The 56117-nt window shown below is 61.9% G+C and carries 56 protein-coding genes (1 of these 56 cut by a window edge); 34 read left to right on the top strand and 22 right to left on the bottom strand.

All coding sequences use genetic code 11. The features are described from left to right. From ACTFPK_RS06805 to ACTFPK_RS06770, 8 genes are all read left to right on the top strand, one after another. A protein-coding gene (locus tag ACTFPK_RS06805; protein ID WP_016441804.1) for a ketopantoate reductase family protein crosses the window boundary here: on the top strand, positions 1-233 show its 3' end. It extends 637 nt beyond the left edge of the window; the window shows 233 of its 870 coding nt (coding positions 638-870); its start codon lies off the left edge, out of view; its stop codon occupies positions 231-233. Positions 234-244: 11 nt separating this feature from the next. After that, positions 245-1078 (top strand): Rossmann-like and DUF2520 domain-containing protein, encoded by an 834-nt coding sequence (locus ACTFPK_RS06800; protein WP_439911352.1) that lies wholly within the window; start codon positions 245-247, stop codon positions 1076-1078. Between the two features lie 40 nt (positions 1079-1118). After that, positions 1119-2600: a lysine--tRNA ligase gene (gene lysS / locus ACTFPK_RS06795; RefSeq protein WP_051106981.1), complete on the top strand. Its 1482-nt coding sequence runs from the start codon at positions 1119-1121 to the stop codon at positions 2598-2600. 262 nt (positions 2601-2862) lie between these two features. Continuing rightward, positions 2863-3885 (top strand): hypothetical protein, encoded by a 1023-nt coding sequence (locus ACTFPK_RS06790; RefSeq protein ID WP_016441800.1) that lies wholly within the window; start codon positions 2863-2865, stop codon positions 3883-3885. Next, positions 3885-4565: an ABC transporter ATP-binding protein gene (locus tag ACTFPK_RS06785; protein WP_016441799.1), complete on the top strand. Its 681-nt coding sequence runs from the start codon at positions 3885-3887 to the stop codon at positions 4563-4565. The genes ACTFPK_RS06790 and ACTFPK_RS06785 overlap by 1 nt, the downstream gene beginning before the upstream one ends. Then, on the top strand, positions 4562-6070 hold the full coding sequence (locus ACTFPK_RS06780) for an ABC transporter permease (protein WP_016441798.1): 1509 nt from the start codon (positions 4562-4564) through the stop codon (positions 6068-6070). Before ACTFPK_RS06785 ends, ACTFPK_RS06780 begins: the two co-directional genes overlap by 4 nt. Positions 6071-6099: 29 nt before the next feature. Next, positions 6100-7038: an NAD(P)-dependent oxidoreductase gene (locus tag ACTFPK_RS06775; RefSeq protein WP_016441797.1), complete on the top strand. Its 939-nt coding sequence runs from the start codon at positions 6100-6102 to the stop codon at positions 7036-7038. 178 nt (positions 7039-7216) lie between these two features. Then, complete coding sequence (locus ACTFPK_RS06770) at positions 7217-8569, top strand: MFS transporter (protein WP_016441796.1); 1353 nt, start codon at positions 7217-7219, stop codon at positions 8567-8569. Positions 8570-8670: 101 nt separating this feature from the next. Here ACTFPK_RS06770 and ACTFPK_RS06765 read toward each other — a convergent pair whose 3' ends face one another. Further along, positions 8671-9954 carry an MFS transporter gene (locus ACTFPK_RS06765; protein WP_274732391.1) on the bottom strand — a complete coding sequence of 428 codons (1284 nt, stop codon included), beginning with the start codon at positions 9952-9954 and terminating at the stop codon, positions 8671-8673. Positions 9955-10150: 196 nt separating this feature from the next. Between ACTFPK_RS06765 and ACTFPK_RS06760 the strand changes: the two genes are divergently transcribed. Beyond that, positions 10151-10837: a GntR family transcriptional regulator gene (locus tag ACTFPK_RS06760; protein ID WP_016441794.1), complete on the top strand. Its 687-nt coding sequence runs from the start codon at positions 10151-10153 to the stop codon at positions 10835-10837. On the opposite strand, the gene ACTFPK_RS06755 is transcribed toward ACTFPK_RS06760, so the two are convergent. Beyond that, positions 10815-11663, bottom strand: a complete 849-nt coding sequence (locus tag ACTFPK_RS06755; protein WP_016441793.1) for an SMP-30/gluconolactonase/LRE family protein — start codon at positions 11661-11663, stop codon at positions 10815-10817. The two genes, ACTFPK_RS06760 and ACTFPK_RS06755, sit on opposite strands and share 23 nt — an antisense overlap. Positions 11664-11784: 121 nt before the next feature. Then, positions 11785-13533 carry an L-lactate permease gene (locus ACTFPK_RS06750; protein WP_016441792.1) on the bottom strand — a complete coding sequence of 583 codons (1749 nt, stop codon included), beginning with the start codon at positions 13531-13533 and terminating at the stop codon, positions 11785-11787. A 43-nt stretch (positions 13534-13576) separates the two neighbouring features. Here ACTFPK_RS06750 and ACTFPK_RS06745 point away from each other — a divergent pair, with 43 nt between their 5' ends. Beyond that, positions 13577-14656 (top strand): alpha/beta hydrolase fold domain-containing protein, encoded by a 1080-nt coding sequence (locus tag ACTFPK_RS06745; protein WP_274732393.1) that lies wholly within the window; start codon positions 13577-13579, stop codon positions 14654-14656. Here ACTFPK_RS06745 and ACTFPK_RS06740 read toward each other — a convergent pair. Next, positions 14606-15502 carry an A/G-specific adenine glycosylase gene (locus ACTFPK_RS06740; RefSeq protein WP_016441790.1) on the bottom strand — a complete coding sequence of 299 codons (897 nt, stop codon included), beginning with the start codon at positions 15500-15502 and terminating at the stop codon, positions 14606-14608. The genes ACTFPK_RS06745 and ACTFPK_RS06740 overlap by 51 nt on opposite strands. Before the next feature lie 55 nt (positions 15503-15557). On the opposite strand from ACTFPK_RS06740, the gene ACTFPK_RS06735 reads away from it, so the two are divergent. Then, complete coding sequence (locus ACTFPK_RS06735) at positions 15558-16904, top strand: hypothetical protein (RefSeq protein ID WP_439911351.1); 1347 nt, start codon at positions 15558-15560, stop codon at positions 16902-16904. A gap of 66 nt (positions 16905-16970) precedes the next feature. Here ACTFPK_RS06735 and radA read toward each other — a convergent pair whose 3' ends face one another. Together radA and ACTFPK_RS06725 are read right to left on the bottom strand one after the other, a co-directional pair. Continuing rightward, positions 16971-18347, bottom strand: a complete 1377-nt coding sequence (gene radA / locus ACTFPK_RS06730; RefSeq protein WP_016441788.1) for a DNA repair protein RadA — start codon at positions 18345-18347, stop codon at positions 16971-16973. A 37-nt stretch (positions 18348-18384) separates the two neighbouring features. Continuing rightward, positions 18385-19077 (bottom strand): potassium channel family protein, encoded by a 693-nt coding sequence (locus tag ACTFPK_RS06725; protein ID WP_016441787.1) that lies wholly within the window; start codon positions 19075-19077, stop codon positions 18385-18387. A 286-nt stretch (positions 19078-19363) separates the two neighbouring features. Here ACTFPK_RS06725 and ACTFPK_RS06720 point away from each other — a divergent pair, with 286 nt between their 5' ends. Further along, entirely contained in the window at positions 19364-19603 is a 240-nt protein-coding gene (locus tag ACTFPK_RS06720) for a hypothetical protein (RefSeq protein WP_016441786.1), read from the top strand. Positions 19604-19628: 25 nt separating this feature from the next. On the opposite strand, the gene ACTFPK_RS06715 is transcribed toward ACTFPK_RS06720, so the two are convergent. Next, a complete protein-coding gene (locus ACTFPK_RS06715; RefSeq protein WP_016441785.1) occupies positions 19629-21029 on the bottom strand; it encodes a TrkH family potassium uptake protein in 1401 nt (466 codons plus the stop codon). Positions 21030-21216: 187 nt separating this feature from the next. Here ACTFPK_RS06715 and ACTFPK_RS06710 point away from each other — a divergent pair, with 187 nt between their 5' ends. The 4 genes from ACTFPK_RS06710 (at position 21217) to ACTFPK_RS06695 (ending at position 23396) form a co-directional block, all read left to right on the top strand. Further along, entirely contained in the window at positions 21217-21423 is a 207-nt protein-coding gene (locus ACTFPK_RS06710; protein WP_039898405.1) for a helix-turn-helix domain-containing protein, read from the top strand. A 163-nt stretch (positions 21424-21586) separates the two neighbouring features. Further along, complete coding sequence (locus tag ACTFPK_RS06705; RefSeq protein ID WP_425541650.1) at positions 21587-21691, top strand: 30S ribosomal protein bS22; 105 nt, start codon at positions 21587-21589, stop codon at positions 21689-21691. 440 nt (positions 21692-22131) lie between these two features. Further along, a complete protein-coding gene (locus ACTFPK_RS06700; RefSeq protein ID WP_016441783.1) occupies positions 22132-22638 on the top strand; it encodes a MarR family winged helix-turn-helix transcriptional regulator in 507 nt (168 codons plus the stop codon). An 86-nt stretch (positions 22639-22724) separates the two neighbouring features. Beyond that, a complete protein-coding gene (locus ACTFPK_RS06695; protein ID WP_016441782.1) occupies positions 22725-23396 on the top strand; it encodes a histidine phosphatase family protein in 672 nt (223 codons plus the stop codon). Positions 23397-23467: 71 nt separating this feature from the next. Here the strand turns inward: ACTFPK_RS06695 and ACTFPK_RS06690 are convergent, their stop codons facing one another. The 3 genes from ACTFPK_RS06690 to ACTFPK_RS06680 are packed head-to-tail and all read right to left on the bottom strand — an operon-like array spanning position 23468 to position 26308. After that, complete coding sequence (locus ACTFPK_RS06690; RefSeq protein ID WP_274732395.1) at positions 23468-23947, bottom strand: PLD nuclease N-terminal domain-containing protein; 480 nt, start codon at positions 23945-23947, stop codon at positions 23468-23470. A gap of 39 nt (positions 23948-23986) precedes the next feature. Beyond that, entirely contained in the window at positions 23987-24895 is a 909-nt protein-coding gene (locus tag ACTFPK_RS06685) for a 1,4-dihydroxy-2-naphthoate polyprenyltransferase (protein ID WP_126135908.1), read from the bottom strand. Between the two features lie 57 nt (positions 24896-24952). Continuing rightward, on the bottom strand, positions 24953-26308 hold the full coding sequence (locus ACTFPK_RS06680; protein ID WP_274778309.1) for a hypothetical protein: 1356 nt from the start codon (positions 26306-26308) through the stop codon (positions 24953-24955). Between the two features lie 168 nt (positions 26309-26476). On the opposite strand from ACTFPK_RS06680, the gene ubiE reads away from it, so the two are divergent. The 3 genes from ubiE (at position 26477) to secA (ending at position 31325) form a co-directional block, all read left to right on the top strand. After that, entirely contained in the window at positions 26477-27181 is a 705-nt protein-coding gene (gene ubiE, locus ACTFPK_RS06675) for a bifunctional demethylmenaquinone methyltransferase/2-methoxy-6-polyprenyl-1,4-benzoquinol methylase UbiE (RefSeq protein ID WP_274732397.1), read from the top strand. A 50-nt stretch (positions 27182-27231) separates the two neighbouring features. After that, positions 27232-28236: a polyprenyl synthetase family protein gene (locus ACTFPK_RS06670; protein WP_274778308.1), complete on the top strand. Its 1005-nt coding sequence runs from the start codon at positions 27232-27234 to the stop codon at positions 28234-28236. A gap of 134 nt (positions 28237-28370) precedes the next feature. After that, a complete protein-coding gene (secA, locus tag ACTFPK_RS06665; RefSeq protein WP_274732399.1) occupies positions 28371-31325 on the top strand; it encodes a preprotein translocase subunit SecA in 2955 nt (984 codons plus the stop codon). Between the two features lie 150 nt (positions 31326-31475). On the opposite strand, the gene ACTFPK_RS06660 is transcribed toward secA, so the two are convergent. Both ACTFPK_RS06660 and ACTFPK_RS06655 read right to left on the bottom strand, forming a co-directional pair. Next, a complete protein-coding gene (locus ACTFPK_RS06660; RefSeq protein ID WP_274732400.1) occupies positions 31476-32540 on the bottom strand; it encodes an Rv3235 family protein in 1065 nt (354 codons plus the stop codon). Between the two features lie 114 nt (positions 32541-32654). Next, positions 32655-33428: a LysM peptidoglycan-binding domain-containing protein gene (locus tag ACTFPK_RS06655; protein ID WP_274732401.1), complete on the bottom strand. Its 774-nt coding sequence runs from the start codon at positions 33426-33428 to the stop codon at positions 32655-32657. 381 nt (positions 33429-33809) lie between these two features. Here ACTFPK_RS06655 and ACTFPK_RS06650 point away from each other — a divergent pair, with 381 nt between their 5' ends. Genes ACTFPK_RS06650 through ACTFPK_RS06640 form a run of 3 tightly spaced genes read left to right on the top strand, consistent with a single transcriptional unit; the run spans position 33810 to position 35800 of the window. Further along, positions 33810-34388, top strand: coding sequence for a hypothetical protein (locus tag ACTFPK_RS06650; RefSeq protein ID WP_274732402.1), 579 nt, complete (start codon positions 33810-33812; stop codon positions 34386-34388). Further along, positions 34385-35269, top strand: a complete 885-nt coding sequence (locus ACTFPK_RS06645; RefSeq protein ID WP_274732403.1) for a hypothetical protein — start codon at positions 34385-34387, stop codon at positions 35267-35269. Before ACTFPK_RS06650 ends, ACTFPK_RS06645 begins: the two co-directional genes overlap by 4 nt. Before the next feature lie 9 nt (positions 35270-35278). Then, on the top strand, positions 35279-35800 hold the full coding sequence (locus ACTFPK_RS06640; RefSeq protein ID WP_274732404.1) for a DUF6912 family protein: 522 nt from the start codon (positions 35279-35281) through the stop codon (positions 35798-35800). A 122-nt stretch (positions 35801-35922) separates the two neighbouring features. Here the strand turns inward: ACTFPK_RS06640 and ACTFPK_RS06635 are convergent, their stop codons facing one another. The 7 genes from ACTFPK_RS06635 to ACTFPK_RS06605 are packed head-to-tail and all read right to left on the bottom strand — an operon-like array spanning position 35923 to position 44673. Continuing rightward, positions 35923-38997, bottom strand: coding sequence for an AAA family ATPase (locus ACTFPK_RS06635; RefSeq protein ID WP_274732405.1), 3075 nt, complete (start codon positions 38995-38997; stop codon positions 35923-35925). A 6-nt stretch (positions 38998-39003) separates the two neighbouring features. Next, a complete protein-coding gene (locus ACTFPK_RS06630; RefSeq protein ID WP_274778307.1) occupies positions 39004-40269 on the bottom strand; it encodes an exonuclease SbcCD subunit D in 1266 nt (421 codons plus the stop codon). A gap of 35 nt (positions 40270-40304) precedes the next feature. Further along, positions 40305-40919 carry a phosphoribosyltransferase gene (locus ACTFPK_RS06625; RefSeq protein WP_274732407.1) on the bottom strand — a complete coding sequence of 205 codons (615 nt, stop codon included), beginning with the start codon at positions 40917-40919 and terminating at the stop codon, positions 40305-40307. A 14-nt stretch (positions 40920-40933) separates the two neighbouring features. Further along, the gene (locus tag ACTFPK_RS06620; RefSeq protein WP_439911349.1) at positions 40934-41767 is read right to left on the bottom strand and encodes an inositol monophosphatase family protein; all 834 of its coding nucleotides are present in this window, start codon (positions 41765-41767) and stop codon (positions 40934-40936) included. Continuing rightward, the gene (gene rsgA, locus ACTFPK_RS06615) at positions 41768-42796 is read right to left on the bottom strand and encodes a ribosome small subunit-dependent GTPase A (protein ID WP_439911347.1); all 1029 of its coding nucleotides are present in this window, start codon (positions 42794-42796) and stop codon (positions 41768-41770) included. Continuing rightward, on the bottom strand, positions 42793-44169 hold the full coding sequence (gene aroA / locus ACTFPK_RS06610) for a 3-phosphoshikimate 1-carboxyvinyltransferase (RefSeq protein WP_016441765.1): 1377 nt from the start codon (positions 44167-44169) through the stop codon (positions 42793-42795). The genes rsgA and aroA overlap by 4 nt, the downstream gene beginning before the upstream one ends. After that, on the bottom strand, positions 44170-44673 hold the full coding sequence (locus ACTFPK_RS06605) for a DoxX family protein (protein WP_039898130.1): 504 nt from the start codon (positions 44671-44673) through the stop codon (positions 44170-44172). It abuts the gene before it with no gap. Between the two features lie 89 nt (positions 44674-44762). Between ACTFPK_RS06605 and ACTFPK_RS06600 the strand changes: the two genes are divergently transcribed. The 4 genes from ACTFPK_RS06600 (at position 44763) to ACTFPK_RS06585 (ending at position 47103) form a co-directional block, all read left to right on the top strand. Next, positions 44763-45374 carry a sigma-70 family RNA polymerase sigma factor gene (locus ACTFPK_RS06600; protein ID WP_126135779.1) on the top strand — a complete coding sequence of 204 codons (612 nt, stop codon included), beginning with the start codon at positions 44763-44765 and terminating at the stop codon, positions 45372-45374. Further along, entirely contained in the window at positions 45371-45700 is a 330-nt protein-coding gene (gene rsrA / locus ACTFPK_RS06595) for a mycothiol system anti-sigma-R factor (protein ID WP_016441762.1), read from the top strand. Before ACTFPK_RS06600 ends, rsrA begins: the two co-directional genes overlap by 4 nt. A gap of 122 nt (positions 45701-45822) precedes the next feature. Beyond that, complete coding sequence (locus ACTFPK_RS06590; protein ID WP_096334972.1) at positions 45823-45897, top strand: 50S ribosomal protein bL37; 75 nt, start codon at positions 45823-45825, stop codon at positions 45895-45897. Positions 45898-46404: 507 nt separating this feature from the next. Then, positions 46405-47103: a hypothetical protein gene (locus ACTFPK_RS06585; protein WP_439911345.1), complete on the top strand. Its 699-nt coding sequence runs from the start codon at positions 46405-46407 to the stop codon at positions 47101-47103. Here ACTFPK_RS06585 and ACTFPK_RS06580 read toward each other — a convergent pair. Both ACTFPK_RS06580 and ACTFPK_RS06575 read right to left on the bottom strand, forming a co-directional pair. Beyond that, complete coding sequence (locus tag ACTFPK_RS06580) at positions 47094-47528, bottom strand: hypothetical protein (protein WP_227469326.1); 435 nt, start codon at positions 47526-47528, stop codon at positions 47094-47096. The two genes, ACTFPK_RS06585 and ACTFPK_RS06580, sit on opposite strands and share 10 nt — an antisense overlap. Positions 47529-47713: 185 nt before the next feature. Continuing rightward, the gene (locus ACTFPK_RS06575; protein ID WP_288858455.1) at positions 47714-48334 is read right to left on the bottom strand and encodes a ClbS/DfsB family four-helix bundle protein; all 621 of its coding nucleotides are present in this window, start codon (positions 48332-48334) and stop codon (positions 47714-47716) included. 40 nt (positions 48335-48374) lie between these two features. On the opposite strand from ACTFPK_RS06575, the gene ACTFPK_RS06570 reads away from it, so the two are divergent. The 8 genes from ACTFPK_RS06570 (at position 48375) to ACTFPK_RS06535 (ending at position 55763) form a co-directional block, all read left to right on the top strand. Continuing rightward, complete coding sequence (locus ACTFPK_RS06570; RefSeq protein ID WP_004007621.1) at positions 48375-48947, top strand: P27 family phage terminase small subunit; 573 nt, start codon at positions 48375-48377, stop codon at positions 48945-48947. 79 nt (positions 48948-49026) lie between these two features. Beyond that, a complete protein-coding gene (gene metK / locus ACTFPK_RS06565) occupies positions 49027-50217 on the top strand; it encodes a methionine adenosyltransferase (protein ID WP_007000749.1) in 1191 nt (396 codons plus the stop codon). After that, entirely contained in the window at positions 50189-51439 is a 1251-nt protein-coding gene (locus ACTFPK_RS06560) for a site-specific DNA-methyltransferase (RefSeq protein ID WP_439911343.1), read from the top strand. The genes metK and ACTFPK_RS06560 overlap by 29 nt, the downstream gene beginning before the upstream one ends. Beyond that, entirely contained in the window at positions 51436-52842 is a 1407-nt protein-coding gene (locus ACTFPK_RS06555; protein WP_004007618.1) for a DNA cytosine methyltransferase, read from the top strand. The genes ACTFPK_RS06560 and ACTFPK_RS06555 overlap by 4 nt, the downstream gene beginning before the upstream one ends. Before the next feature lie 75 nt (positions 52843-52917). Then, positions 52918-53100 (top strand): cell division protein, encoded by a 183-nt coding sequence (locus ACTFPK_RS06550; protein ID WP_227469325.1) that lies wholly within the window; start codon positions 52918-52920, stop codon positions 53098-53100. Beyond that, positions 53097-53747: a hypothetical protein gene (locus ACTFPK_RS06545; protein ID WP_004007616.1), complete on the top strand. Its 651-nt coding sequence runs from the start codon at positions 53097-53099 to the stop codon at positions 53745-53747. The genes ACTFPK_RS06550 and ACTFPK_RS06545 overlap by 4 nt, the downstream gene beginning before the upstream one ends. A gap of 94 nt (positions 53748-53841) precedes the next feature. Further along, on the top strand, positions 53842-54129 hold the full coding sequence (locus tag ACTFPK_RS06540) for a hypothetical protein (protein ID WP_007000745.1): 288 nt from the start codon (positions 53842-53844) through the stop codon (positions 54127-54129). A gap of 29 nt (positions 54130-54158) precedes the next feature. Continuing rightward, a complete protein-coding gene (locus ACTFPK_RS06535; RefSeq protein ID WP_439911362.1) occupies positions 54159-55763 on the top strand; it encodes a terminase large subunit in 1605 nt (534 codons plus the stop codon). On the opposite strand, the gene ACTFPK_RS06530 is transcribed toward ACTFPK_RS06535, so the two are convergent. Further along, positions 55733-56104 carry a biotin synthase gene (locus tag ACTFPK_RS06530; protein WP_169768473.1) on the bottom strand — a complete coding sequence of 124 codons (372 nt, stop codon included), beginning with the start codon at positions 56102-56104 and terminating at the stop codon, positions 55733-55735. The two genes, ACTFPK_RS06535 and ACTFPK_RS06530, sit on opposite strands and share 31 nt — an antisense overlap. Positions 56105-56117 lie beyond the last annotated feature (13 nt).

The raw sequence follows: 56117 nt of genomic DNA, 5'->3' as shown, positions 1-56117 counted from the left end.
TCGCCACCATGGAGAAAGTACCCACCCGCCCCGCGGAAATTCACGCCTGGCTGCGTCGCCTCGCTCCCGATGCGCACTCCTCGCTTTCGCGTGACCTGCGGGACGGCAACCGCACCGAAATTCACTCCCTGGGCACCGCGGTCCTCGAAGAAGCCGCCCGCCTCGGAGTCCCAGCCCCGGCCATCACCGCCGCGCTCTCCGCTATCGATGATCGGTTGCGGGGCCGCAAGTGACACCCGGCCGGATGGCCATAGGGATCATCTCGGCCGGAAAAGTCGGAAGCGTCCTCGGCGCTGCCCTGCGGGCCGCCGGCCACACCGTCATCGGTGCGGTGGCCCGCAGCAGCACCAGCCGTGAACACCTCGACGCCCTCCTTCCCGCAGTACCCGCGCGCGAAACTGAATACTTACTGGCCCGCGCGGATCTCATCCTCCTCGCGCTGCCCGACGCCGCCCTGCCCGGCGTCGTGGAACACGCCGCCGGGCAGGGATGGTGGCGCCCCGGCCAGCTCGTCATCCACACCAGCGCGCGTTTCGGCACGGGCGTACTCCGGGACGCGGCCGCTGCCGGCGCCCTCACCCTCGCCCTCCACCCGGCCCTGACCTTCACCGGGACCTCCCTCGATATGCGCCAACTCATCGGCGCCACCTGGGCAGTCACCACCTCCGCGCCCCTCCTGCCCATCGGCATGGCCCTCGTGAGTGAACTCGGGGGAGAACCCAGCGCGCTCGCCGAAGAAAACCGTGGACTCTACACCGCGGCCCTCACCCACGCCTCCCGGCACACCGCACTCCTGGCCGGTCAAGTCCAGCGCATGCTCGAAGCCGCCGGCCTCGAACCCAGCTTCGCCCGCGGGCTCCAAGAACAGGCGCTCGCCATGGCCGACGCCGGTGTCGAACTCATCGCCCCGCCAGCTGGCGGCGTCGTCGCCACACATGAAGAAGACGCCCCCGCTCCGGACGATATTGCCGCTGTGGAAGCCCTGGCAGCTACCGGAAACTATCCTGATATTCCGCCTGTCTATCGGGTGATACGGGCCGCGTCACGTGACCGGGCGGCGCGGCGTCGTCTACCATGACCATGTGAGTGAATTTCTTGATAGTGAAACCCCGGAACAGATGCGTATCCGGCTGGAGAAGCGCGCCCGCCTGCTCGCGGAAGGAACCGAAGCCTACCCGGCCGAACTTCCCATCACCGCCACCATCCCGGACATCCGGGAAGAATACAGTGATATTGAAGCCGGCGAAGAACTAACCGAGACCTCGGTGGGCATCGCCGGGCGTGTCATGCTGTCCCGCACCGGCGGCAAAATTGCTTTCGCCACCCTGCAAGACGGGCGCGGGAACCGCCTCCAGGTGATTCTCTCCCTCGCGCACGTGGGTGAAGAACGGCTGGCCGCCTACAAACAAGATGTTGACCTGGGCGATTTCATTTTCGTATCCGGGCACGTGGGGGCCTCCAAGCGTGGCGAACTCTCCGTTTTCGCCCACGAATGGCAGATGGCCTCCAAGGCCCTGCGCCCCCTCCCCAAGATCTACCAGAACGAAGCCGGCGAAGACGTTGCCCTCAACGAAGAATCGCGGGTGCGGATGCGCCACCTCGACCTCATCACCCGCCCGGCCGCCCGTGATATGGTGCGGCTGCGCGCCGGGGTTATGAAGTCGCTGCGCGCCAATTTTGACCGCCGCAGCTACGTGGAAATCGAAACCCCGATTCTGCAGCCCATCCACGGCGGTGCCGCGGCCCGGCCCTTCCAGACGCATATTAATGCCTATGATGAGGACCTCTACCTGCGCATTGCTACCGAGCTTTACCTCAAGCGCGCGGTGGTAGGCGGCGTGGATCGCGTTTTCGAAATCGGGCGGAACTTCCGCAACGAAGGTGCGGACTCCACCCACTCCCCGGAATTTACCGCGCTCGAGGCCTACCAGGCCTACGCCACCTACGATACGATGGCCGAGCTCACCCGGAATCTCGTCCAGCAGGCATGCCTGGACACCCTGGGCACCACCACCGTCACCCTGAATGACGGCACCGAATATGACCTGGGTGGCGAATGGCAGAAACTCGATCTTTACGAATCTGTCTCCGCGGCCGTGGGTGAAGAAATCACCGTGGACACCCCGCGCGAACGCCTCGAAGCTCTCGCGGAAGCCCGCGATATCGCGGTTGCGCCTTTCTGGGTGAACGGCAAAATCGTGGAAGAACTCTTCGAAGAATTGTGCGGGGACCAGCTCTACGCACCCACCTTCGTGTACGACTTCCCCGAGGACACCTCCCCGCTCACCCGCCCGCACCGCACCAAGAAGGGCCTGACCGAAAAATGGGACCTGTATGTGCGGGGCATGGAACTGGGCACCGCCTATTCCGAGCTGGCCGACCCGGTTATCCAGCGCGAACGCCTCACCCAGCAATCCATCGAAGCTGCTAACGGCGACCCGGAAGCCATGCAGCTCGATGAGGACTTCCTCGCCGCCATGGAACAGGGCTTCCCGCCCACCGGCGGCATGGGGATGGGCATCGACCGCCTCCTCACCGCCATGACCGGCCTGGGGATCCGCGAAACGATCACCTTCCCCTTCATTAAACCCGGGAAGTAACCCGGCCCGCTGGGGAAGTAACCCGGCCCGTCAGGAAAACAACCCGGCCCGAAAATAGTTTTTCGGTACGACGACGCCCGCGCCGCGGAGGCCCAACCCCCGCGGCGCGGTAGTGTATCTGGCCAACATTAGATTGCCCACTAAAAGAAACATGATGAATTTTCCTATTTATTTTCCGGCTTGTGCGCGGTAATCTTCCAAGTAGTTCGGTGCCACGCCCGGCCTGCCGAACCCTGTTTCCCGTGTGCAAAGGTGCCCGCCCATGAAGAAAACTGACACCATTTTCCAGGTCATCAAACTCCTGCTCGGTCTTGTCATCGCGGCAGCCCTCGTGAAATTCGCATTTTTCCCCAACCAACGCAGCTCCGCGGAACTCGTGGCCCAGGGGGATTTCACCATCCCGACGGTGGTGGCCATGCCGGGGGATATCGATAATTCCCTCACGCTTGATGCCACCGTCATGCGGAATCCGGCCACCCCCGTGCGGGCCACCGCCACCGGCACCGTAGATGTGGTCGATGTCAAGGCGGGCGCCGTCGTCAATGAAGGCGACCGGTTGCTACGTATCCGCCACGAGGAAGAAAAAACCACCGCCGCCACCGTGGAAACTTTTGAGGACGGCACCGAAGTGGAAGTGCCCGGTGAGCCCTATATCGAAGTGAGTTACGTGAATGTGCTCGCCCCGGTGAGCGGCACCGTGGCGGTGGATGTGCTCGTGGGGCAGCCGGTAGCTATCGGGGAAAGCATCGGCTCCATCACCCCGGCTACGTACCACGCTCGGGTGAGCGTGAAACCTGAACAGCTTTACTCGCTGGCCTCGCTGCCGCCGGCCGGGCAGCTCGCGGTCACGAATGGCCCGGCGCCTTTCGACTGCACGAATCTGCGCACGGTCACGGAGAAAACGGGTGCGGGAGCGGGCCTGAGCGGTAAAGAAGCCGAGGCGCGCGGCCTGGATAGCGCCAGCGGTACCGTGCAGCCGGCCCTCATCTGCGATATCCCCGCCGAACAGCAGGTGTATGACGGTTCGGCCGCGAAACTCACCATCCCGGGGAGCAATACCACCGGGGTGCTCACCGTGCCGGTCAGCGCGGTGGAGGGGCGTTTCCGCGAGGGGGTGGTCTACCTGCCCGCGGCGGACGGCGGAAAACCCACGAAGCGCACCGTGCAGCTCGGAGTGACGGACGGGCGCCAGATCCAGATCACCGGCGGGCTGGAAGAAGGCGAAGAAATCCTCCAGTACGTGCCGGCCGCGCAGCCCACGCCCGACCCGATGATGGGGATGTGATGTTAGAGCTTGAGCAGGTGACCCGCACCGTCACTCTCCCCAACGGCCGCCCCCTGCCAATTTTGCGCGGGGTGGATCTGCGCATTGAGCGCGGGGAATACGTGGCGATTATGGGCCAATCCGGAACGGGGAAATCCACCCTCCTCAATATCATCGGGATGCTCGACCTGCCCGATACCGGCTCCTATCGTTTCGAGGGCCGCGATGTGGCGGAGCTGAGTGAATCGGCGCGCGCTCACCTGCGCGGCTCCCTCTTCGGTTTCGTTTTCCAGCAGTTCAATCTTTTCCGTGGCCGCACCGCCGCGCAAAACGTGGAAGTGCCGCTGCTGTATTCGGATACCGCCACTATTTTTCGACGCCGCAGCCTCGCCGCCCAGATGCTAGACCGGGTGGGATTAGGGGATCGCCTGGATGCGATGCCCTCCCAGCTCTCGGGTGGGGAACAGCAACGGGTGGCCCTCGCCCGGGCGCTCGTGCGCCGCCCCCAGGTTCTTCTCGCGGATGAACCTACCGGCGCCCTCGATGTCGATACCGCGGGGCGGGTTATGGATCTCATGGAAAGTATGGCGCGGGAAAATAACGCCACCTTCATTATGATCACCCACGATCCGAAAGTGGCCGCCCGCGCGGATCGCCGTTTCACCATCCACGATGGGCTCGTCTGGCCGGAGGAAAAATGACACGCATTTTCGGGGCCGTTCTCGAAGCCTGGGAAGAAATTCGAGTGGATCGCGGGCGGGTTATTCTCTCCCTCGTTGGAGTGGCGGCCGCGGTGTGGGCAATGGCAACCGTTCTCGCCCTGGGCCAGCTTATTAGCGCCGCCGGGGAACACCAGCTCGCCCAGTGGGATGGCAAACCCGGCACCGTCAATATCGGGGTGTACCGCACCGGCGGGGAGGACCCCTCCGATCCGTACGCGCAGCCTTATGCCGACCCCTATGCCAATCCGTACGCCAATCCCGCGGCGGCGCCCACCGGTGCGCAGCTGGGGACCCTGGCCGGCGCCCAGGCCAGTGAGGATGTTTTCGGCACCACCGTGGCCGAGTACATGGAGAGTGCCGGGGCGAATTATTGGACGCGCTCGCGTATCTCCTATGTGTCCCTCGCCTTCCCGCCGGTGGTGGCGGGGGCCGGTGGCGCCGATATGCAGAATCTGGACGGTTGGGAATCGGAGAGCATGGCCGGAGCGGAAGCCGGCGGCGAGCTGGAAAGCGCCGGCGGCAGCTCGGTAGCGGGCGCCGAAGCCGTGGGGGATGGTTCCGCTAGTACCGAGTTCGGTGCGGGCGGCATCCCCGGGTACGGGATGATGGAGCAGAATTACGAAATGCTCGCGGTGGATCCGGCTTACGGCCCGCTTTTTGACGTGCAGCTCACCCGCGGGCGCTGGCTAACAGAAGCGGACGGTGAGCGGCTCATGAACCCCACCGTGGTCAATGAAATGCTCTACAAAGAAATGGGAGAGCCTTCGCTGGCCAGCTACCCGCAGCTTGCGCTTTCCGGACCCACCGGGGTGCGGATGACGGTGGTCGGGGTGGTTGCGGACCGCTCGCGCTGGGATAGCCCGCGCCTGCACGTGCCGTATGAGAGCATGGCCGCCGCCGCGATGACCCAACTATCACCCATGGATTCCGCCACCGTTTCGGTGCTGGTGCCCCGCGGGGAAGAAGGGGAGGCCCAGAAGGTCCTTGTTTCCGTGCTCCAGGGCCGCCTCGGCAAAAACTACCAGGTAGAAGGCCAGTTCATCGAAAGCCAGATGCGCGGCCAGGAATCCACCGAACGTCAGGTCACCGCGATTATCGCGGCCATCGGCGGGATCGTGATTCTGGTGGGCGCCCTCGGCCTGCTTACTGTCTCCATCGTCACGATGAAGCAGCGGGTGCGGGAAATGGGGATCCGCCGCGCGATGGGCGCCTCCGCGCGCCGTATCTTCACCTCGGTGTTCTTGGAATCCGTGGTGGCGACGACGGCGGCCGGTTTCATCGGGGTGATTGCCTCGATTGTCACCATTCGAACCGCGCCCCTCGCCCGGTGGCTCGATCTGCCCTTCTCGGTGGATAGCGTGGGATACCCGGTGCTGGCCGCCTTTATTGGCCTGGCGATATCCGCCGGGGTGGGAGCGCTGTGCGGAATCATCCCGGCCACCATGGCGCTGCGCATCAAGCCCATTGACGCCATTCGCTTCTAGGTGGGAGCGCGGCGGACTAGGCTACAGCTATGAAGGTACTTCTCCCCAATAGCTTTGACCTTTCCCTCCCGCCCGAAGAAGGCGTCACCTGGGTGACTTTTGACGTGAGTGCACCCATCCCGGAAGAACACCGCGATGCTGAGGCCCTCGTGGTCTGGTTGGACCCCCATGCGGCTGAGCACGTGGCCCAGCTCCCGCACCTCAAACTCATTCAGGGCATGATGGCCGGTGCGGAAAGCCTGCACGCCACCAACCCGCCCGCGGGAGTTATCCTCGCCACCGCGAACGGTTTGCATGATGCCACCGTCTCCGAACACGCCATCGCGCTCGCGCTCTACCTGGTGCGGGACTTGCGCATCGCCACCGAAGAACAGGATAACCACCGCTGGTCACGCGACCGGATCTTCTTCACCGAGCTGCGCCCCGGCGGGCGCCTGACCAGCCTGCTTGGCGCTCAGGTGACCATTTGGGGCTACGGGCATATCGGGCGCCACCTCGCCGGGATGCTTAAAGCTTTCGGGGCGCGGGTGCGCGGCCTGGCTACGTCCCGGCGCACCGAGGGTGATATTGAGGTGTACGACGGCGCTAACCTCGCCCAGCGCGATGAGGTGCTGGCCGATACCGATGTCCTCATTCTCATCCTCCCCGCCACCGAGGCCACCGCCAATGTTGTGGATGCGAGCGTTTTCGCGGCTCTGCCTGAGCGCGCCGTCGTCGTTAATGTGGGGCGTGGGAAAACTGTCAAGGAAGATGACTTGGCTGCCGCGCTGCGCGAAGGAAAAATTGCGGGCGCCGGCTTGGATGTTACGGCTACCGAGCCGCTGCCCGCGGATTCACCGCTGTGGGATCTGGCCACGATTATTACCCCGCATACGGCCGGCGGGCGGCCTGTGGGTGCCGAGGAGTTGATCCTCGCCAATGTGCGGGCGCTGCGCGAGGGAGGGGAGTTTATTAACCGGGAGGCATAAACTGCCGCGGAGCCTCAGCGGGCCGCGCGGCTCGGCTGTGCGGCCCGCGATAGCGCCTGTGCCGCGGGCCGCGCCGCGCAGCACAACCGACAAGAACCCGCCGGGCACTACCACCCGGCGGCAATAGTGCGCTACACTCCTTAAACTGACATACAGTTCAGCTCAAGGAGGAGTAGTGATGTCATCACATGAGGAAACGCGGCAGGGCAGGCCCGCCGCCGAATCTGAGGACACTAGCGCACAGTTCGCTGCCGCGCACCCGGACACTTTCGCGCAGTACCTCAAGCGGCGCGGCATGGTGTTCTTCGTGGCCTACCTCGGCTACGTATGTGCGTACCTGGTCCGCAATAATTTCAAACTCCGCTCCGAAGCCCTGCGCCTGGAGAACGACTGGAGCCTGCCGCAAATCGGCCTGGTTCTCACCATGTTCACCATCACCTACGGCTTCGGGAAATTCTTTATGGGGATGCTGTCCGACCGCGTCTCCCTGCGCCGCATTTTTGCCGGCTGCCTGGGGCTTTCCGCGATCCTGTGCATCGCCATTGGCTTCACCACGAACTTCTACCTGCTCGCGGTGCTCATGTTCCTGCTCGGCTGCGCGCAGGGGGCGCTGGCGCCCTCATCCATGGCGATGATCGCGAACTGGTACCCGAATAAAACACGCGGTTCCGGTATCGCGATCTGGAATACCTCGCAAAACCTGGGCGGGGCGCTGCTGCCCCTCATGATTACCTGGCTGCTGGCCCTGGGTGGGCCCAGCGGCGGGGCGATTGCCTTCTGGGGCCCGGGCCTGGTGGTCTTCGGTTTGTCCATCTTCTTCTGGAAGTACGGCGGGGACCGCCCCGAAGCCGAAGGAATGCCCACCCTGCGCCAGATCTACGGCAAGGCCGGCGAACCGAATACCGACGAAACTCCCGACGAAAGCTACTGGCATATCCTCGTGCGTTTCGTTTTCACCTCCCCGCTGGTCCTCACTGTGGCTTTTATCAACGCCGCGCTCTACTTCCTGCGGTTCGGGGTGCTCAACTGGATGCCGGCCTTCCTCGGCACCGAAATGGGCTTCACGGAAGCCCAGTACTCCACCGCCTTCTCGGTGCTGGAATGGATCGCCATTCCCGGATCCTTCCTCTTCGCTTGGATTTCCGTCAAGCTTCCCAACCGTCAGTCCGTGGTGGGCTTCCTCGGGCTGCTGTGCCTGGCTGGCCTTATCTGGGTCTACATGGGCAACGACAATTACGTGGTGCTCCTCATTGTTTCTGGGCTTATGGGGGCACTCATTTACGGCCCGCAGTTGATCGTCAATATCCTCACCCTCAACTTCGTGCCGCTCAAGGCGGCCGGGGTGGCGGTCGGTTTCGTGGGGCTCTTCGGTTACATCGTTGGTGAGATGGGCGCCAACCTTATTATGCCGATCCTCGCTGAACGCTTCTCCTGGGCGGCGTCCTTCACGTTGCTCGCCGGGATCGCGGTGGCGGCCGGGGTTATGTACCTCTCCTTGTCGCGGCGCGAACAGGCTGTGGTGCAGGCATAATAGTTGCCGCAGCATAATTTATTACGACGACGCCGGCGCGGGGCCCGAGGATTAGGGCCCCGCGCGGGTGTGCTGGAAGCCAGCTAGCTGCGCCGTCGTTCTTAAAAACGCAGGCTGCGCATTTCCGGACCCCGCAAACTCGCGTAGCCGGCCGCGCAGATGAGGGCGGTAAGAGCGAGGCTCGTGTAGGCGACCGTCCAGCCGTAGCTGGTCACCAGGTGGGGGATAAGGAAATTCGCGAGGGTTTCGCCGGCCAGGTAGCCGGCCGCCCCCACCACCCCGGTGGCCGCGCCCGCCACATTATCGGGAACGAGCGACAGGGTAAGCATATTAATACTCACCTGCGGTCCGTAAATGAGGGCGCCCAGCAGTAGCGCTCCGGCCACCGAAGAACTGCTAAAAGCCAGGTGGGGCCAAGCGACGAGTACCACGGCGAGGGCAAGCATCGCTTTCATGGCGGCGGAGGAGGCCCGGTTGGGGTGGCGGGCCGCGTAGGCACCGAAGGCGAAAGAAGCCGGGATGGCGGCCAATTCGGCGCCCGCCAAGGCGATTTCTCCGTCGTGGTCGGTGGCGTGCTCGGCGGCGAAAATAACCACCCAGTTAATAACGCCGAAGCGGATGCAATACAGCAGGGTATTAATGCCGACCAGGGTGAGGATCCAGCGGTTGGTGAGGACGGCCCGCACCACCGTAGGCCAGTAGCCATCCGCGCGGGTGTTCAACTGCGGGGTACCGGCCGAACCGAACAGCATGGTGAGAGTGGGGAGGCCCTGGCGCCAGGGGCGGTCGGCACCGGTGCGGTAAGCCCATATTCCCACCGCGATGGTGAGCAGTCCGGGAATGAGGAAAATATGGAAACGGGCCAGGTGCCAGCCGGTGAGTGCCCCGGCTAGCAGCGGGAGCAAGGCGGCCCCGAGGTTCTGGGAAGTATTCCAGATCGCCACCCGTGCACCGCGGGAAGAATTGGGATACCAGGCACCCAAGAGCACCAGGGCGGCCGGGGCAAGAGCCGATTGCACCAGCCCGTTCGCGAAGGTGAGGGCCGCGAGAGCGCGGGCGGAGCTGGGAATCCCGGTGAGGATGCATAGAATTCCCGATATGATGAGCGCCCCGCCGAAAAGGCGGCGCAGCGAGACGCGGTCCGCCACCATCCCGAAAATAATTTTCCCGGTCCCGTACGCGAGGGTGAAAGCGCTGAGCACAAAGCCGACCTGGTAGAGCGACCATCCCTCCTCCGTGACGAAACGGGCGGAGACCACTTTGAGGTTATTGCGGGTGGTGTAGGCAAACACATAGCCGATATACACGACGAGGAAAACGTGGGCACGCCAGCGGTAGTAATCCGGGGCCGGGGTGGGGCCCGGTGGGAACCGCGTGGCGGCCATCATCCCTCCTTTTGGTGTATGCGGCGCGTGGGCGCGTGGAAACTGGCATTCGCGCGGGCAACCTTGCCCACCCGCCGCCAGCTGGCGCACGCGATGGCGTAAAATCACATTGGAAACTGACAGTCAGTTTACCTAGGATAAGGCGAGAGCGGGTACTCGCCCCGCTTGTTATCCCGCGCGATGGAAAGGAGCGCTTATGGCTCGCCGGCTTGCCGATGATCTGGCTGACCACCTGCGCGAACGTATCCTTTCCGGAAATATCGCGCCGGGGGAGCGCCTGGCCGAAGCCGCGATTGCGGAGGAGTATTCGGTGGCGCGTTCCACCGCCCGCATCGCGGTGGAATCGCTTATCGCGGATGGATTAGTGGAGCGCGAAGCGCGTAAACACCCGCGGGTCGTGACCGTGCGCAGCTCCGAAATTCCGGAGATTGTGGCGCTCTTGGATATCAGTGAATCCCTGGCCCTGGCGCGGATTATGGCCGGCCACCCGGATCTGCGCCCGCTGCGCGCGGCCCGCGGGGAGCAACCCAGTCGGGTGCTGCACACCCTGGTGGAAGTGTCCGGTTCCAAACGCCTGGAAATACTCCACCGCCCGCTCACGTTCCACACTATTTTGTATGCGGCTAGCTGCGCTGATGCCGCTTCTCCGAATACCGGGGTGCGCGGCACCGATACCGGCCGCGCTCATACCAGCCATCCCGCGGTTGAAGATCCCGCCGTGGCTCAGTCTCAACATCAGCTGATTGACGCGGTTTTGCTCGGGCAGGAGAGCGCCTGGGAGGCGCTACGCGCTTTGCAACGGGCGCGCCAGGCCCGGCTCGGCGTGGAGGCGGGCGCGGCGCTTTCGGGTACCGGCGGCGTTAGCCAGCAAAAGGCAAGGTAGGCTGGCCGGCTACCGGTCCGTCCATCCACCACAGTGCTCCCGCGCCCCGCGAATCATCATTTTCGCGCGAGACGGTCACGAAAACATCCTTGCCGTCCTTCCCGCCCAGGGTTACCGCGGTGGTCCCGGTGACCGGGAGTTGGTATTCCTGCACGGTCTGTCCGCTCGGATCAAGTACGCGGATGATTCCAGCCCGGTTGAGGGCTACCCACACACTTCCTTCGCTATCCACAGTCAGCCCGTCCGGGCTCGCGCCTTCCACGCGGTGGAAGTCGCTGCGGTGGTGGAGGTTGCCTGCGTCGTCGACCTCAAAAACAGAAATGGCGCGCGTGGAGGTGTCGATGTAGTAGGCGCGGGTGCGGTCTGGCGAAAAGCCGATGCCGTTCGAGGTGGTGACCGAATCCAGCACCACGCTGACCTCGAGGGCGGGGGAGATACGGTAGAGACGCGCGGTACCGCGGGTGGTGGCATCGCGCGTATACGGCATGGAGCCGGCGTAGAGGTAGCCCCACGGGTCCGCGGTGCCTTCGTTCATGCGGTAAGCCGGGCTGTTCCACAGGGTGGTGGCTTCGCGCGGGGCGGCCGTGGCGGTATCGGCTAAGGCCAGGCCGCGTTCGGTGGCGACGACGTAACCTCCGCCGGTGCGCGGGCGCACAAATGCTGCGATTTTCGAGCCGGTGGCCAGGCGATCCACCCCGCCATCGCTACGCAGGGTAAGCAGATCGCCGGCGAGCATATCCACGAAACGCAGCCCGCCCCAGGAACTCGACCACACCGGGCCTTCGGCGTGGAAAGCAACCACGTCGGTAATTTGTTCAAAAGCCATGGTCTCCAGCGTAGGCGAGCGCGCCGAGGCTGGCTAGCCGCACACGGTAGCGCGCCGAGGCTGGCTAGCCGCACACGGGTAGTGCGCCGGGTCTAGTTAGCCGCACACGGTAGTGCGCCCGCTACGCGGTAATGAAGCCGAGCACCCCGCTCGCCGCCAGCACAACGACGATTGTGAGGAGGGCGAGTAACCCGAGGGAATACGCAGCGCCGCGGCGCAGAAGCTCGGGTTCGCTACCCGGGGCGCGCACCGCGGTAGCCGCAATCGCGAGGTTTTGCGGGCTCACGATTTTCCCGAGCCCGCCCCCGAGCTGGTTGGCGGCCAGGAGGAGATGCGGGTCGATGCCGGCCCCGGCCGCGGCGGTGGCTTGCAGGTTCCCGAAGAGTGCGGCCGAGGAGGTGGCCGAGCCGGTCACCGCGGTGCCGATCCAACCCAGGAACGCGGAGAGCGCCGCGAAAGCGGTGCCGGCCAGGGCCATGAAAGCGCCGATGGCCTGGGTCTGACCGGAGAAATTCATGACGTAGGCGAGGGCCATAATGGTGGCAATCGTTCCCACGGTGACGGCCAGGTTCGCCACGGTGGCACCCAGGGTAGCCAAGCCGGTGCGGAAAGAATAGGGGTAACGCCCGCCGGAGGAGCAGCGTGCGTACACGGCAGTGACCACCACTCCGGTGAGGAAAAGCATTGTCCCCGGGGAGGAGAGCCAGTTGAACGTAAAGGTGGTGGTGCTCAGAGCGTTACCGGCCTGGTCCACCAGGTGCCCGTGCAGGCCGGGCCAACCGAAGCTGATATCGGTTTGGGCCAGGAATTCGATGCGGCGCGGGCCGGTCGGGCCGGGCACGGTGACCCGCCACAACTTCGTGACCGCGAGGACCACCACAACCAGCAGGTAGGGAAGCAATCCCAAAAATACCCTGCTCGCGGAAATCTTCTCGCGGGCGGGGGCACTGGCGAATTCGGCCGGGGTGTGGGCCGGGTGCCAGCGCGTGAGCAGCACTGCCGTGAGCGCGAAGGAGAGGAGGGAGGCGATCACCGCGATAAGTTCGTGCGAAATGAAATTCGAGGCGATCACGTGCCCGGCCACCATGCCGATTCCGGCGGTGAGGGCCACCGGCCAGGTGTCTTTTACCCCGCGTTTGCCATCCACGATAAAGACGAGGAGGAGGGGAACGCCCACGGCTACCACGGGGATAATGCGCCCGGCCACCGCGGCTACGTCCATGGGATCGGCCACCCCGCCCATGCGGGCCACGGTGGTGAGGGGGATACCCATCGCGCCCAGGGCCACGTTAATACCGTTGCCCACCATGGTGGCCAGCGCGGCCTTGACCGGGGGCAAGCCGATGGCAAGTAGCATGGCGCAGCTGATGGCTACCGGCGCGCCAAAACCGGCCAGCCCTTCGATGAGGCCGCAGAAAATGAAGCCGATGAGGATGGTTTGCACTCGCATATCACCGCGGCCCAGCGCTGCGAAAACGGCCTGGACGTCTTTGCTGCGCCCTGAACTTTCGGTGAGGTTATACAGCCACACCGCCATGATGACGATGTAGCAAATGGGGAAGAGTCCGAATGCCGCTCCTTGGAGTGCGGAGAGCCCCGCTAGCTCAGCTGGCATCCCGAAACCGGTCACGGCGATGACCAGGGCCAGACCGAGGGAAATAAGGGAGCACCAGTGGGTGGCGACGGAAAATACTCCCAGGAGCACGAAGAACACCAGGAGCGGAAGCGCCGCCAGGAGGGCGGAAAGCCACAGTTGGCCGCCGACCGCATCGGGCGCGGGCGTGAAGGTAGCGCTGGTGAGGAGCGTGGAAGGGGGGAAGAGTGCGGAAAGCGGGCTCGGTACGGCGAGCAGCGCGGGGCTACAAGGCATTCCTTTATCGTACCGGGGCGGGAGCTGCCTTTATGATGACCTTATGGCTAGCCCGGACGTGAGATTATCCGCCGCGATGCGCGCGGCGCTGGCGCAAGATGCGCGGCTGGCTCTGCCGCATTGCGGGCACGGAGAACCCGTTGCGATGCAGGCACGCTACGAAGCCGAGCACCGCTGGTGGAATGAAGGCGGCTCGGAAGTGGCCTGGCACGCGGAGCAGCTTTCTACCCGGCACGGCGTGGTCCCGGTGCGCTTTTATCGGCCCGGATGCCGGTCACTTTCACCCGCGGGATCAGGTACGACGACGCAGTTCCCGGCGGGTGCCACCCGGCCTATCATCGTGTATCTGCACGGCGGGAGTTACTGTGTGGGCAGTCCGGCCACCCATGACCGCCTCACCCGCGAACTTGCCGCGGCTACCGGATGCGTGGTGGTCAGCGTGGACTATACGCTGGCGCCCCGAGCGCGCTATCCGCGCATATCTGAGGAATGTGAGGATGCGGTTGTGGAGCTGGCCCGGCGATACCCCGGGTATCCCATCGTGCTGGCGGGGGATTCGTGCGGGGCAACCTTGAGCCTGGGAACCTGGTGGCGGCTAGCGCGGCGGGCTGGTGAGGATGGGGCCGGTGCGGATGCGTGCCAGCGCGCGGCCCGGAGGCTGGCTGCTAAGCCGATAGTCGCGCTCGTTTTGTACTACGGTGAATATGGTTTGCCCGCCGCTGCCGTGCCGCCCGATAGCGTAAGCGGTGCCGATGGCACAGGCGGCGCCGATGGTATGAGTCCCGCTGACCGCGCCTACTATGATTCCCTCTACTTTTCTTCTCCCACCGAACGGGCCGCGGCCCCGGATATTGCGCTGCTGCGCACCGAGCTGCGCGGTTGCCCTCCCGTTTTCCTCGCGGCCGGGGAGTGCGATCCGCTCGTGGCCGATACCCGGGCCCTCGCCGCGCATCTCGAGGCACGCGCCGTGCGCACGCACCTGGAGGTTGTGCCCGGGGTGATGCATGCTTTTCTCCAGCGGGTGCGGTTACTGCCCGAAGCTGAGCGCATCATCGCTCATACCGCAGCGTTTCTAGCTGACGTTCTGGACCGCTCTGGCGGTCGCACCCGCAGCAATCGGTAGGTGGTAGCGGCCAGCAACTTCCTGGGCGAGGCCGTCCTCGATGAGTGAGGCGAGGGCGGGAACGAATCGCTTTTCACTCAGGTGGCTAGCCCGAAGCAAGTCCGGGCGAGTATATCCACCACGGTGTTCACGCAAAACCGCCATGATTTTTCCGCGTGCTTCCCGCTGGGTTCCGGTGAATTTCTGGGTGGTGCGCGGGGCGGCATTCTGTGGTTTCCCAGCCGCTAGCCAGCGGCATTCCGCGCGCAGCGGGCATATTGCGCAAGCTGGTTCGCGTGCCGTGCACACCAGGGCACCCAGCTCCATCAGAGCAGCGTTCCAGCGTGCCGCGCCCGGACCGTCCGCGGGAACAAGCGCATCGGCCAGGGTGCGTTCCCGGACTGTTTGATGGGCGGGCGGCAGAGCGACGCCGTCGTACACCCGCGCGAGCACCCGGCGGATATTCGTATCGAGCACAACTGAGCGTTGCTGAAAGGCGAAGGCGAGGAGGGCGTCGGCCGTATAGGGACCGATGCCGGGGAGCGCAAGGAGGTCCTCGCGGGTGCGCGGGATCTGGCCGCCGTGCCGTTCCACCAGGGCGATGGCGCATTCGCGCAGGCGCAGGGCGCGGCGTGGGTAACCGAGGCGCCCCCACATAATGAGCACATCGGCGGGCGCGGCCGCGGCGAGGTCGGCTGGGGTGGGCCAGCGTTCCAGCCAGGCCCGCCAGGCGGGTGCGACCCGGGCGACGGGGGTTTGTTGGCTCATCACTTCGCATACGAGAATCGCCCACGGGGAAGTGCCGGGCGCGCGCCACGGTAGTGGCCGCGCTGCGCCGTCGTACCACGATAAAAGATTCTTGAGCATTATCTGTAGTGTGCCGGAAACGCGGGGAATATGCACGTTTTGGTACCGTGGATCCGTGAAAGAAACGGGCGGAGAGCGCCGCGCGCACAAGCGGCCCACGGGTGCTGCGCCGCGGCGTGGCCGCGAGCAGCGGGAGGATCAGGCTGGGCGAGCCGCGCGCATGAAGCGCGGGGAGAATCAGCGCGAGCGCCCGGTTCGCGGAAAAGAGCGCGGCTCGGAGCGTCGCGCAGCCCCTTCGGCAGCATCGGAGCGCGGGCAGCGCAGCAACCGGGCGGGCATGCCGGCAGCTCGGCAGCGCGCTGGCGAAGTACGTACCGGGCAGTCGCGCGGTGATCAGAAGCGCGGCGGGCAACAAAGGTCAGCTCAGCAGGGTGTAAGCCGGCAGCGGCGAAACCCCCGGGATCACGTAAACCGGGAGCGCGTCAATCGGGAGCGGGCGGGCCAAGCACGAGCGGGTCAAGAGCGGGAAATTCGGGAGCGTCGTGCGCGGGAACGTACTTCCCGGGAGCGCGCGCCCCGGGAACGCGCTGGGCAGGCGCGTGCCGGGCAGCGCACTAGCCGGGAACGCCAGGCACCTACCCGGCGGCGTCGTACGTTGCCGGCCGGATCGCGGCAGCAGAGGCAGGTCCGGGAAAAGGCTACGATTCTCGCCCGTTTGGAGCCGAAGCATTGGTTGTGGATTTTCGCTGCGCTCGCGGTGGTTATTGGTGCGGTTGTGACGTTTAGGTTCGCGGCTTCGCGCTCTCAGGAACATGCGGAAGCTCAGGCTGCGGTTCCGACGGCTTTTTATGAGCCGGTGGCCTGCACTCCGGATATGCTGCGGATGCGGGTGACGAATAATGAACGCGGTGCGGGAGCTCCGGTGTCTTTCTCCGTGGAGCTGACGAATAAGTCGACCACGAATCCGTGTTATGTGGATGCCGGGTGGGGCAACCTTAATGTGTCGATTACTTCCGGCGGGCACCAGGTGGCGAATACCGCGGCCTGCCGGGCCGGGGAGGAACACCGGCGTTTGCTGCTGGATCGTGGGATGGATGCCGTGACCACGGTGACGTGGCCGGGCGGGAACGAGGGCGCCGGGTGCGGTAGCTCGGGTTCGCTATCTACGCCGGGCACGTACAAGGCGGAAGCTATTTTTGCCGACGGCGCAGCTTCTCCCGCGACCGCGGTTTTTGAGCTGATGACCGGGGGCGGGGCGCAACCCGCTCGTCCGAATGATGAGGCCGGTTCTGAAGCGAGTACGGACGCCAGCCCGGCTCCTAGCACGGAGGCGAATCCCGCTGCGAACGGTGCGGAAGGCGCGCAAGGTGATCCTCAAGGAACGGCACCCGCTCCGGAAACTGGTAACGGAGAAGGCGCCGAGGCACCTGCCCCGGAGGGTGATTCTGAAGCTGCAAACTAACTAGCTAACCAGCTAGCTAGCCAGATCCTGCCGGTTGCTCTACTGCCTATGTGCGGTGGCTACCTCCTATTCGGTGGGGAGCACCGATTCCAGGGCCTGGCGTATATCCGCGCAGCGCTGCACCCGAATCCCCTCGGGTAGTTTCGAGCTATCAGTGCGTTCGGGCACAATCGCGAGGGTGAAACCGAGCCGTGCGGCTTCGTTGAGGCGTTGGGGGAGCCCGGTAACCGGGCGGAGCTCTCCGGTTAGGGCAACTTCCCCGATGGCGATCACTCCGGGGGCGAGTGGCAGATCCACGTAGGCCGAGGCCAGCGCCAAGGCAATAGCGGCATCCGCAGCCGGTTCACTGGCCTGCGCCCCACCCACCGTGGACACAAAAATATCTTTCTGATCCAAACTCAAGCCCAGGCGTGACTGGAGTACCGCGACCATCATGGCCACCCGTGCGGAGAGCACCCCGGAATTGGTGCGCTGCGGCCGCCCGGAAGCAGGTACCACCAGCCCCTGTACTTCCACCGGCATGGGCCGCCGCCCTTCGAGAGTCATGGATACGCAGGTGCCGGGCACCGTGTGATCACGGGCGGAGAGGAACAACCCGGACGGATCGGGAAGCCCCACAATTCCATTTTCGGTGAGTTCAAAACACCCCACTTCATCGGTAGCGCCGTAGCGGTTCTTCACCGCGCGTACCAGGCGCAGCCGCGAGTGTTTATCCCCTTCAAACTGGCACACCACATCAACCAGATGTTCCAGAACGCGAGGCCCGGCAATGGAGCCATCTTTCGTGACGTGCCCGACCAACACCACCGGTAGGCCGTGCGTTTTGGCCACGCTCACGAGCGCCGCGGTGACGGCCCGCACCTGCGCCGGGCCACCGGCCGTTCCAGCTACCTCCGCATCGGCCAAGGTTTGCACCGAGTCCACGATAAGCAGGGAAGGCCGGGCATTCTCAATATGCCCCAGAGCTCGCCCGATATCACTTTCCGAGGCAAGAAGCAGATGTTCATCCATCGCCCCGATGCGTTCCCCGCGCAGGCGCACTTGGGATGCGGATTCCTCCCCGGAGATATAGAGAACCGGCGCCCGCCCCGCGCCCGCAGCAGCGCGCGCGGCCTTCGCCGCCACATCCAAGAGCAAGGTAGATTTCCCCACTCCCGGTTCCCCGGCGAGCAATACCACTGCCCCGGGAACTAAACCACCCCCGAGTACCCGATCCAATTCAGATACCCCGGTAGGGATTTTTTGCGCGGCGGTAGCCGGCACGGAGGTAATAGGTTGCGCCGGTGAGGTAGGGGCTAACGCGGCCGGAGCTGCTGAGGGCGCGGCCGGACTCTGCTGCTCAAGCGTGCCCCACGAGCCGCACCGCGCGCAGCGGCCCATCCATTTGCCGGTGGACCACCCACACTCGCTGCATTCGTACACGGTTGCCGGTTGTTTTGCCATGCCTCCATCCTAGAGGGGGCCTCCGACATAAAAATCGCTACCGAGCTGAACCCACCGCAGGAATCCAGCCCTGCCTGTTGGCGAACTCCTCCAGCAACTCGGTATCGCCAGACACAATAATCGTGTCATCGGCCCCGATGAGGGTGTCCTCGGTGGCGTACTCGAAGGGTTGGTTCGGGGCCTTCACCCCGATAATCCGCACCCCGAAACGCTCGCGAATACGCGATTTTGCGATGGTGAAGCCGCGAATTTCCCGCGGCGGCCGCATTTTCACGATGGAGAAGCCGTCCTCCATCTCGATATAGTCGAGCATTCGGCCTGAGACCATATGTGCCACGCGCGTTCCGGCGTCGTACTCCGGATAAATAACGTGGTGCGCGCCGATGCGTCGCAAAATCCGCCCGTGCGCACGCGAAACCGCTTTCGCCCAAATCTGCGGAATCCCCAGGTCAACCAGGTTCGCGGTCACCAGCACGGAGGCCTCCAACGAGGTCCCCACGCCCACCACGGCCACGGTGAAATCCCCGGCGCCCACCTGGTCGAGCACCTCCATGCTGGTGGCGTCACCTTCCACCACCCGCAGGCGGTGGCTCCAGCGCTGCGCGGTATCGGGATTCTTTTCGACGACGAGCACGTCACGCCCCAAATCATCGAGCGTGGTGGCGATAGCGGTCGAAAAACGCCCCAGCCCCACCACGAGGATGGCTTGTTCATCGCGCGTATCCGGCATAGCCGCCCTTTCTCCGGTCACAATATCTCTGGCTCGTAGTCTAACGCTCCGCGTCAAAATTCTTGTCGTAAGCCCGTGTCACCATAGAGTCATGCAGCAACCCTGCGTAAACATACTCAACCGATATCGAAGAAAGGTAGGTCATTATGGAACAGTATCTCGTGGTACGTGAAATATCTCGATGTAAAAGATGAAGGTTTGTCACGGGAACACTCGTGATGGGAACTTCGCACGGTTTAGGATAAAGGCATCCGCCGGTTATCGGCCCGGGTAGGTAGGGGATGTTATGAAGGATTGGCGCGCGCTTGCGCTAGGCCTTATCAATGCGCTCGTAGTGGCCGCGATTGGCGGCGGGGTTGCTTATCTGACGGTCACCCTTCTCAACCACATTTTCCCGCCGGCAACCCCGAATGCCATTGCCCCGGCCATAGTGGTCGCGGTGCTTATGTTCATCTCTTCTTTGCGCAGTATTTTTAGGAACGACGGCGGCGCAGCCGGCACGAAACACCGTGGCTCGCGTAGGTAAATTCTGGGATTAGCGGCGTACCAGCTCAGCCAATAATCGGTCGTTCCTCGGGCAGCCGGATGGTGCGGCGTCGTGACCGTAGCGCCAAAGCGGCCGCGAGCGTCATCGTGCCCGTGCGCCCAAAGAACATGAGGAGCACCAGCACAAACTTCGCGCTCGCCGGCAGTGCCCCGGTGATCCCGGTGCTTAAACCGCAGGTAGCGAAAGCTGAAATCACCTCAACCAGAATCTCGGAGAAGGTGAAATTCGTCAGCTGAAGCAGTGCCACCGAACCGGTCACCACCATGATCCCGCCGGCGAAGGTCGCTGCGATAGCCAGGCGCAACACCTCGGCAGGGATACGCTTACCGAAAGCTTCCGTATCGCGATCACCCCGCGCCTCGGCGCGAATGGCCAGCAAAAGCACCGCGAAAGTCGTTACCTTAATGCCGCCTGCCGCAGAAGCTGAACCGCCACCGATAAACATGAGGGAGTCCAGGAGAATCCACGACGTTTCACCCATTGCCCCCACATCGATTGTGGTCAAGCCCGTGGAACGCGCATCTACCGAAAGTGTGAGCGCGGCGTTGATTTTATCGGCTACCGCCAGATTGCCCAGGGTATTCGGGTTATTCCATTCCAGGACCGCCAGGAAAACCGCGCCGAGCACCGCCAAGCTGATATAGGTCACCAGCGTGATTTTCGTGGTCACAGACCATTTGCGCGGGCGGGCACGATGACGCCACATATCCAAGACCACCGGGAAGCCAATGGCCCCGGCAACAGTCCCCAAAATAATCGGGATAGTCAGCGCCCACTGACCCACATACGGGCTCACGCCCTCGGGCATGATCACGAAGCCGCCGTTATTAAAGATGGAGACTGCCATGAAATAGGAATGCGAGAGAGCGTGAAGGAGGGCCTCGCCATTACGCAAGAAGAAGGGGAGGAGGGCCAGGAATAAGATGGCCTGCGCCGTCGAGGCCACAATAATAACCGCGCGCAGCAGCGTACCCACTTCGCCCAGGCTCGATTGATTTTCTTCCGCGGTGAGCATGCGTTGGGTGAGCCCCACGTGTCTCGAAACCGCCCGCCCCAGAATCGAGGCGAGTGTCATGACGCCCAAGCCACCCACAATGAGCCCGAAAGAAATGAAAAGCTGTCCCCAAACCGACCAATACGTGGCGGTATCAACCGTCACCAAACCGGTCACACATACGGAGGACGTCGCGGTAAAGAGTGCATCAATAAAAGGAGCGCTCTTTCCCGTGGTGGTAGCCAAGGGCAAAGACAGTGCGGCGGTGAGAAGCAAAATAATGAGCGCGAAGATCAACAGAGCCAAACGAGCTGGCCGATCCCGCGCCACTCGATCCACGCGCCCACCCGCAGCCGCCAGGCGATCACGCCAGCTCAGGCGTGCGGATGCCACCTCAGGGTGTGCTGCCATGGGCGTCCTCCGGGTCCTCGAGCTACCGGCTGCGGCCAAGAAAAGCGCCGCGTACCTGTTCCGTAGTATATTCCCCTGCCGTCAAGATCATGGTTAAAAAGCTGTGAACGCTGAGAATATGGGATATCCTTGCTGTAGCTGTTGCCGATGTGGCAAAAAATTACTCCAGGATGATGGGATGAACCAGATGCAGATGCCTTCGTCTCCGCAGTTTTACACCGTCGCGGAAGTGGCTGAATTGACGCGTGTCTCGAAGATGACCGTCTATCGCATGGTTCACGCCGGCGATCTGCCGGCCGTGCGGGTGGGAAGTTCCTACCGGGTACCCGCCAGCGCCGTCGAAGCGCTCCTGTCCGGAAATAGCGCCCCGCAACAGCGCGTGGTGGGGGAATAGTTCGGCGCGCGGCCGGTACGGCGTCGTTACCCGAAACGGTGGCGGTCCGGAGCGGTTGTGAATTTAACCGTGTTCTGATTCACGCGCTACGCATAGGCGGGCGCGGGCCGGTAAGATACTGTGATGTTCCATCGGGGCGATTCCCCGCGATCTAGTTTTGGAGGTGCCTGTGGGTTCCGTTATTAAGAAGCGCCGCAAGCGTATGTCGAAGAAAAAGCATCGTAAGCTGCTGCGTAAAACTCGCCACCAGCGTCGGAACAAGAAGTAGTTCCCCGCGTGCGGAAGGGCCCGGATGTCCGGGCCTTTTTGTTTTGGTACGGCGATACCGTAGAAAATCGGTAAGTGAAAGTGCTCACATATTTATGAGGTATTGCCCGGATGAACCTTGACAATTCGGGCAAAGATACATATCAATATGACTATTGAGGTAAGGCTCGCCTTTCTTAAAAAGAGAATGTAACTCCGAGTTATGTTCGTACAAAGGTATACTTCACATGATGCTATGGTTTGCGGTGTTGCACAGGCATGCAGATGCCGGGTGCGGCACCGTGAAACAGCACCGCTTAAGGCCTTTCGCCCCAGCGTTCCCACGTGGGAAAATGAGGAGAAGTGACGTCATCGTTCACCCGGTGGAAGCCGGGTGCGTTGCGTCCGGCGTGGGCGCAACGACGTAATGAAGACTCGCACGTCCCGTGTGAGTTACCGTTAATGTCACGACGTGACATCGTGCCTGACGAAGGGAAGAATCTCATGGCCGCGGAAGTTCGCTGGCTTTCTGAAGAGGAACAATTTGCCTGGCGCGCGTATCTGCGCGCGACAGCCGTGACCGCAGAGGCGCTTAATCACGCACTCATGGTCAATTACAATTTGTCATTGAACGAATATGACGTTCTCGCCCGTCTCTCCGAGGCGGAAAATCGCTGCATGCGGATGTCGACTCTCGCTGATGTGATGGTACATTCCCGCTCGCGGCTCACCCACACCGTCCGCCGCCTCGAGGCGCGCGGCTTGGTAGCCCGTTCCGCCAACGCGCATGACCGGCGCGGGGTGGATTGCACTCTCACCGATGCTGGTTTCGCGCTGCTCGAGAAGGCGGCCGTCACCCACGTCATGTCAGTTCGCGCTCACCTCGTGGACAAACTCGGTCACGATGACTTTCTCAAGATGGGCGAGCTGTGTGCCCGCCTCGTGGGTAACCCCGCGGATATTTGGTAGACGTTCGGGCACGCCGGTCGGAGTGAGCTCCCCCAGGGAACTTAGCTTTGTCCGGCCGGCAGCTCCCGGTGCCGTAGACTGGCATCATGATTGACGTAACAGTTGTTCACCTGGTCCGCCACGGAGAGGTGGATAACCCCAGCGGCGAACTTTACGGCCGCCAACCCGGTTTTCACCTCACCGATCTGGGCCGGGAGATGGCCGGCAGCGTTCGGGATTTCTTTCGCGGGCATGATGTCCGCGCGGTGATATCCTCTCCGCTCGAACGGGCTATTGAAACTGCCACACCTACCGCGCACCTCTTCGACCTCGAGATTAGCACCGACGCCAATCTCATCGAAGCGGGCAATAATTTCGAGGGCATCAACGTCAACCGGAATCGGTGGATCTTGGCCTCCCCGAAATTCTGGCCGTGGTACATCAACCCCTTCCGGCCCTCCTGGGGTGAGCCATATACGGATATCGCAGCGCGTATGACGAATGCGGTGCGCAGCGGGCTCGCAGCAGCGCGCGGCGGCGAAGCGGTACTTGTGTCCCATCAGCTTCCAATTTGGACGCTGCGCTCCTTCGTGGAGGGGCGCTCCCTCGCCCACGACCCGCGCCGGCGCCAGTGCGCGCTGTGTTCGGTGACCTCGTTAACATTCCAGGGCACCAGTTTGGTGGCGGTGGATTATGCCGAACCCGCGGCTGAACTCCTGGCCCGGGCACGCGATATCACGCCGGGGATCTCCGCGGCTGATGAAAACCGCGGAGACTGATCTGGAACTCCGCGGGAGTTACGGTGGCTAGACGCTAACGGAAGCGTGTGCCGCGCGGTTCCGCGCGGCGGCTAGTCCTGCGCGGGCCGCGTGGGTTGCGACCCTTCAGAACCCTCAGAATCCTCGGGATTATCCGGGTGCTTTCCGGTCGCTTCGGGCTTGCTTGTTCCGTGAGACTCACCCGCGGTGGGGGAGTTCGATGCGGCGTCGTTCTCACGCTGTTGCCGTTCCCATTCGCGGAAACGGTTTTCCGCGTCCAAGCGGGACAGGAAGTCCGGATCGTCGTCGGGTGCAACGGGGCGACGGCGCCGCTGCGAAGAGGAGCGACCCCGCCCAAAAGAACCGAGTGAGATATTTTGCTGCGGGAACTTGACCGGGAAAGAAAAAGCGATCCATAGCAGTGACCCGAGAACCGGCACCAGAACCGTGAGGGCGAGCCATGCCGGCTTACGCAGTCGGCCGGGCATGCGGGTGGTGTCTGTGCGGATGACGTCAATGATGCCGTAAATCCAGATGCTGATGGCAAGAAGTGCCATAATTACTCGGGCCATGCCACCATCTTAGTCGTTCGCACCGGAGGCTACAGCCGCCTAGACCAAGAGCGAACTGGCCCAGAAAGACACCAGGACCGCCAACGCGAAAGCGAGCTCGGTAATGCCGGTGGTTTTTAGCACCGGGATGAGACCCCGCCCCTGCGCGCGGGAAGGACCGCGGCTCAGCATCCGCCAGCTATTGCGGAAAGCAATAGCGAAGGCGGGTAGATAAAGGAGGAGGGAGGCCTGGTGGGTGCTCGGCGCCAAAGCCAGAACGACGCCGCATCCCATCGCCACCGCGAGCATCACAACATAGACGCGCCGTGCCCAGGTATCGCCCAAGCGCACCGCGAGGGTATGTTTCCCGGTGACGGCGTCGGTGGGAATATCGCGAATATTATTGGCCATGAGGATGGCGCAGGCAATGAGGCCAACGGCGCTAGCGGCAACCCAGGCTTGCCAGGGCACCGTACCTCCCTGGATATAGACGGTGCCGGCGGTAGCTACCAGACCGAAGAAAATGAAAACAAAAACTTCGCCCAGGCCCATATATCCGTAGGGGTGGCGCCCGCCGGTATAGAACCAGGCGGCTAGCAGTGCTGCCACGCCCACTCCGATCAGCCACCACTGCCCGCACCAGGCAATAATGATGAGACCCACGAGCGCCGCGAGGGCAAAGCAGGTGAGGGCCACCGCGAGCACCACCCCCGGGCGTACCGTTCCGCCACCCGTGAGGCGGGGCGGGCCGGTGCGGTGATCATCAGTGCCGCGGATCCCGTCGGAATAGTCGTTCGCAAAATTCACGCCGATCTGCAAGAGCAGAGCGAGAACGAAAGCCAAGGCAAGAATCGGGCCGTATAGCGTCCCTTCCCACAGCGCGATTCCAGCCCCGGCGATCACGGGGGAAACACTCGCGGGAAGGGTGCGAACGCGCGCACCTTCGAGCCAATCAGTAACAGTTGCCACGGCCGCTTATTCTATCGAGAGGAACCCCTTGAGCGCATCACCCGCACCGCGAGGGATTTACGCCGGGTACTCCGGGTGCAAAGCCACGCCGCCCGGGGCTCCGGGCACGGAAGGATGATGCGGGATATCCGAGGCGTGCGGGGTGAGGTATCCCGTTGCCATCGTTTCGGGCGGGCGGGTGCGGAACAACCGCGAGAAAGCTTCCACCACGAGGCCGAGGCCAATCCCGATGAAAATGAGGTACCAGTGCAGGTCGTAACTGGCGCTGGCCAGCTCCATTCCCTGCGCCGTCATCTTGGCCGAACCGCGGGTGATACCCCAGATCACCGCGGTGGTTGCCCCGAATCCGAAAGGCATAACCGTCCAGGCGATAGCACCAAATTCCATGCGCGGATCGCGCGAACGGCCCCAGCGGTAGGCCGTCCACACCAGGGCGAGAGCCATCGAGATCATCGCAACGATGGCGGGGACGGTAGCCAGGTGCTCCCAGAGCAGCAGCGTGGTATCACCCTGGGCATTCGGCCCCATTCCCACGCCGGTGGCGTCATACATCGCGGCGAAGGAGGCCCCCACCGCCCCGAACATGGTCATAACTCCGGTGGTGAGGAAGAAGGGGAAGGCCACGAGGAGCAGCTCGATACTTGCATCCTTGCGGACGATGAGGTCAATTCCGAAAGCGAGGGCGGAAATGCAGCTCACCAGGATAAAAGCGGTGAAGGCCAGGCGTACCGCGTGCGCGTAGGTGGGAATGGAGGAAGCGGCCGTGAGGGTGAAGCGGTTACGCGGCGTGGATTTCACCGTGGTCATGCGCCCAAATCCGGCGGCGAATAGTCCGAGCGGAAGGCAGGTGAGCGCCGTGAAAAGAGGGCTTGCCTGCAAGGCAAGTGGCGGAATCGCCTGGCCCATGAAGGAACCGCCGGGGCTCAGATCCACCTGCATGAACGCAGCTAGCCCGGCACCGATGGCCGCCAGCACGCCTGCCGATACCCAGGCCGGAATCCATACCAGCAGGGTGGAATTTCGCTTGCCCCGACCCACCCACTGGTTGAGGAAGTAGATGATGAGACCGATGAGGAGGGTGAGGGTGAGAGCGGGAACGAAGAAACTTATATCAAAAAGATTCGGTTCCGCCACGACTCTCGCGGTGCCGCCCAGGGCCAGCAGCAAGGTAAGGGCCGCCCACTTCGGGGCGGTGAGGATCTCAGCGAGGTTCACCCCGCCCATGTCGAGACCGCTCATGCCGCTCATGCCGCGCAGCCCGAGCCACGCGAAGAAGAGCGTGATAAGGAAGGTGACCGCCACCGCGATCACGGGGCTGAGCAGAGCTACAACCCAGGTACGGGCGCCAAAATCGCGGCGCACATCGGCCAGCAGCGGCGGTGTCATAGCTGGCATAGACGTGGGCAGGGACATTATGACTCCTCAATTCGTGACTTCTTTTTCAGTCTAGTCGCCGCTTGACGGAAAATCGCCGGTTTGAGGTCCCGCGGGGCGCCCGCAGAACCCGCGGACTCCCCGTGGATGCGCCCCGGCTGGAATTTCACTCTTGCCAAATACGCCCAAGCTGGTTGAATAGAGGGCATGTCTGCACGTGCACAACTCAGCAAAGATCCGCGCGCCGTCGCCGGAATGTTCGACCAGGTCGCTCCGCGCTACGACCTGAGCAATGACCTGCTTAGCTTCGGGCAGGTGCGGCTGTGGCGCCGCTACGTCACCGAAGCTCTGCGTATTGAGGAGGGGATGGAGATCCTCGACCTGGCCTGCGGGACCGGCACCTCCACCGAACATTTTGCCCGGGTAGGGGCGCGTGTGGTGGGTGCCGATTTTTCGGATGGAATGCTCGAGGTTGCACGCCTGCGCCACCCTGATCTGCGTTTTGTGCAAGCCGATGCCTGCGATCTTCCCTTCGCGGATAACACGTTCGACGCCGTGACCATTTCCTACGGCCTACGTAATATCCACGATCCCCTGCGGGCCCTCCACGAAATGGCCCGCGTGACGCGCCCGGGCGGGCACGTGGTTATCGCGGAATTTTCCACGCCGACCTGCGCGCCTTTCCGCACCCTCTACCACGGCTACCTGCGCCACGTACTCCCGCGGGTGGCAGCCCTGGCCTCCTCGGACGGTCCGGCCTACGCCTATCTCATGGAGTCGATTATCGACTGGCCCGATCAACGCACGCTGGCCGGTTGGCTGCACGAAGCCGGGTGGCGCGACGTTGAATACCGTAATATGTGCAACGGGATCGTTGCGCTGCACCGCGCTACCCTGCCGGCGGCACACTGAGGCATCGGGCCGCGGGCCGGCGCACCATCGGAAAGCTAGGATTGGCTATCGTGAAAGACCTGACTGTCGAAGAGCTACTCACCCGTGTGGGGGAGCGGCTCGGCGTCGTCGAAAATAAGCTGGACGCGGCCACGCGTTTTGGTGACCTGCGCGTGGATCCGATCACCACGTATCTTGCCGAGGCGGGTGGGAAGCGGATGCGGCCGGCCTTGGCCTTGCTCTGCGGGTATGTGGGCCCGGAGCCGGAATCCGAGCGGGTCGAGCACGTGGCGGTGGCGATGGAGCTCACGCATCTGGCCTCGCTTTATCACGATGACGTCATGGATGAAGCTCCGCTGCGGCGCGGGGTCCCGGCCGCGCATCGCAATTACGGGAATTCCGCGGCGATTATGGCCGGAGATATTCTCTTTTCGCGCGCCTCGTCCATGATGGCGGACCTGGGGCCGCGGGCGGTTAAAGATTACGCGGAAACTTTCCGGCGCCTGTGCACCGGGCAGCTGCTGGAAACCGTGGGGCGCGCACCGGAGGTGTCCCCGCGGGCGCACTACCTGGAGGTTCTTGCCGGGAAAACCGGGTCGCTTATTGCTGCCTCGGCACGCGAAGGCGTTTTTGCCGCGGCGGGTAACCGGGAGGCCGAGTACGCCGCAGTTGCCGCCCAGGTGCAAGAATTCGGTGAAAACGTGGGGATCGCCTTCCAGATCGCCGATGACTATATCGATGTTGTTTCCGAAGAAACCGGTAAAGAACAGGGCACGGACCTGCGTGAATCGGTGGATACCATGCCCACGATACTGCTGCGCGAACGTGCTGCCGCGGGGATATTGGACGACGACGGCCAGGCGATCTTGGCGGAATTAGACCGCGGGGACTTGGCCGGGCAGCGCCTTGACACGGTGCTCGGCGCGCTGCGCAATCATTCGGTTATGGCAGAAACCCGCGCGCTTGCCGAGGAATGGGCGGCGCGGGCCGTGGCCGCCATCGCTAACCTGGAGAACGCGGCGGTACGGGAAGCCCTGACGCAATATGCCCGCTCGGTGGTGGACCGCACGGTCTAGGTAGCCGGCTGGCCGCGCCGGTGAAAAACTGAGCGTAATGAAGAACGCAAAGCTAATGGTGAAAGAGGTGGGGCGGGGCGCGCTTCTACCCCGTACAATTGCATCCGTATGCCCACGGTAAGGAGCTCGACGAAGTGGCACGCTTGATTGATCGTATCCTTCGCGCCGGCGAAGGCCGCACGCTGAAGAAGCTGAAGAACATCACCGCGCAGGTCAATGCGCTCGAAAGTGATATCTCGGCAATGAGTGATGAGGAGTTGCGCGCGCAAACTGATAGCTTCAAGGAGCGCCTCAGCGAGGGAGAAACCCTCGATGACATCCTCCCCGAAGCTTTCGCCACGGTGCGCGAAGCGGCGGTGCGGACCATCGGCCAGCGTCCCTATGACGTACAGGTTATGGGCGGGGCGGCCCTCCACCTGGGCAATATTGCCGAAATGAAAACCGGTGAAGGTAAAACGCTCGTGGCAACTATGCCCGCCTACCTCAATTCGCTCACCGGTGAGGGCGTGCACGTGGTCACGGTTAATGATTACCTGGCCTCCTACCAGTCAGAACTCATGGGGCGCGTCTACCGCTTCCTCGGGGTGACCACCGGGTGTATTCTCACCGGGCAAACTCCCGAACAGCGCCGCGAACAATACAATGCGGATATCACCTACGGAACCAATAATGAATTTGGTTTCGATTACCTGCGTGACAATATGGCCTGGCGTACCAGTGAGTTGGTGCAGCGTGGGCATAATTTCGTCATCGTTGACGAAGTTGACTCCATTCTTATTGACGAAGCGCGTACCCCGCTGATTATTTCCGGCCCGGCCGAAGGCGATGCTAATAAGTGGTATCGCGAATTCGCGCGCCTGGTGCTACGGATGCGGCGCGATACCGATTACGAAGTAGATGAGAAAAAGCGCACCGTGGGTGTGCTCGAAGCGGGAATTGACAAGGTCGAAGATGCCCTGGGTATCGATAACCTTTACGAATCCCTCAATACCCCGCTTATCGGCTACCTGAATAATGCAATTAAGGCCAAGGAGCTTTTCGAACGGGACCGCGATTACGTAGTGCTCAACGGCGAAGTGCTTATCGTGGACGAACACACCGGGCGTGTGCTGCCCGGGCGGCGCTACAACGAAGGCATGCACCAGGCGATTGAAGCGAAGGAAGGTGTGGAGATCAAGGCGGAGAACCAGACTCTGGCCACGATCACCCTCCAGAACTACTTCCGCCTGTACAACAAGCTTTCGGGCATGACGGGTACGGCAGAAACCGAAGCTGAGGAATTCGCCTCGACATATAAGCTCGGCGTCGTTCCTATTCCCACGAATAAGCCGATGATCCGCAAGGACGAACAGGATCTTATTTATTCCACTCGTGCCGGCAAGCTGCGCGCGGTGGTGGAAGATATTGTGGAGCGCCACGAAAAGGGGCAGCCTGTTCTTGTGGGTACTGCCTCGGTGGAAGCTTCCGAAGAGCTTTCCGATTTGCTCGCGCGTGAAGGCATTGAACATCAGGTCCTCAACGCGAAGCAGCACGAACGCGAAGCGCGCGTGGTGGCCGAAGCCGGGCGTAAGGGCGCGGTGACGGTGGCTACCAATATGGCCGGCCGCGGTACCGACATTATGCTGGGCGGCAACCCCGAACACCGCGCGGTGGATGCGCTGGCCGCTCGGGGCCTGAGCCCGGAAGAAACCCCGGAAGAATACGAGGCTGCCTGGCCCGCAGAGCTGGCGCGCCAGCAGGAAGCCGTTAAGGCCGAACACGAAGAAGTGGCCGAATTGGGCGGCTTGTATGTGCTCGGTTCGGAGCGGCACGAATCTCGGCGTATCGATAACCAGCTGCGCGGGCGCAGTGGGCGCCAGGGCGACCCGGGCGAATCCCGCTTCTACCTTTCCCTGGAAGATGACCTGCTTCGGCTGTGGGGTCAGGGCATGGCCGGGCGGATGCTCAGCTACGCTGTGGACGACGACGCTCCTATCGAAACGAAGCAGATGTCGAAGAACGTTTCGCGGGCCCAAACTGAAAATGAGGCGCGGAACGCGGAAATGCGTAAGAACGTCCTCAAGTACGACGACGTTATGAACGACCAGCGTACCGTGGTGTACACCGAGCGGCGTTCCATCCTCGAGGGTGAAAATATGGAGTCCATGGTGCAGGGCTTCCTCGATTTCGTGGTTGATGACGTGGTCAGCGCCCACACCTCCGATGATAATGAGGAAGCCTGGGATCTTTCCGCGCTGTGGACGGACCTCAAGGGCTACTACACTCCCGGTTTCACCGCGGAGGAATACCTCGATGAGATCGGTGGGCCTTCCCAGCTGGATCGCACCGCACTCAAGCGCGAGCTCACCGATGATATTCACGCCCATTACGAGGAGCGCGAAGCGGAAGTCGGTGAGGAAAATATGCGCGAACTGGAACGCCAGATCGTGCTGTCCGTGCTCGACCGCAAGTGGCGCGAACACCTCTACGAAATGGATTACCTCAAGGAAGGTATCGGCCTGCGCGCCATGGCGCAGCGTGATCCGCTCGTTGAATACAAGGACGAGGGCTACCGCATGTTCCAGGCGATGAACGACAATATCATGTCGGAAACCGTCCGGTACCTCTTCAAGTTCGAGCTTCCTTCCGAACGTGCAGCGCGCCTGGAAACTGAGGCTCAGGTGACCGGCCCGGTCACCGTTGCGGGGAATGCTGCGGCGGGCATGGCTGGCCCGGGGGTGGCGATTCACGCCAGCGGTGCGGGGAGCGCCGAACAGGTGTCCGCTTCCCAGCAGGCCCTGCGTGCCGCACAGGAACAGCAGCGTGAGTTGCTGGCGGAAAAGCAGAGGGCTTTGCAGGCCGCGGTGGGCGAGGGCGCGGCAGGTGCCTCCGGTCAGCGCGTGACCGCGGAATCCCTCGGGATTAAGCAGCCGAAGCGCCAGCAGAACGTTTCGTATTCCTCGGCGGCGAAGGATGGCTCCGGGGAGACGGAAACCACCGGTTCGCGCGGTGCCGCACGCGGTGGCCGCGGCGGTGCGGGTGGTTCCGGTGGCGGTAACCGGGCTCAGCGCCGGGCCGCGGCGAAGCAGAATAAGAAGCGGCGCCGCTAGACGGTAGGCCGTTAGGCGGCAAGCCAGGCGATAAGCCGCTAGGGCGATAGACATACGGGAGCCGGTCGGTCACGTGCGCGATAGTTACGTGACCGACCGGCACTTGTGTTTAATCGCTTTGGGTTCGTGTTCTTTCGTCCTGCGTTTCGTTTACCCAATTTCAAGGGCGACGACGATCCAGCGGCCCCTGAGGAATTCCAGGCGCATCGCAACCGCATGGTTTCGCTCGCCCGAACATACGCAGGCGATGACCTCGGCTACGCGCCGGCGCGGATGCGTTATTTTGAGTGTGGAAATTCGCAGGTCCCCGAGCCAGGGCGCTTTCCCCTTAATGCGCATCGCCAGACCCGCCCGGCGTACCAGTGCCGCGAAAACCTCCGGGATGAGGTGCGGGCGCACATATCCGGGAGCGCGGTGGCCCAGCAGCACCTCGATGGAGTAGGTAATCATTCCGGCGGCGAAGCGATGCGGTGGCCGGATTCCGGGCGGCAGTGGATCATCGAGGGTTGCCATTTCTTCACGCCAAATATCCCGGTAGGGTGTGGCGGATAGCGCGAGCCGGTTCCATTGGTGCAGTTCGGGTTTACCCGGCGTGGCCGCGGGGCTAGTGGTGTTACTACCGCTATCGGTGGCCTCAACGTCGGTGGTCGGTTCGCTGGTATCTACGCGCACGATGCCATGGCCGGGTGGTACGCCGTCGGTGGGATCCGCATCGGTGGAGTTCGCGTTAGGGGGATGCGCGTTAGGGGGATGCGCGTTAGGGGGATGCGCGTTGGTGGAGCCCGCGTTGGGGGCGGGTTGGCTATCCCGAGGGGTAGCGGAAATTTCCTCGGATTCGGCGGTGCCCGGCGGCGCGTTCTCCGCTACGCAGGTGTCTTCCTCGTGGGGCACGTGCGGGAAAGGCGGGTGGCGGGTGACCGCCCGATATTGTGTCACTTCCGCTAGTTGTACCTGATCGAAGGCAGAGACTATTTCATTAATCTCTGGCTGCGCATAAACGGGAGGTGGTGCGGGTGGGAGCCGGGATACCCGAATTGTTTCCGGTTCTTCTGGCTCGTGGTGGGGAGTCGAACCCGACTGGCTCTCCGATGTGACTTCTTCAGGAGACGGCAGATCCTGACCCGCAGCGCTGGATATGGGCGGCGGCTCGGGGTGCGCGGGCGCCGTCGTTTCGGTAGCACCGGGGGTATTTTCGGTATGCGGGGCAGTGGACATGTCGTCTCCTTGAGAGCGTGGGATAGGGGGATAGACCTCGGTGACCGAGGCAAGCTGGATGGTGGTGAAGCTGAATGGTGGTCAAGCCGGATGCGGGGTGCCAAGACGTGACGATTATTCGCGCGCGGGTGGAAGAATAAAGTGCTCGCCAGGATAAATGAGATCGCTATTCTCGATGGTATTGGCCGCGGCGATGGCGTGTACGTAGCTGAGGATATCCGCGTCGCTCGCGCCCGCGCCGAGGTGAGTAGCAGCGATATCCCAGAGAGTATCCCCGGGCTGCACCATGTAGGCCGGCGCTGGTGCGGCCCGCGGTGCATTTGGCGCTTGCAGGTCCGGGGTGCGGATAGCGGCGGCCGGTCCGGCCAAAGGACTCCCAGCAGAAGGCACGGGCGGGTGCAGATAGTAACCACCTGCCGCGTCTCGATACGAGACATCACCGAGTAATTCATCAGGGTTCACGCGGAAAATCCCGGTGGGATCTGCACTGGGCGCAGGTGGTGAGGTGAGGAGAGCGGAATAATCACCACCCCATCCGATATCAACGGCGCTACTAGAATCTGGCTCTGCGGCCCATGCCCCGGGTACGGACACCAGCGTCGTGGCGAGGGTGCTGGTGAGAGCAGCGCGGAAACGGTGTCCGCCGATGCGGCGGGCGAGGCGGGTGACGGCGTCGTCTTTCCCACGGGTGAAACGCGCAACCGCGCAATAGCAGAGGGTGAGCCGCGCGCACGCCAGGCACGCGACGATGCATACGCCCACGGTGAGAATCCCGGTGAGCTGGGCGACGCTCCCGGGCGGGGCATGCAGGCGGGCCGTCGCGACCGCGAAAAATGCGGACGCGAGCCCTGCGAACGCTGATAGTAGCGCTTTGATCGTTGCCGACATCGTTAACCTCTTCGGTGGGGTTTCCGGTCAGGACCAAGAACCACGCGGTCCGTCCGTGATGAAGAACGGGTGGCACGCGGTTCTCACCGTGGTGGTATGAATAAATGTCCCGTGTGTATCAACTATTAATCAGCCGGGTATACCCAGCATCGTTTCCCTGTGGATAGCTCATATAAGAGACGGCGAGGAAAGAGGTCGATATCCACAGGCTGTGGATGGGGACTTGGCGAGTTGCGCGCCACCTGTCACACTGACACCACGGCGCGAGCAGTCTTGACCGGGCCGCGATGGCGGTCATATTTGCTCGCTCCCACTTGCTCCCATTTGCGTCCGGTCGCGAATATTCGCGGTCACGTGCACAGAATCGGATAAGGAGGGCAGATGCGTGAGAAAACGGGGGCGCGGTGGAAAGATCCGCGCCTGGCAGGAGGAGTGGCACTGATTGCTGCCGGTGCGCTCGCGGGGGCATATGTGCTGCGCGGTCCGGTTACTGTCCCTGTTTATCGGGCGACCGAAGCGGTGGTTCCCGGTACGCCTTTGGACCAGGCTGGGCTCGCGGTGGTCGAACTTCCAGCCGGGCTTGCTGATGCCTATATTCAGGCAGGTCACGCGGGTACCGTTGGGCGCACGATTTATCCTGGTGAATTGGTGGAAAAGTCAGCTTTGCGCATATCGGGGGAGCGGGTGGTGGCGATGCTCCCTCTCAACGGCGCGCTCCCCGCAGCTTTGGTGCGCGGCGCGCAGGTGCAGCTGTGGGCCCTTCCGGCCCCGGGTAGCGCCGCGGAAAAAGCCCCCGCCCGGCTTATCTCCCGAGAGGTCATTTTCGCGGGAACGGTCAGCGACTCGCATTTCGCGGGCACGGCGGCGGTGGAAGTACATATCCCGCGTGCTGAGCTCGGGATCGCACTGGAGGAAGTCGCGGCGGGCTCCTCGTTCACGCTGGTAGGTGAGGTGCAATGAGCACGAACCCCGACCCCGGTTTTCTGGTGGCGATCTGGGGGAGCGCGGGGGCACCAGGGCGTTCTACTTTGGCGCGTGATCTTTCCTGGGTACTGAGCGAGCGGCACACCGTGCTGCTGGTGGACGCGGATACCCGCAACCCCTCCTTGGCCCAGCTCATGGATTTGGGTGAGGAACCGTCCGGGCTTATCGGGGTGGCGCGCGCGTTGCATACCGGCGATGCTATTGAGGAGCAACTTCCGCGTTATATTCGGCACGTGCGTAGCGGGCCACGCGGTACCTTGCACTTTCTCCCCGGTCTTAACCACGGTGGGCGCTGGCGTGAACTGACGGGGCCCGGTATGGGTGGGCTCTGGGATAAGCTCCGCCCCTTCGCGGAGATCACCATCGTCGATTGTGCCGCGGAACTTCCCGCTTTTCTTGACGATGCAGGTGTTCACGCGGGTAGATACCCCCTACCGCATGAGCACAACCAGCTAGGGCGGCGCAAACACCACAGGGAGGAAGCCGGGGCTGCGGGCGAGCGCGATAGCGTGACTCTCAGCGCCCTCCGCGCTGCGGACCTCGTTGTGGTTGCGTGCCGCGCCGGACCGGTGGGTTTGCGCCGCGGCGTGGAGTCGTGGTGGCAGGCCCGGGCGGTAGCCCGTGCGGCCGTGCCGGTAGTTACCCGTGCCGGTCTGGAAGATCGCTTTGCTTTTGCCGAGCTCGCGGAGGAAGAGCTACCCGCCGTGGTGGGGGTGCGCGACGACGGCGCCCGTTACTCACGGGCCGAACGGGCCGGCATAAGCGTGGTGGCCTTAGCCCCTCGCAGTGGGGCGAGCCGGGATGTGCGGCGGCTGGGGCGTGCTGTTCTAGATTGTCGCGGTAGATGCGGTGAGTAGACTGGACGCATGAGGATTTATCTTCCGGCTACTCCTGCCGATGTGGCGTTGTCCGTGCTTTCCGGGCGTGTGGTGCACGCGGCAACGGAGGCTCTGGCGCGTGAAGTAAATGATGAAGATCGTGACTACCTCGAGGCTATTGCTTTCAATGCCGCCGCGGACGATTCTTTGCGTGCCGTCTTTGCGGTATTCGCCGGGAAGGCCGATCACCAGTTCGGGGTAGTGCTGCCGGAACGAGGTGGCTTGCGCCCGCGCCGAGTCGTGATTGCCGCTGAGGTGGCACCTGAGAAATGCCGAGATCTTGCCCAACCGGAAGAGTATTTGCCCACTGCCCTGGAGCTTTCCGAAGGGCTCTCCTGGGATGAGGTGGTCTCCATCCACGTGGACGGAGCAGACATGGAAGCATATGTGTTGGCAGGGCCAGATGACGAGTCCGCTTTCGAGGTGCTCGCCGAGGAAGACTTGCTCTGGTATGACGTTTCCGAACGCCTTGAGCTAGCCCTCGACCTGGGTGCGGCGGTGCAGGCTTAGGGCCCGATAGGTGCGTGATATTGATTCCTACCCGGGCCGAGCACGCAAGCGCTCATGCACACGCGGGGCCGGTCAGGTGGGCGGTCAGGTGGGGCTGATCAGTGCAGCCGGTGCCAGCTGCGTTAGGCAGTCACGCGTATATGTGACGTGCCGTCGTCCCCCGGGATAACAGAGATGCGTTCGCTGATCATCTGTTTCATTTCGGATACGTGGGAAACAACCCCCACGGTGCGCCCGTTTTTCCCTAGGCCATGCAGCACCCCCATGACCTGATCGAGTGCTCCGTCGGAAAGCGAACCGAAGCCTTCGTCAATGAGGAGGGTGTCAAGGTGGATCCCACCGTTTTCCGCGCGCACCACTTCCGCCAGGGCGAGGGCCAGGGAGATAGACACATAGAACGTTTCCCCTCCCGAGAGCGTGCGAACGGAGCGCTGGACCGGTTCGGGGCCGGCGTGGTCAATAACAGCCAGCCCGAGACCGGTTTTCGACTGGTGACTGCCTTTCTCCTTTTCGTCCGTTCGGATGAGTTCAAAACGCCCGAGCGAAATATCAGCGAGCTGCTCATTAGCGACATCCACTACCTGTTCGAAACGGTGTTGCAACACGAAGGTTTCCAGGGGCACTTTCGTGACCGATTCGGGACCTGCGGTAGCTAAGGAAGCTAAACGCACAACCGCTCCGGAGTGTTCACGCACCGCCCGCCACGCTTGTAGATCCCGCTGGGTGGTATGTAGGCGTTCTCGCCCGGAGCGGGCCTGATTCTCCGCCCGGGTGGCGTGTGCCCGCGCTTCTTGAGCAGCGTGGCGTGCCAGCGCACTGGCTTCTTCCGCTTCCGTGACATCAGCCCGGGCATTTTCGGGAAGCTCAGCGAGCTCCGGTTCGGCAAGTTTGCTCTGAACATCGCGGCATTCCTCAGCAAAGGCGGTGATGGAATCCTGAAGGTGTGCTTCTTCCGCATCGTTGAGCACGGCAGCGTTCACCGACTCGGCATCCGCGAATTCAGTGCCGGCCAGAGCCGCCGTGAGTTCTTCGCTGCGGGTCTGTTCATCTTCACGTGCCGTGAGCATCCCGCTGGCCGCAGTGTTCCACGCATCCTGGGCTTCGCGCAGCGCGTCAAGAGCCGTGCGGCGTTCCGCGATAGAAGCAAAGCCGGCGTATTCCGCGCTGAGGCGCGCGAGTTGCGCGCTGATATCACGGGTACGGGAGGTATTCTCAGCCTCTAATTGGGTCACGTCGGTGCGTAATTGTTCCAGAGATGTTTCCCGCGAACTAGCTTGTTCAGCGAGCTGCGCGATTCGCTTCTCCACGTCGGTAACGCGTAACGCTGCCTGCTGTGCCGCACTCAAGTCCGTGCGGGCGGCAGCTAGTTCCGCGCTGGCTACTTCCACGGTGGCATCCCCCGCCGCCGCACGTTGCTCAGTAAGCTGGGCTTTTATTTTCTCCACGTCAGCTAGGCAGGTGCTGTACTTTTCCCGGGCAGCTGAGGCTACTTCTTGGGAGGCTTTCACCTGCGCGGCGGTGGCACGGACAGTTTCCGGGGAAGCGGGCGCCGGGTGGGTGCACGATCCGCATACCGGGCAGGGTTCGTTCTCACGCAGTTGCCCCGCTAATTCACCGGCGGTGGACTGCACCCACGCATCGGTGATTTCCCGGGCGGTACTTTCCGCTTCCCGGACCCGGGTGAGAGCCTCAGCCAGGGCGGCGCTGGCTTCTACCTCCGCGCGTTCACTAGCAGCAACCCGCTCCAATACTTCGAGAAGTTCCGTGGCGCTGCGAGCCCGCTGCGCAGCAGCGGGCTCCCCACTGGCGATGGCGCGGGCCGTATCTAGTTCCTTCTCCATGGCTTCGCGTTCAGTTGCGGCGGCAGCTGCTTCATCGCGTAGTTTTTCCACCGAGCTGTGGAGTTCGACAATCTGTGCGGCAGCGCGGGTGGCTTCTTGCTGTTTGCGCTCTACTTCGTGTTCGGTACGCTCCAATTCGGCCAAGCGCCCGCTAGCTTCGCTTAGCTCCGTGACCGCACGCCGCCCGGATTCCACCCCGGCAGGGGTGATATCAGTAACGGGGCCATCAACCCGCCCGGTGCTCGCTCCAAATTTTGCGAAAGTAGCCACGAGGCGGGCCTGGGCTGCCGCGCAGGCGCCGGCGCAATCGCGGCTTTCTTGGCGAGCGCGCGCCAGCGCATGCACATACGGGAGTAGCGGGGTGGCGGCGCGGTGGGCCGCGAGGCGAGCGCGATCCGCGGTGATCGCATCTTCGCGTTCACCGAGCTGGCCGGCCCGGACGCGCAGCTCCTTGCGGCGTTCGATGCGGCTAGCCAGGGTGCGCTGCGCATTTTCGTGTTCCCGGGCCCGCTCAAATACGCCTTCTGCTTCTTCGGCCCGGGCGAGTGCATCGCTAGCGCGTTCCGCGGCAGCGGCGAGAGCCTGCTCCAGAGTGACGATCACCGTTTCACCTTCGGCTGGCAAATCGACCCCTTGGGCAGCGCCGATGAGGGAGCCACCCTCCGCGGGGGGAAGTTCCAGGGCGGTTGCGGTATTCGAGACAGCCCGCACGAAGGTTTCATGAGCGCTCGCAATAGCTCCGCGCGCTGCGCGGGCATGATCCGTGAGCCACTGGGTGACAGAACCAAAAACACGGGTGTCGAAAATTTGGGTGAGAAGCCGGGTGCGTTCTTGGCTTTCTAGCCGTAGAAATTCAGCGAACTTCCCCTGCGGGAGCACGATAGTTTGCAAGAACTGTTCCGCATTGAGCCCGAGCAGGTTGCTGATATACACCCCGACATCACGAGCTTTGGTAGCAATCGGGGTACCGCCGTCTATATCACCGAGGTCCACCGCGGTTTCGGAGAGCTTCCACAATTTCGCAGTGGCGGCGGTGGGGGAGGAATTACCCGGTTTCGTGAAGCTAGGGGTGCGCCGCACCCGGAATGTGCCCGCTTCGATGGTGAAAATAACGTCCGCGTAGCTGGTGGTGGAAGGAGCAACATGCGTGGAACGCAGGCGCTCGGTTGAACTTTCTTTCCCGCCGGCTACCGTACCGAAAAGCCCGAAAACGACGGCGTCAATAATGGTTGATTTGCCCGCTCCCGTGGGTCCTTCCACCAGGAAAAGACCGGATGCGCCCAGGGCATCAAAATCAATGACTTCCCGCCCCGCGAAGGAGCCGATACCTTGAAGTTCTAAGCGGCGCAGCTGCATGAGCTCTTACTCCTTTTCCCCGGTGCGAGCGGCTTCCCATGCCGCTACCATGACCTGATCTTCTTCCTCCGTAAGATCCCGGTGCCCACTTTCTGACATGAATTGGCGCAGCACGCTCAAAGCATCACGACGCCGGGTATCAGCTGCGCCGTGGCGGGTAGCGGCCGGATCTACCACGTGGCGAATTTCCAAAGCGTGCGGGAAAGCGGCCCGTACCCGGGTGGTCAGATCTGCCGGGCGGGCTGGATCGGTGACGAGAATGCGAGCGAATTTATCCCGATCATCACGATGCGCAGGACCGAGAACTTCGGCTAGTGGCGCTTCAATCGTGACGATGGGGCGCCATACCGGAGCGGGAATGAGTTCTTCTTCCACTAGCACTCCGCCTTCAAAAGTGAGAAGAACAGAAGATTTAGGCCTGGTTTCCGAGAAAGAAAAAGCGATAGGCGAGCCCGAGTAGCGCATGGGCGGCAGCTCGCTACATTCGCAAGCACCCGGTTCTGGTGCGCCGCCTACCCGCTGCGGAGAATGCAAATGACCGAGAGCCACGTAGCTGAGGCCCGGAGTGGCGCATTCCCCCGCACCACCCAGGGCGAAAAGCGCGGCGGGAACAACTTCCACCCCTCCCACGGAAATATCGCGTTCGGATTCACTGGCTGCCCCGCCGGCAACGAAGGCGTGTGCCATAGCGATACGTGCTAACGGTTTGCCGGCGTGCGGGCCGTGCTGGATATCCGCGGCAATGCGCCCCACAGCTGCGTGCATCACCGCGGCGTGCGAGCGCTCCAGCAGCTCCACACCCTCCGAATCATCCGAATTGCCCGCACCGGTGTGAGCATCACCGCCCGCCAGGCGGCGCCGTTCCACATCGGGATCCAAATAGGGAATGGGGTAGACCAGCGCTCCGAGATTCCCGGCGCGATCACGCAGCTCTACTGGCTGAGCGCAGCGCAGCGGATCGGTGCGAATAACAATGCGCTCCTGGAAAAGTTCCGCCCCGAATCCCAGGCGCTGGGGGGAATCGTGGTTCCCGGAGATCAAAATGACGGTGGTGAGCTGCGCGAGCCTACGTAGGGTGCGTGAAAAAAGCTCAACCATGGGAGCGGGTGGGACACTGCGATCATAGACATCCCCGCTGATAAGGAGGGCATCTACCTCACGTTCCCGCACGGTATCCACGACGTGATCTACCCACATCTCAAAGGCGGGAGTGAGATCCGCCCGGTGCAGGGTGCGCCCGAGGTGCCAATCGGAGGTGTGCAAGATCTTCATGGCTTCAGCCTACTGCCGAGCTACGACAAAAATTTTTAGGCTTCTGCCTGACCCCCGTTGACCGGGTCCTTATCCGACCACGGGAAGGCAATCCACGAGTCGGTGTGCAAATAGGCGTAATCGGGTTTGAGCACCGAGCGTGACTTTTCGTAGAGGACCGCCACGCGAATCTCCGTGGCGTACTCTTCGCAGAGTTCCTTGACGAAGCGGAGGGTACGCCCTGAGTCAGCGACGTCGTCGACAATTAAAACCTTTTTGCCCGCCATGCCGCGCACGTCACCGGACGGTTCCACCAGGCGCGGATCTTTGAGTGTGACCCCGATACCGGTGTAAAACTCGACGTTGAGGACGAGCATGCTCTTGAGGTCTAAAGCGTAGGCAATCGCACCGGCGGGAAGCAGTCCGCCGCGGGCCACGCTCACGATAATGTCCGGGCGGTAGCCGGAATCCCAGATGTCGCGGGCGAGTTCGCGGGTGACCTCACCGAACCGCTCCCAGGTGAGAACTTCGCGCGCGGGCGCACTGGAAGACGCACTGGTAGACGCACTGGCAGGCGCACTAGCAAGCGCACTGGCAGGCACGCCGGCCGGCGCGCCCGCGGGGAAGCCCTCGTTCTCGATTAGCGGCTCGGCCTTATCACTGCGTCCCACAGTTCCTCCTTCGGCTAGTTTCGGCTATCCGGGCGCGTCTCTTCCCCGCCGCCCGGCTGCATATGTGTCTCATTAATAATTGCTTGGGCGGCCGCGTGCAACTTTCCATTGGTCACCAGCGCGCTTCCCCACCAGGGGCCCGGCTTGCCCTCCAGCGAGGTGAAGGTTCCCCCGGCCTCTTCCACGATCGGCACCAGCGCGGCCATATCGTAAACATCCAAGCCCGGTTGCGCGGCAATATCGAAGGCGCCCTCGGCGAGCAACATATAGGGCCAGAAGGCCCCGTAGGCACGAGTGCCCCAGGTGGCGCGGGCGAAAGCGATGAGGGTGGCCATGCGCCCGGTTTCATCCCAGCTGGAGAGGGAAGAAAAACCGAAAGCAGCCCGGTCCATTCGATCAATATCGGAGACGCGCAGGCGCTGGGGTGCGCCCCCGTTTTCACTCAGCCATGCCCCGCCGCCGCGGCTCGCCCACCAGCGCCGCCCGAGTGCGGGAGCCGACGCCATACCGGCCACCATCTTCCCATTTTCCTCCACGCCGATGAGAGTGGCCCAGACCGGGTTGTGGCGCACGTAGTTGCGGGTGCCGTCAATCGGGTCAATGATCCAACGCCGCGGGGCGTGCTCAAGGCTGCCGCCTTCCTCTTCACCGTAGACGGCGTCCCCGGGGAAATCCCGCTCCAGGTACTCGCGGATGAGTCGCTCAGCGGCCCGATCCGCGTCGGATACCGGCGAATTATCGGGCTTCGTATCCACGGTGAGGCGGCGGCGTTCATAACGGTCCAGGGTGAGGGCATCCACGGCATCCGCAACGGTGTGCAGAAAGGCGATAGTGGCGCTAGCATCCATTTATTTCTCCCATTCTTCAAAGCAGCGCGAGGCGAGCACGCGGCGTAAGGAACCCACCCGCTCGCGCAGGCGTGGATCGGTGAGGGTATCGAGGGCGCATTCGGGTTCGGTAGCGGCATGGCTGCATCCGCGCGGGCATTCCAGCGCGGTTTCTTCCAGGTCGGGGAAGCCGTGGAGGATATCGGTGGCGTCCAGGTGGGCCAGCCCGAAGCTGCGCACCCCCGGCGTATCAATGAGGTGCCCACCACCGGGGAGCGGGAAAGCAATGGCGGAGGTGGAGGTGTGCCGGCCTTTTCCGGTCACCTCATTGACGTGCCCGGTTTCGCGTGCGGCGGCCGGCACCAGCGCATTGAGAAGAGTGGATTTCCCCACCCCGGAATGACCCACGAGCACCGTGGTTCGCCCGCGCAGCGCCGCACGCACTGCGTCCAGGCCCGCTTGCGTGGCAGATTCCCCGCAAGACGCAGCGGCGGCGTCGCCCCGCAAAGCTGTTGCAAGAATCGGTACCCCGAGCGGTTCGTAATACGCGCGCAAGGCATCCGGGCACGCCAGATCCGCTTTGGTAAGAATAAGGAGCGGATCCATCCCGGCATCGTGCGCGGCCACCAGGCAGCGGTCAATCATGCCGCGCCGCGGTTCGGGTTGCGCGAGCGCCGCCACGATCGCCATCTGATCCGCGTTTGCCACGATGGTACGTTCGCGTTCGTTTCCTTCGTCCGTGGAACGCGTGAGTTGCGAGCTGCGTTCCTCGATAAAAACGATGCGGGCCAGGGTGTCCTTGCGCCCGGACAGGTCACCGGTCAGGCGTACTTTATCTCCAACGACGACGGCGCCCCGGCCCAATTCCCGCGCTTTGACCGCAATGATGCGGGTGCCGTGGTTCATGAGCACGGTGTAGCGCCCGCGGTCAATGGTGATGACCTGGCCGAGGGGCCGGTCGGAGTAATCGGGCCGAATCTTCGTGCGCGGCCGCGAGCCCTTTCCGGGGCGCACCCGCACGCGCGGATCGTCGGTACCGATATCCCTCATCGGCCCACCAGGTCTGTCCACATATGGGCGAAACGCGGCATGGTTTTCCCGGTGGTGGCAATATTTTCCACGCGCAGTCCGGGGATGCGCAGGCCGAGGATCGCCCCGAAAGTTGCCATGCGGTGATCCTCGTAGCTGCGGATGACCGGGCCTTCGCCCGTGGCTCGCGGGGCCGGCCCACCCGCCCCGCTCGGCACCGCTGGCGGGGTGATGATAATGTCATCGCCTTCTTCGCGGGCGGGAATTCCCACGCCGCTCAGTTCCGCCGTGATCGCGGCCAGACGGTTGGTTTCATGCCCGCGTAACTGCCCGATATTGCGCAGCGCGCTCGGCCCGGTCGCAAAAGCCGCCACCGCGGCGATTGTGGGCGTGAGCTCGCCTACATCGCTGAGATCAGCGTCAAGCGGGGCAATGTCCCGCGGCCCGGTGAGTTCGAGGACGCCATCCGCGCGTAGGTGGGCGCGCGCTCCCATGGCCGTGAAAATATCGACGATCTGCGCCCCGGGTTGGGTGGTGCGTTCCGGCCAGCGCGGAATTTCCACGGTTCCACCCGTGACCATAGCGGCGGCCAGGAAGGGGGATGCGTTGGAAAGATCCGGTTCTAACACCACTGTTCCCAGTTGCGGTATGCCAGGGTGCACATGCCATTCCACCGCCGGGTGCTCGCGATCCGCAGGCGCCCCGCCGGCCGCGAATTCTTCAACCTGAATACCGGCCCGGCGCAGCACGTCCACCGTCATGGCCAGGTGGAAAGCGGAAGGAACCTTGGGCCCCACCGAGCGCAGCACCAGTCCGCCTTCGCAGCGCGGACCCGCCAGCAGCAGTGCGGAAATGAATTGCGAGGAGGCGGAGGAATCAATCTCCACCGTTCCTCCGGCCAGATGCCCCTGTCCGTGGACCCGCACCGGGAGGACCGCCCGCCCGGCGCTATCGCTGGCGGCATCAACCTCCACTCCCAGGTCACGCAGGGCCCGCACGACCGGGTCCATGGGGCGCACGCGGGCGGCGTCGTCGCCATCAATCACAACCTCACCGCGCGCGAAAGCGGCCAGCGGCGGTACGAAACGCATGACCGTGCCGGCGAGCCCCGCGTCGATGGTGGCGCCGTGGAGGGGAGCGGGGGAAATATCGAGAATATCCTCAGCTTCGGTCGCGCCGCGCTGCCAGGCCACCCCCACACCCATATCCGCGAGGGCGCGGGCCATGAGCTCGGTATCGCGGGCGCGCAGGGGAGCGACGATACGCCCCGCCGTGCCGGCTTCCCCCAGCGCGGCGGTGATGAGGAAACGTGCCATAAGCGATTTGGACCCGGGAACGTCCACGCTGCCGCGAACGGGGGATGGGTGGAACGGTGCTGGCCACAGGTCAGTCATTTAGGAACGCTTCGCCTCTCTGATTTGTTCGCGTGCTTGTGCCCGCACATCCGCGAGCTCATTGCGCTGATCGCGCCATTCGGAGACACGGTACCCCAGGGAAGGCTTGCCCTTGCGATCCGTCCACGCCAGCGCGGCGCCGCCGGCCAGCCCGAGCGCGCCGAGCAGCCCGCCCAGCACCTCGCGACGTTCGCTCTTTTCAGCTGCCCAGACCGGGTGATTGGCCAGGGCTACCGGGATTTGGGTGAGGGCGAGCGCAGCTCCGGACAGGCGCTGGAATTTGCCGATGGAAAGGAAAGCCCCGCCGATAAGCTGGACGGCGCCCAGCGCGCGAGTGAGAGTGGTGGTGTCAACGGATTCGAGATCAACCCCGGCCATGCCGGCAAGGCCGGCGATGTTCTCCACCCGTTCCTGGTGGTCCTCGGGGTGGCGTACCGCGGACAACCCTTGTGCGATAAAGGGCGCGGCGAGCAGGGGCCGCGCGAGGAATCGAATCATACCCATACCTATATTGTTACACTAAATCGGGGAATATACCTGCGTTTTCCGGGCGTTATACCCATGTTAGTCCAGCAGACGGGCTAGGCTAGATCATGATGAGCACAGACCTAATAAGAAGCGCCCCCGATGAAACCGCCGCCGAACGCGCCGCGCGGTTCGAGCGGGATGCTCTTCCGTATCTCGACCAGTTATACGGGGCCGCGATGCGCCTCACGCGCAATCCTGCCGACGCTGAAGATTTGGTTCAGGAGGCCTATGCCAAAGCCTTCTCGGCTTTCCACCAGTATCGGCCGGGCACGAATTTGAAGGCGTGGCTCTACCGCATCCTCAATAACACCTTTATTTCTAATTACCGCAAGGCGCAGCGCCAGCCCAAGCAGGCTGATTCCTCGGAAGTGGAGGATTGGCAGGAATATCGGGCGGCTTCGCACGCGTCCTCGGGGATGATGTCCGCGGAGGCGGAGGCCCTGGAGAATCTGCCGCAATCGGAAATTCGCGATGCTTTGAGTGCGTTGCCGGAGGACCGCCGCATGGCTGTCTACCTTGCGGATATTGAAGGCTTCTCCTACCAGGAGATTGCGGACATCATGGAAACACCGATCGGAACGGTGATGTCCCGTCTGCATCGCGGGCGTAAGCAGCTGCGGGAATTGCTCGCGGACTACGCGCGTGAACTCGGCTATGGGAAGAAGGAGAAGAAGTGAGCGGTGAGGATAGGTTGCAGCGCGGGGTAGAAGACTCGTTCCGGAACCGCGGAGTTGAATTGGATAGCGCGGCGGGGGAGTGTTCCTGCAGGGATATTACGGATTATCTTTTCGAGTATCTTGATCACCAGCTTTCGGCGGTGCAAAGCGAGCGTTTGCAGGCCCATATTTCGGGCTGTTCGCGCTGCACGGAACGGGCCGAAGCGGAAACTCACGTGCGTGATATTTTACGAGCTTCGTGCCGGGAGGTCGCGCCGGCGACGTTGCGGGTGCGGATTGCACAACAGATCTCGATCTACCGGCGCACTACCCGCGATTTCGGGTAGCGGGCGCCGTTTCGGGTAGTTTCGCCACATTGTGCCGGTTTTATTTACCAGACCGGCCGCCCTTGGTAAGCTAATGTGGTTGCTCGTTTACGAGCTGAGAAAACGTGACGTGAGGAGAGAACATGAGCCAGCGTGGTCGTAAGCGCAAGGATCGCCGCAAGAAGAAGGCGAACCACGGCAAGCGCCCCAATTCCTAAAGTGGGGTGCTCGCTGTTGCGAGAAGCGTAGAGGGTCCGGTTTCCGGGCCCTTTATTTTTTTGTACGACGGCGCCGCTAGTTGGCTGGGTGGGCTTCGGCGGGGTAAGCCGCCGCTCGACTCAATCCAAGACCTCATCTCAATAATCCCAATAGTCACATTAGTACCAGCGGGGAGGGGGCGTGTTTTCATAGCTGTACTGCGATTGTTTTACAGGTGCAGTACACCTCGGAAAACACCCCCGAGCCGGCGGGGTATATCCATCTGCCGAATGTCGCGGGTGGGTGGTTGCACTTTGCCTGGCTGACAAAAATGTACGTGGGTGACCATTTTCCTTTGATTTTCTGTCGTGGGCGTACACTCTGTGGCCCTTAATGCTCAGGATGTACATTCTGTAGGTCTTGAGTTTGCGAGGGCGTTTCCGCTAGCGGGTTCTGGTCTGACTGGTCGGTTAACAGACAGGCGGGGGTGCGGACGGTTTCCTAGAGATTTTTAAGGAGAACGTTCAATGAGTAAGCGTACGTATACGAGCGAGCAGATCGTAGGCAAGAAGATCATCGCTGCCTTGAATCGCTATATTGATAACACGTGGCGGCAATCCATGACCGACAAGACCGGAGAATCGGTTGATCTGGCGCATCTGGCGGCAACAACACTTGGATACACCAACTGGAATGTTATCCCTGATGCGTGGACTGGCTGGGCCGGAGACCTAGCTACTGCCATGGAGAATATTCAGAAAACACTTGAGTGGAATCCCAGTGCGAACCTGGATCAGGTGGCCACAGCTCTAATCGGTCAAGGTAACGATTACCGTCAGCATCCTGGCTTGAAGGGGCTAGTACTTGACAAGAAAAACGACAAGGGAAAATGGGAATCGGTAGGAAACAACTGTAACCGTGACGATCTCTGCTGTGACGGAGATGCCATCGTTATCGCTAACACGCTAGAAAACGGCAACGACTCCAACGCTCATCTTCTGTCAGCAACATTGCGAGAGTACTACAACAATTCCAGCAAACTTGCCAACAGATTCAAGCAGATTGGCTGGAGCTTGGGGGCGAATAATTCCACTGAGGCATATCAGAAAATAAGTGAATATGCCGACTTGGATAGCGCCGTTTTAGGATGGTTCCTGGCTGGATACGTCAAGGAAGAGATTCGTTTGACAGCTTGCCGAAAGCTAGCTGAATTCATCTACCGATAATTGATTTGGTCTTTTCCTTGGTGTGGCGCTTGGGTAAAAACGCTAAACCCAAGCGCTACACCACCAGCAACAAGAGCGCCGATGGCGGGAACGGAAAACTGGCTCAGCAGTTGAGAAAAAGAATCACTATGAACTAACGAGCCGACACCATCGAGTGAAAAGAGAAAAGCTGAGAGTCCGATAAAGGCTCCTGCTGAAAGTTGCAACGCGCGGGCAGATTGAATACCGATGAAATGCTTATTAAAAAGCAGAAGAAGAATCGTGAAACACACATACATGAGTGGCATCAATAAGAAGACCACAAAAAATCTCTGATCCTGATCCTTGCACCGTAGAAAGATGGCGGCGAAAAGCCACGCGCCGACAAAATATGCCAGAGCGGATACAAGAAACACAGATATTTTTTTGATGACCAGTCCCTTCAACTTTTCGCTACACATTTTGATACGGCAACGGCATCAGGAGTTGTATGCCCCAATAAGTTCTCATTCTACAAGAAGGGTTTCCCTGCATTGCTAAGGATAGCGCTGATCGGGCGGATGTTGCGTGAATGCAGGCACGAGGCCTGGTGCGTTGAACCCGACAGTCACGAAAAGGCGCACGGGAGCGCCTATACCAGAGGCTCCCGAGTATCTGTCTGTGGTGTACAGCGTGGTAAGAAGCTACTGGGGGGGGCGGCTTGGTTATGGGGTTGTTCTGGCGGCTTTCTGGTGAATGCACGGAGCTTTTTGATTGCCCATTCGTAGTGGCTTGATGTGGCTGACACGCAGTAGGAGCCGAGCGAGGTTGTGCCCGTCCACGGGAAATGCGCCTTGGTGAATAACTCCTCGTTGGTGAACTCGCCGATGAGAGCCACTACTGCGGTGTGGCTGTCAGCGAGGTTCTCGCGGATAGCCTCAAGCTCAGTGCCCTGATATTGAGTCCAAATCTCTTGGTTGAGCGTTGGCGTGGTTCGCCACGTGTGAGGAAACGGAAGAAACGGTCGAGGCTGACCCTGGCGGTTGGCGTCGACGAAGCCAAGCAACATGCGCTGCCACTCGTGCAGGTGGGCAAGGACGTCGCGCAGGTTTTTGTCCCGCGCCCAGTGGGCTTCTTTACCGATTTGAGTGATGCTGGGATCAAAATTCGTATGCTGATCGTCGGAACTCATGCCCTCAATGAGGCTGTCCAGTTTCGCATACTGCGCCTCGGCGGCATCCAATAGTTCAGTTTTCGTCTTCGGTCTCGGCACGCCACTAATTGTCTCACAGCAGGAAAGCAGATGAAAACCTATGGCGAAAGACGGAACGAACCGGGGTGGCCGCCGTGTGCGGGCAGGTGCGAAACCCGATCCGCTGAATGCGAAGCTCGCAGCTGGCCGCCCAGCCACGCGGCTTGATGATCCGCTGGGTGAGCCGTTTGACTTTGAAGGCTCAGATATCGGGGATGGTGCGGTGCTTGCTGGTGAGGTGATGCCGGAGCCTGCCGAGTATCTGTCGGAGATTCAGCGTGATGGTAAACCCCTCGGCGCTGACCTCGTCTACCGAGAAACATGGCAATGGCTCGATCAACGTGGCTGTTCCCAGTTCGTCGCACCGCGCTTGATCGAATCCTATGCGCAGGCGTTCGCGCGTTATGTGCAGTGTGAACAGGCGATCTCCAAGTTCGGCTTGCTCGGCAAACACCCAACCACAGGGGCTGCGATCGCATCCCCTTTCGTTGCTATGTCCCAGTCTTTCGGGAAGCAAGCGAACGTGTACTGGTACGAGATTTACGAGATAGTGCGCGCCACCTGCACCAGCGACTACTCAGGTTCGGCGCCGGGTGATGACGTGATGGAGCGCCTGCTGCAAGCCCGCTCCTAACACCCCTTTGATTCTCGTGTGCCTGCCCGAGATGGGTGGGCACTTTTCTATGTCCCGATTCTTTGGAAAGTGAGTGTGTATGTCTGTTACGAAGACTGCTGAGGCCGTGTGTATCGGCCATCCCGATAAGCTCTGTGATTTGATCGCTGACACGATCCTTGACGATATCCTCTACGAGGATCCTGCTGCCCGCGTTGCAGTAGAAGTGATGGCATCTGGCCGCAGGATCATTGTGACTGGCGAGATCACTTCGAAGGTTCGTCCGCGTATTCGTGAGTCGGTGCGTTACGCGCTGGTGAAGGCGGGTTATGTGCCGTGGAAGTTCCTCGTTTTCGTCTGGACACGCCGCCAATCCCCAGACATCAACGCAGGAGTTTCCAAGTCCTTGGAGGCTCGCTTCGGAGACACGAGTGAGTTTGCGTTGCAGGGCGCTGGCGATCAAGGCACCGTCTACGGATACGCCACCAACGAAACCCCGCAGCGTTTGCCATTGCCGCTCGTACTCTCGCATGAGATCTGTGGGCGTCTTGATGACGCCCGCAAGGACGGCACGATCAGCGGTATCAAGTCCGATGGTAAGGCGCAGGTGACGGTTCGCTACGACGCCGCCGGACAACCCGTAGCAGTCGAAACCGTGGTGGTGTCGATCCAACACGACGCTACGAAGACTCTGGACGAGCTTGCGGCTGAGGTCAAAACACTGATCGTCGCACCCGCGTGTAAGCCGTATCTGCCAATTAGCGCTGACACCGAGATTCTGGTGAATCCCTCGGGCTTGTTTACGGTGGGTGGTTCAAAGGCAGACACGGGGCTCACTGGTCGCAAGCTGATGGTCGACACTTACGGCGGTCTCGCCCCACATGGTGGTGGGGCGTTCTCGGGTAAGGACGCGTCCAAGGTTGACCGCTCGGGTGCGTATATGGCGCGTCTGATAGCCAAGACTATCGTCGACTCCGGTCTTGCGCAGGAATGCCAGGTCGCGATTTCCTATGCGATTGGGAAGGCTGATCCGGTCGCCTTCACCATCGACACGCTCGGCAGTGGTGAATACTCCGACAAGATCCTGACCGAGGCTGCGCGTGAGGTGTTTCCGCTACGCCCAGGAGCGATCATTGACGCTTTGGGGTTGCGAGCACCCGGCTACACCCGCTACTCGACCTACGGACACTTCAGCCATGCCGGTTTGCACTGGGAGAACTCGTTCGCTCACGTCGACGCATTAAAGAAGGCGGTGACCACACATGCTCATGAAACCAATGCCCATCAGTGAACTCAAGCCCGCTGACTACAATCCGCGTAAAGACCTCCAGCCTGGCGATGCCGAATACGAGAAGCTCAAGCGATCCTTGACCGAGTTCGGCTACGTCGAACCCGTCATCTGGAACTCCACCACTGGCAACATCGTCGGTGGACACCAGCGTTTGAAGGTGCTCGAAGATCTCGGCCACACGGACGTGGACGTGATCGTTGTTGAGCTCGATGAGACCCGCGAGAAAGCACTCAACATCGCGCTCAACAAGATCAGCGGCGAATGGGACAACGACAGACTTGCCCTCCTCATCGCCGACCTCGATGCTTCGGATTTCGATGCTGAACTCACCGGTTTCGACGACGCCGAAATCCAGCAGTTGATCGGCTCCTTGGATGAGAACGAGGTTGAGGACGACGACTTCGACCTTACCGCCGCACTCGAAGCATCCGCGTTCGTGGAGCGTGGGGATATCTGGACGCTTGGCCGTCACCGACTCGTGTGCGGCGACGCCACCAGCGTCGAGGACGTCGAGTTGTTGATGGATGGTAAACGTGCGAATCTTGTGTTGACTGATCCGCCATATAACGTCGCCTTCGAATCAGGATCCGGATTGTCCATCAAGAACGACAAGATGGATGGCGATAAGTTCTACGATTTCCTGCTATCAGCGTTTTCGAACATGGTGGGCGTGTGTGAGAAGGGCGCGTCCGCGTATGTGTTCCACGCTGACACTGAAGGCTTGAACTTCCGCCGCGCCTTCGTTGAGGCAGGCTTTTACCTGTCGGGCTGTTGTATTTGGGTTAAAGATTCCCTCGTATTGGGACGTTCCCCGTATCAGTGGCAGCACGAGCCGGTGCTATTCGGGTGGGTGAAGACGGGTAAGCACAAGTGGTACGCCGACCGGAAACAAACCACGATCTGGAACTTCGCCAAGCCCCGCCGTAATGCTGACCACCCGACCAGCAAGCCGCTGGATTTGTTGGCGTATCCGATCGGGAACTCCACGCAGGCCAACGCGATCGTGCTCGACACCTTCGCAGGCTCAGGCTCCACACTCATGGCAGCTGAGGCAACCGACCGCATCTGCTATTGCATGGAGCTTGATGAGAAATACGCGAGCGTTATTTTGCGCCGTTATGCCGAACATGCAGGGGACGCTGCCGGGATTACTTGCCTGCGAGGCGGCAAGGAATACGCGTATTTGGATTTGGTGCGCGATGTTGAGGGGGGTGAACCGTGAGTGAGTTGACGTTGGGTTCCTTGTTTGATGGCTCGGGTGGTTTCCCTCTCGCAGGTATTCAGGCGGGTATTCGTCCTGTGTGGGCGAGTGAAATCGAGCCATTCCCGATTCTCGTTACGACCCGCCGTCTGCCGCAGCTCACTCATGTGGGTGATGTGACCACGGTCAACGGGGCTGATGTTGATGCGGTGGATGTGATCACGTTTGGTTCTCCCTGCCAAGACCTATCCGTTGCAGGTAAACAAGCAGGCCTGGCGGGTGAACGCTCGGGTCTGTTCTTTCATGCTGTACGAATTATTGACCAGATGAGGAAAGCAACCCATGGAATGTTTCCACGCTACGCGATCTGGGAGAATGTCCCTGGCGCGTTCTCCTCACACAAAGGATCCGATTTCGCCACCGTCCTTACCACGCTCACGCGCATCGTCGACCCGAGCACGCCTGATATGCCTGTCCCTGAGGGTGGATGGCCGTACGCGGGATGTGTCATGGGTGAGGGATTCTCACTGGCATGGCGTGTACTCGATGCGCAACATTTCGGCCTCGCCCAACGACGCCGCCGCATCTACCTTGTCGCAGATTTTGCAGGCCGATCCGCACCCGAGATTCTTTTTGAGCCCGCGAGCTTGCCAAGGAATCCTGAATCGTGCGGCACGCAAGAACAAGACCATGCCCACACCCCTGAAGCAAGCCTTGGAGGCCGTAGCAGCTCGGTGATGTTGTTGGATCATCATCCGCAGGACTCGAGGTTGACCGTTAACTCCTCGGGGGTGGTGCAGACGCTGACTGCCCGGATGGGCAACTCACCCACCAACGTCCCCATCCTCCTCGACGCCCCAGAAGAACGCAGGGTGTTTGGCCTGAATTCGATCCACCAGTCCCGCAGCGGTGGCGGCCACTACGGCTACGAAGCGGAAGTGTCGAAAACCCTCGACTTGAAAGGCGGGGAGCCGACCTGCAATCAGGGCGGCATGGTCATCTTGGAGCCCGTCTATGCCGCATCCAAGGCCGACTATTTCACCCGCGTCACCAAGGATCAGGCAGGTGCGCTGCTGGCCACGGATTACACCGATCCGCCCATGGTCGCCAGCTCGTCGCTGTGCCCCAGGCGGTTGACGCCGGTCGAGTGTGCCCGGTTGCAGGGGTTTCCTGACGATTGGTGTGACGGTCTTGCTATCGAGGATCCGACAAGCGAGGACATCGAGTATTGGACGGGCATTTGGGCTACCTGGAACTTGGCGCGCGGCGTGAAACCACGAACCGCACGCCAAGTCACTACTTGGTTGGAGAATCCAACCAGTGATAGTGCCCAGTACAAGTTGTGGGGTAACGCGATCGCTTTGCCCGTTGCTCGCCACGTCCTTGAAAGACTGAAGAATTTTGCTCGCGCAGGGACTGGATAAGCACTCGCACCTATGGCTGTATGTACATGACCAAACAAACCCCGACAAGGGGGAAACATGAGATGGAGGATGGTCATGAGTGATCTACATATCGAGATCAGCGAGATGCTGGAGGCAGGCATCAACATCTGGGACATTGAAGAAGCCCTCGACATTGCACGAAAGTGGAACTTCTCCCTGGTTGCCGGTGCGATCGAACACGACCCGCATGGCTATCTGCGACTGGTTGATTCTTGGTTTGAACAGGTGACCCGATGACCACGATCGAGTTTACCCCGAACAAGGCTGGGCGTAAGAAACTCGCCGAAGTCATCGCGGAACATCTTGGCGTGAAAGCCAGGTATGCTGGCATGCCCACCTTTGACTATCTGATTGGTGAGGCGCGGTTGGATCGGGACTGGGTGCTCCACCTCCCAGACAACGCAGACGGCGACGCGATAACCGACGCCGCGAGCGCGGCCGGGTTTGCGCCTGCGGGTGAGGTTTACGGACTCACGCTCACATTCCCCACGACCAGGTGGGACGAGGCCACAGGCGCGAAGCTCGACGCCCTGCTCGCCTCCAAGGGAGCACTCATCGCTAAGGCACTGGTTATTCCTGCTACGCCCATGGCGATCGATGAGGCGGAAGGGACCGTTGAGTTTGCCTGGTTTGACCAGCTCCCAGATGCGGAGGTGATTGAAGCGGTCAGCGTGCTGATTCAGCTCATGATCGAGCACGCGAAAACCGCCACGAGAGTCTCCGCGAAGCCTGCCAAGACAGGTGGAAATGACAAGTATGCGATGCGCTGCTGGTTGCTGCGCCTGGGCATGATCGGCGACAACTACAAGCACGTGCGCCGAGTCCTGCTAGCGAATCTGGAAGGCAACGCAGCATGGAAAACCCTGCCCAAATCCGACCACTGAGTTCCTTGCGGAGAACCGGCGAAAAGCGACTGGATAACCGCGCACACCTATGGCTGTATGTACATGATCGAACAAGAAATAAAGGAGCGAGGTCATGAATACCAGCAAGGTCACGATGGAGCAGCTGCAGATCGCGACCGACAGCTACGGCACGGTTATCGCCTACGGAGACTTCGTCCTCGCCTCGGCATACCGGTACCTGGGCAAAGGCCGGATCGGAAACGACGCCCGCGTCTACAAACTCGCCGAGCAGCCCATCCCTGGCTGGGGATCGGACGCCCGCAGTTTCATTGAATGCGAACTCGCCCTGGTTGCTGAGGCTGAGGAACTGTTCGAAGACGCCGGCCACGCCATCGCCTGGGCGCTTGCCCACACCAACTAACCAGCACAGGAAGGAGCCTGAAGGGCGTGATGCGCACTCTCGACACCTACACGCCGACCCGATTCATGGCCACAGGCTCACGCTACGACAAGCGTAAAGCCGACTTCGCGGTCGCGTTCATCCAAGCCTTAAAGCACACCAAAGGCCGCTGGTCAGGCAAGCCCTTCCAGCTCATCGACTGGCAAGAGCAAATCATCCGCGACCTGTTCGGCACTGTCAAAGAAGACGGCTACCGCCAATTCACCACCGCCTACGTCGAGATACCCAAAAAGATGGGCAAAAGTGAGCTCGCCGCCGCAATTGCGCTACTACTCACCTGCGGGGATGGTGAAGAACGCGCTGAAGTGTATGGGTGCGCGGCTGATCGCCAGCAAGCATCCATTGTGTTTGAGGTCGCAGCGGACATGATTCGCATGAGTCCAGCGCTGTCCAAACGCGTCAAGATTCTTGCCTCGCAGAAGCGGATCATCTACAAGCCCACCAACTCCTTCTACCAGGTGCTGAGCGCGGAGGCGTATTCGAAGCACGGGTTCAACATCTCCGGCGTTGTCTTCGACGAACTCCACACCCAACCCAACCGTGCCTTGTTCGACGTCATGACGAAAGGATCAGGCGACGCGCGCACCCAACCCCTGTACTTCCTCATCACGACAGCGGGTACCGACACGCATAGCATTTGTTATGAGCAACACCAAAAAGCCCAAGACATCCTAGATGGCAAAAAGCACGACCCCACGTTCTACCCGGTGATCTATGGGGCGGCGCAAGATGATGATTGGACCGACGAGGACGTGTGGCATAAGGCTAACCCGAGCTTAGGGATCACTGTCCCGATCGAGAAAGTCCGCCAAGCCTGCACGAGCGCGAAACAAAACCCAGCCGAAGAAAACACATTCCGCCAACTTCGCCTCAACCAATGGGTCAAACAAAGCGTGCGGTGGATGCCCATGCACATCTGGAACCAAAACTCAGCACCCGTCGACCTGTCAGATTTGGAAGGACGCGTGTGTTACGGCGGCCTCGACTTGGCTTCCACGACGGACATCACTGCTTTCGTTCTCGTATTCCCACCCTACGGGGACGATGACAAATATACGGTCGCGCCATGGTTCTGGATACCGCAAGACAACCTCAAACTCCGAGTAGCCCGTGACCATGTACCCTACGACCTGTGGCAGCAACAAGGCTACCTAGAGACGACTGAGGGCAACGTCGTTCATTACGGAGCGATTGAAGCCTTCATTGAACAGCTAGGTGAACGGTTTGATATTCGTGAGATTGCGTTCGACCGGTGGGGTGCTGTCCAAATGAGCCAAAACCTCGAAGGCCTCGGTTTCACCGTCGTTCCCTTCGGGCAGGGCTTTAAGGATATGAGCCCACCGTCAAAAGAGCTGATGAAGCTCGCACTCGAAGGTCGCCTGGCTCATGGCGGGCATCCAGTGCTTTCATGGATGGTCGACAACATTCACGTGCGAACTGACCCGGCAGGCAATATCAAACCCGACAAGCAAAAGAGCACTGAGAAGATTGACGGCGTCGTCGCCACGATCATGGCCCTCGACCGAGCCATCCGAAACGGTAGCGGGCACGTCAGCGGCAGTGTTTATGACGAACGCGGTCTACTCGTGCTGTGAGCACTCGCATGGCTGAACGAGCCGATGCCTGTGCCGATCAGTCCCAAGATCGAGTAGGCGACGCCGTAGATGAGGGCTGAATCGTTGTAGTACACGAACAGTGTGGTCAAGAATCCTGCGAACGGAGCCAGTAGCCACCACCAGCCGAACCCGTGGCGTGCCCCATCGATAACGCTCAAAACGATGGTGAGTAGTGGAAACGCGAGGAAGAGCAACGCGATGAACCACTTGGCGTTGGGATCGCTCAGCCTGCTGATCCACATGGAGATGAGCGGCAACAACCAAAATGCCGCTAGCAGGACACTCATCAGTGCCCACGACTGTTTTGAGGGCGCTTTCATATTCCAATTCTAC

This window comes from Actinotignum sp. UMB0459 (assembly GCF_051905915.1).
GTDB classification, from domain to species: domain Bacteria; phylum Actinomycetota; class Actinomycetes; order Actinomycetales; family Actinomycetaceae; genus Actinotignum; species Actinotignum sanguinis.
Note: the sequence above shows the minus strand (reverse complement) of the source record. Positions and strands in the feature narration are given on the sequence as shown.

Excerpts from the sequence above, each read along its gene's own strand:
- ACTFPK_RS06560 (WP_439911343.1), top strand. The coding sequence starts at position 50,189 with ATGCTCATGAAACCAATGCCCATCAGTGAACTCAAGCCCGCTGACTAC.
- ACTFPK_RS06690 (WP_274732395.1), bottom strand. The coding sequence starts at position 23,947 with ATGGCCCGAGTAATTATGGCACTTCTTGCCATCAGCATCTGGATTTAC.
- ACTFPK_RS06585 (WP_439911345.1), top strand. The coding sequence starts at position 46,405 with ATGAGTAAGCGTACGTATACGAGCGAGCAGATCGTAGGCAAGAAGATC.
- ACTFPK_RS06725 (WP_016441787.1), bottom strand. The coding sequence starts at position 19,077 with ATGCCGGATACGCGCGATGAACAAGCCATCCTCGTGGTGGGGCTGGGG.
- ACTFPK_RS06540 (WP_007000745.1), top strand. The coding sequence starts at position 53,842 with ATGAATACCAGCAAGGTCACGATGGAGCAGCTGCAGATCGCGACCGAC.
- ACTFPK_RS06755 (WP_016441793.1), bottom strand. The coding sequence starts at position 11,663 with ATGGCTTTTGAACAAATTACCGACGTGGTTGCTTTCCACGCCGAAGGC.
- ACTFPK_RS06790 (WP_016441800.1), top strand. The coding sequence starts at position 2,863 with ATGAAGAAAACTGACACCATTTTCCAGGTCATCAAACTCCTGCTCGGT.
- ACTFPK_RS06770 (WP_016441796.1), top strand. The coding sequence starts at position 7,217 with ATGTCATCACATGAGGAAACGCGGCAGGGCAGGCCCGCCGCCGAATCT.
- radA (WP_016441788.1), bottom strand. The coding sequence starts at position 18,347 with ATGGCAAAACAACCGGCAACCGTGTACGAATGCAGCGAGTGTGGGTGG.
- ubiE (WP_274732397.1), top strand. The coding sequence starts at position 26,477 with ATGTCTGCACGTGCACAACTCAGCAAAGATCCGCGCGCCGTCGCCGGA.
- ACTFPK_RS06745 (WP_274732393.1), top strand. The coding sequence starts at position 13,577 with ATGGCTAGCCCGGACGTGAGATTATCCGCCGCGATGCGCGCGGCGCTG.
- ACTFPK_RS06570 (WP_004007621.1), top strand. The coding sequence starts at position 48,375 with ATGGCGAAAGACGGAACGAACCGGGGTGGCCGCCGTGTGCGGGCAGGT.
- aroA (WP_016441765.1), bottom strand. The coding sequence starts at position 44,169 with ATGACTGACCTGTGGCCAGCACCGTTCCACCCATCCCCCGTTCGCGGC.
- ACTFPK_RS06605 (WP_039898130.1), bottom strand. The coding sequence starts at position 44,673 with ATGGGTATGATTCGATTCCTCGCGCGGCCCCTGCTCGCCGCGCCCTTT.
- ACTFPK_RS06760 (WP_016441794.1), top strand. The coding sequence starts at position 10,151 with ATGGCTCGCCGGCTTGCCGATGATCTGGCTGACCACCTGCGCGAACGT.
- ACTFPK_RS06655 (WP_274732401.1), bottom strand. The coding sequence starts at position 33,428 with ATGTCGGCAACGATCAAAGCGCTACTATCAGCGTTCGCAGGGCTCGCG.
- ACTFPK_RS06660 (WP_274732400.1), bottom strand. The coding sequence starts at position 32,540 with ATGTCCACTGCCCCGCATACCGAAAATACCCCCGGTGCTACCGAAACG.
- metK (WP_007000749.1), top strand. The coding sequence starts at position 49,027 with ATGTCTGTTACGAAGACTGCTGAGGCCGTGTGTATCGGCCATCCCGAT.
- ACTFPK_RS06715 (WP_016441785.1), bottom strand. The coding sequence starts at position 21,029 with ATGGCAGCACACCCTGAGGTGGCATCCGCACGCCTGAGCTGGCGTGAT.
- ACTFPK_RS06700 (WP_016441783.1), top strand. The coding sequence starts at position 22,132 with ATGTCACGACGTGACATCGTGCCTGACGAAGGGAAGAATCTCATGGCC.
- ACTFPK_RS06620 (WP_439911349.1), bottom strand. The coding sequence starts at position 41,767 with ATGGATGCTAGCGCCACTATCGCCTTTCTGCACACCGTTGCGGATGCC.
- ACTFPK_RS06800 (WP_439911352.1), top strand. The coding sequence starts at position 245 with ATGGCCATAGGGATCATCTCGGCCGGAAAAGTCGGAAGCGTCCTCGGC.
- ACTFPK_RS06530 (WP_169768473.1), bottom strand. The coding sequence starts at position 56,104 with ATGAAAGCGCCCTCAAAACAGTCGTGGGCACTGATGAGTGTCCTGCTA.
- ACTFPK_RS06545 (WP_004007616.1), top strand. The coding sequence starts at position 53,097 with ATGACCACGATCGAGTTTACCCCGAACAAGGCTGGGCGTAAGAAACTC.
- lysS (WP_051106981.1), top strand. The coding sequence starts at position 1,119 with ATGCGTATCCGGCTGGAGAAGCGCGCCCGCCTGCTCGCGGAAGGAACC.
- ACTFPK_RS06635 (WP_274732405.1), bottom strand. The coding sequence starts at position 38,997 with ATGCAGCTGCGCCGCTTAGAACTTCAAGGTATCGGCTCCTTCGCGGGG.
- ACTFPK_RS06780 (WP_016441798.1), top strand. The coding sequence starts at position 4,562 with ATGACACGCATTTTCGGGGCCGTTCTCGAAGCCTGGGAAGAAATTCGA.
- ACTFPK_RS06630 (WP_274778307.1), bottom strand. The coding sequence starts at position 40,269 with ATGAAGATCTTGCACACCTCCGATTGGCACCTCGGGCGCACCCTGCAC.
- ACTFPK_RS06710 (WP_039898405.1), top strand. The coding sequence starts at position 21,217 with ATGCAGATGCCTTCGTCTCCGCAGTTTTACACCGTCGCGGAAGTGGCT.
- ACTFPK_RS06740 (WP_016441790.1), bottom strand. The coding sequence starts at position 15,502 with ATGCTCAAGAATCTTTTATCGTGGTACGACGGCGCAGCGCGGCCACTA.
- ACTFPK_RS06785 (WP_016441799.1), top strand. The coding sequence starts at position 3,885 with ATGTTAGAGCTTGAGCAGGTGACCCGCACCGTCACTCTCCCCAACGGC.
- ACTFPK_RS06640 (WP_274732404.1), top strand. The coding sequence starts at position 35,279 with ATGAGGATTTATCTTCCGGCTACTCCTGCCGATGTGGCGTTGTCCGTG.
- ACTFPK_RS06750 (WP_016441792.1), bottom strand. The coding sequence starts at position 13,533 with ATGCCTTGTAGCCCCGCGCTGCTCGCCGTACCGAGCCCGCTTTCCGCA.
- ACTFPK_RS06650 (WP_274732402.1), top strand. The coding sequence starts at position 33,810 with ATGCGTGAGAAAACGGGGGCGCGGTGGAAAGATCCGCGCCTGGCAGGA.
- ACTFPK_RS06535 (WP_439911362.1), top strand. The coding sequence starts at position 54,159 with ATGCGCACTCTCGACACCTACACGCCGACCCGATTCATGGCCACAGGC.
- rsgA (WP_439911347.1), bottom strand. The coding sequence starts at position 42,796 with ATGAGGGATATCGGTACCGACGATCCGCGCGTGCGGGTGCGCCCCGGA.
- ACTFPK_RS06600 (WP_126135779.1), top strand. The coding sequence starts at position 44,763 with ATGATGAGCACAGACCTAATAAGAAGCGCCCCCGATGAAACCGCCGCC.
- ACTFPK_RS06695 (WP_016441782.1), top strand. The coding sequence starts at position 22,725 with ATGATTGACGTAACAGTTGTTCACCTGGTCCGCCACGGAGAGGTGGAT.
- ACTFPK_RS06775 (WP_016441797.1), top strand. The coding sequence starts at position 6,100 with ATGAAGGTACTTCTCCCCAATAGCTTTGACCTTTCCCTCCCGCCCGAA.
- ACTFPK_RS06550 (WP_227469325.1), top strand. The coding sequence starts at position 52,918 with ATGAGTGATCTACATATCGAGATCAGCGAGATGCTGGAGGCAGGCATC.
- ACTFPK_RS06680 (WP_274778309.1), bottom strand. The coding sequence starts at position 26,308 with ATGTCCCTGCCCACGTCTATGCCAGCTATGACACCGCCGCTGCTGGCC.
- ACTFPK_RS06765 (WP_274732391.1), bottom strand. The coding sequence starts at position 9,954 with ATGGCCGCCACGCGGTTCCCACCGGGCCCCACCCCGGCCCCGGATTAC.
- ACTFPK_RS06720 (WP_016441786.1), top strand. The coding sequence starts at position 19,364 with ATGAAGGATTGGCGCGCGCTTGCGCTAGGCCTTATCAATGCGCTCGTA.
- ACTFPK_RS06645 (WP_274732403.1), top strand. The coding sequence starts at position 34,385 with ATGAGCACGAACCCCGACCCCGGTTTTCTGGTGGCGATCTGGGGGAGC.